This is a genomic window from Bacillus sp. FJAT-42315, assembly GCF_002797375.1.
Taxonomy (GTDB): Bacteria; Bacillota; Bacilli; order Bacillales; family Domibacillaceae; genus Bacillus_CE.
In genome coordinates this window covers 900,788-958,458 of record NZ_KZ454941.1, presented here as the reverse complement: position 1 = coordinate 958,458, position 57,671 = coordinate 900,788, and the positions used below count along the sequence as shown (strand labels likewise).

Here is a 57,671-nt window from a genome sequence, read left to right as displayed (position 1 = left end):
TTGTGGCATTTGGCTGTCCTTCACTTCTTGCGGCATATAGCCAAGCTCCACTGTTTTTCCATAAATCTCTTCGGCATTTTCGAAGTTGTTTAAGTCACCGAATAAGGCAATTACTGCTGAAGATGTTTCTACTTGTGATTGATTGAACATCGCAAGCGGTGCCATTTTTGCTTTTCCTTCCTCGCTCTCAATGACAAGGAAACGCCATGGTTGCATGTTGAATGAAGATGGTGCTAACGTCGCTTCTGTTAAGATTTCCGTCATTTCTTCTTTGCTAATTTTCACGGACGGATCGTAGTAACGAATGGAACGGCGTCCTGTCATAATTTCTGTAAAGTCATTTGTTTTTTGTGTTGTGATCATTGATGAGCACTCCCTTTTTATTAAATGTCGTTAATATTTGTTTCAATGCGATTCAACATCGCAAACAATTGATCAATTTCTTCTTCCGTAAAATCTTTCAGCACTAAAGAGACAAATCTTTCTTTTTCCTTTAAAAAAGTACTGATTTCATCGCGACCATGATCGGTTAAATGAACAAGCGTGATCCGGTGGTCCGTAGGATTTTTACGCCTGGCAATCATGTTGTTCGCTTCTAGCTGCTTTAAATGTCTTGTAATAGCGGCATTGTCAATATTGATTTGTTGCTGAAGCTCTTTTTGACTCATTTCCTCGACTTGATATAGCTGGTACAACAGTTCAAGCTTTGACTGACTAAGCCCTGTACACCCTTCAAATTTCGAGCTCATTTCATTATTGAGGAAATGCAATTTATAGACAATCATCGACTCCTTCATGCATAAATTCGTCAACTGATCCCGTCCTTTCCAGTTAGAAAAAATTAATTGATACATCAATAGTTGATACATCAATTAATATACTAGAACGTATGTTGAAATGCAACCACTTTATCTTAAAAGTAAAAAATTACCACTTTCCCTAATTGGAAAAACGGTAATCTCGCATTCGTTACACCTTTATTTTCTTATGCTCAATCTTAGATTTCATTAACCTTTCGTTGTATGTATAATTCTGCAATGATTAAATTTGGTACCCACGCTAACCAAGCAATAATCGAATAACTAAATTCGAAACGCTCTAATCCAAATAGAAACATAAACAATGGCAGCCATATTCTCAACGTGACCGCTGCAAAAGTTAAAGAGTAGTTCCTGATCATCCACTTTTGATGGTCAAGAATGTGCTTATCCTTAATTTTGACAAGTGCTTGATAAGCAGTTACCAACCAACATATTGATAAGAAACCAAAACCAAGTTTCCCAACTAAGCCTCCTGTCGCATAAGATGCTAGATAAAGACCTGAAAGACCGCCCAATAAAATACCGAGCATATAGACTTTTCCTAGCCATCGATGGCGGTTGATATTTTTCTCTCTAAACTTTGTGGACAATGTAAAAGGACCAATGACTAATGCTACTGCACTAGTTGCCACATGTACGGATAGCATAGTGTACCAAAATGAACTCAATTTAGAGAGAGACATAAGCTTCACTTGAACTAATCCTGCTTGGTCTACACCAAGAATAAAATATTGGACAATCGAATAACCAGCTACTGCTATCGCTAAAAAAGTGAGGATAACCCCCGTTTTCTTCATCATCATTTCCCCTCGTCTATGTTTAACCTGCTAATCACCTTTAGTTTTTAATTCCCTGAATGATTGTACGAATATGAAATTGAATTAACCGATTTTGTTCTCCCCAATCAAACTGTGGAAATGTGATTAAAAGCGAGGTCAAACCATGTAAACTCGCCCAAATTGTATGACTCACATTCATATCGGATGGTACCAATTCCTGACTGTTTTCGATAAAAGTATTTTCCTGAATAAAACCTTTCACAACCGTATTCAACAATAGAAATCCGTTAAATCTATTACTATTTTCTATCCTACTTGTGTTTGTCTCCAAGTTCTTCGTAAAAATGATGTTATAGTAGTCTGGTTGTTTCAAACCGAAGTATATATAGGCTTCACACATGTTAAATAGCTTTATTTCATGTGATTGATCAAAAGAATGATCATACGCGATTTTTAACTCATGATAAAAGAGACTGTATCCTTCTTCTAACAAATGAAGCAAGATTTCTTCTTTATTTTTAAAGTAAATATAAATGGTGGTGGGCGTGTACCCAATCTTACTCGCTATTTTTCTCATGGATACATGCTGATATCCTTCTTCTAAAAATAACTGTCGTGCGGCATCTATTATTTCCTTTTTTATTTCCGAGGATTCTCTCTTACGTTTCACTCATATCCCTCCTCAAAGATAAATTAACAGCGTTAACTTAACGGTGTTAATTTATCATGTATTTAAAATTCTGTCAATTACTAAGAGCAAACAGCCGCCTTCCCTAATTGGAAAAGCGGCTGTTACTCGTTATACTTTCATCTCTCCATGCTCAATTTGAGATGTTTCAATTTGAATCGTTGTATGTTCGATCTTGAATTTGTCTTGAATTTTATTAATTGCTTGCTGTAAAACGGCTTGGCTGTCTGCGTTGTCTTCAATTAAAATGTGGCAAGTTAACGTATCTAAACCGGAAGTGATCGTCCAAATGTGTAGATCGTGAACATCAACGACACCAGCGATCGCTTCTAATTCCTTTTTCACTGCTGCTTGGTCAACTGTGATCGGTGTGCCTTCCATTAAAATATGAACAGAATGCTTAATAACGCCCCAAGCACTTTTTAAAATAAGAAGAGCAACCAAAACGGAAATGATCGGATCAGCAATGTACCAATCGAATAGCAACATTAACAAACCAGCCACTAACGCACCGACAGACCCAAGTGCATCTCCTAACACGTGTAAATAGGCACTTCGTAAATTAACGTTATTTTTCACGTCTCCCTTGCTCATCAGCGACCAAGCACTAAGTAAGTTCGCCAATAAACCAACGGATGCGATCAGCATCATCGTTCCGCTCGCCACAGTTGGCGGCTCTAAAAACCGATCATAAGCTTCGACAACGATAAATCCGGCAATCACAAATAACGTCACACCATTTAATAAAGCCGCTAAAATTTCAAAACGATAAAATCCATACGTTTTCGTTGGTGAAGCAGGTCGTGCCGCAAACGATATCGCCACTAAACTTAAAAATAATGAGCTTGCATCGCTTAACATATGACCGCTATCTGATAGGAGCGCTAAACTATTCGTGAATAACCCTCCGAAAAACTCTAACAGCATAATTCCTGCTGTAATCAATAAAGCGATGATGAGGCCCTTTTTATTCCCTTCCCGCGTTTCTTCAAAATGATGATGGTGATGATGCCCATGATGGTCATGCCCGTGATGATGGTGGTGATGGTGTCCCATTTTACTTCCCCCTTGATAATTCTTCTCTTATTATATGTTGATCTATGTACTGTGCATCGGCTCCTACGCCTTGAAGTAAGGCTGAGCCGCGACTGAATTGCCAAGGCAATCCGAGAAAATATAATCCGTCAATCGCTGTAACGCCTCTTTCATGAAGCGGTGTTCCATTTGCATCTAAAACTCCCATAATGTCAATCCACTGATAATCCGAGCGAAATCCAGTCGACCAAATCACATTTTCCACCTTCACTTCGCTTCCATCAGCAAACATAAACTGATTTTGTTGGACAGCTGTCGTTCTTGGCTTCAATATCATCTTCTCTTGTTTCAATAATCTTTTCAACTCCAATCCCATAATCGGTTCTGGTTGTTTCTTTATAAAATGCCCCATTTTTGAATGAACAGGCGCGCGATAAACCCCAAATACATCTAGCCAGCGAAAAAGGCTTCTGCGGAAAATTTGTAACGGAAGAAACTTCAGTTGATGACTTACCGAGAAATACACTTTCCTTTCCTTAGCGAGCTCGACCGCAATTTGTGCACCTGAATTCCCTCCACCTACGACTAAAACAGAACCCTTTTTTAACTGCGCCGTATTTTTATATTGAGAAGAGTGCAGTTGCAACACATCGTCAGAAAGCGAGGTTGAAAACGCTGGAATGAAAGGCTTTTGAAACGGTCCGATCGCAACAACAACTTTTTGTGTAAAGAAGTCCCCTTGATTCGTTATGATTTGAAAGCCCTCTTTCACTTGAACTAACTTTTGCACCATTGTGTGATGACAGATAGGGAGAGAAAATGTCTTTGCATAAGATGATAAATACTCGGCTATTTCATCCTTTGTTGGATACCCTTCCTGATCCCCTTGTAACTTCAAACCCGGCAAAGAACTGTAGGCGCGCGGCGTAAATAAAGTTAGTGAATCGTATCGCTCTTTCCAAGACGCTCCTGTTTCTTGTGCCTGATCGAGAATCATAAATGATGTATTCCTTTTCTTTAAATAATATCCCATCGCAAGTCCAGCTTGCCCACCGCCGATAATCACAACCTCATATTTCATACTCATCCCTCCCTTTTATATATATGATCATATGTTCATGTATTAATTTATTCTATTTTTCAGATGATGTCAATCAAAATTTTGGTAAAATAAAACGGTGCAGCCATATCCTGACTACACCGTCCTCTTCATTAATTTCTATTTCTTATATCTTTTTGAATCTTCCTTAATGCCTTTTTTGATCCGCGCTCGATGTCGTGCTGAAGCTTACGATCTTTGTAAGCGATAAATAACGTATCCAAATCGTATCCTTCTGGATAAAGGTCGCTCGCCTTTAATTCTAGCTTCACTCGCTTTACATTCACTTCGATCAGCTCTTGTTGATAAAGTACGGTGAGATTGTAGAAAGAATCTTTCTCTTTATAAACAATCGCCACATCGTCATAGTCTAGTAGCATGACTTTATCACCTTTAACATACTCATACGTTTCTGCTATTTTCGTCGAAGTAATTGGCGGCTTTTTAATTTTACTTTCGTGTACCCGATCGAAACGATACTCCTTATTGTCGATATAGTTTTTAGCCCGCTCTAATACATTGTCCGGCAGCTTCATTTTTTTCGAAATCCATAAGGCATTGCTTTCTCCTGCCGCACCAATGATTAGCCGATATTTAGGCTCTAACGTCTCACTATCAAATTGCATCGCCGCATTCATAAAGTCGCTATGCCTCTCGGAAAATCGCTTAATCTCACCGTAGTGAGTCGTTGCCACCGTGATACAGCCTTTATGATAAAACTCATCTAAAATCGCAATCGCCAGTGCCGCTCCTTCATTCGGCTCCGTTCCACTGCCGATCTCATCAAAGAGCAACAACGTATGATGGTTCGCCGCTCCCATAATATCGGACATATTTTTCATATGCGAAGAAAACGTACTTAGTGCATTTTCGATACTTTGATTATCGCCAATATCGACGAACACCTTCTCAAAAATAGACACTTCTGTCTCTGGATCGGCGGCAATATGAAAGCCCGACATTACAGCGAGCGTCAATAGCCCGATCGTTTTCAACACAATCGTTTTGCCGCCGGCGTTAGGCCCTGTAATAATTAAACTGCGATACTCGCTGCCGATTTCCACATTAAGCGGCACAACCTCCCCTTGCAAGAGCGGGTGTTTGCCATTGATGAGCTTCGTATATCCATGACTGTTCACTTTCGGCTCGATCCCATTCGTTTGCTGGCTAAACTTCGCTTTCGCAAACACTAAATCATATTGACTAATCAACTCGATATTGATGTTGATCTTGCTTATTTGCTCTAGAAGCATCCCCGATAGCGTCGCTAAAATTTGATATTCCTCCACTGCTTCTTCTGCTTTCAACGTCGCTAGCTCGGCCGTTAATTTCGTCACGGTACTTGGCTCGATAAAAGCAGTCGTCCCTTTTGCAGACAGTTCAACAACCGTGCCAGCCACTTGATTTTTAAACGAAGATTTAATCGGAATCGTATACCGCCCATCTTTTTCGCTAATAAAAAATTCTTGAATATATTTTTGGTTGCCTGAGCTATTTAGAAATTTATTCAATCGCTCTTTAATTTTTCCTTCAGTAGATTCTATCTGCTTGCGAATTCTACGTAATTCTTTGCTTGCGGCTGAATCAACTCGGCTTCCTTTAATCGCAAATTGAATCTCTTCCTCAATGTGAAGGAATTCAGACATCGAATGAGCATACGAACTTAACATCGGCGCAAAAAATTCTTTCGCTAGCATAAACTGCTTCAATTTTCGACAGCCTCTTAAAAAATCAGCGAGGTGAACTAGCTCCGTCGGTTCCAAAATGATTCCTTTTTCAAGCTTTCCAATAAGATGTTCGACGTTCGACACACCGACAAATGGCACATGACTCTCTGCATCAATGATTCTCCGTGCTTCTGTCGTTTCAGTGAGTCGATTGTGCACCACTTTCTGATTGGCACTTGGCTGTAGCTGATCAAGCAGCTTCTTCCCTAATCCACTCACACAATAAGACTTCACCGTTTCCTTCAATTCATTATATTGCAATTTCTCAAATGTCATTGTATTCATATCTATTCTCCTCACGCTGGTTAATCCATGGGCAAGAAGATACCTAAGACTTTAAAAGTGGAAGGCTCCCGTCTATCGGCGACAAGCATAAGAACAACCGGCTGAAAGGTTGTTCTTTAACCTTTTGGACGGATGGGCTTATGACCTCGAGCCGATGGCGCCTGGAACTAGCCAATTTTAAAAGTGGAGCCGACTTCCATTCCACCATTTATTCCGTTATTCAAACGACAAAAAAGCCGTGGGGCGATCCCACGACTTTATCTATACAAGGCTTGTGTAAAAAGAGAATCACGAAAGAAACGATCATTTTTTATCGCCTTTCTCTCCCATCATTACACACTTTGTAAAGTACAGTAGGTATCTTCATAGGTACTGAAATAAACCCATGACAAAACGAAGGGTATCAAATCCCTTTTTTATCACGTTTATTTCATTCAGTTTTATCCTAGTTAGATTCTACGGCACTCACAAAGTTCACCTCTCAAAATTAATATGATAAAAATTCATTTCCACGCTTATCATACTCTATGATGAAAAATATGTAAAGTTCCTACTTACTAAAAGAACATTTCCTGCATTTCTTTTAACAACGACTCTGTCACTTTAGTGCCTGAACTCTCGCCAATAACCGAATCAATGCCACAATAAGGGCAAACCGCTGTATCTTCATCATCCCACCAGTCCTCAATTTCAGACGGATGAAACACCTTTAAGCAATGAAAACAACCGCATACCGTATCCTTCTCTAGCCCTTCCTTATTATGCGAAGAAAAACGATACACCGTAAGTAACTGCTCTTCACTCATAATCTCACGCTCCTTTTGTGTTATTATACTAACATAATAGAATAGCATACGAGGAACAATAAGGCTTTGGAGAAAAGTGAAATAATCTTCTGTACTGATAGTCAGACATCCCAATTATTAGGAGGATGAAATAATGGATTTAGTAAACACATTTTTAAATGGCTTGAGATCAGCGTTATCAACAGATGAACTCGGGGAACTAAATACAGCGTGCGGTGCTACAAAAGAGGATATTGCTACATTAAAGTCAAAATATCCAAATTGTCCCGAATCACTTATCTGTCTACTTGAAAATATTGATGGTACATACTGGCGGAAATATGGAGATAACGAAATTGCGGTTTGTATGTTAGGCTCAGGTGTCGAAGAAGATGGATATCCATACTATTTACTGTCTACACAGCAGATGCTTGAAAGTTCAAAAGAGGAAGAAGACGTCTCCTATCTTTTAGAATACGAAGATGACGAGGAGGCTGTTGACCCTAAGATAAATCGGGAAGGACTTCTCCCAGGGACGTATATTCATTTTTCAGACTGTATGAACAATGGGGGTTCATCAAGACTCTATATTGATTTTAACCCTTCTGATGAAGGTGTGTGCGGTCAAATCATTCGCTTTTTACACGACCCTGATCAATATGAAGTGATTGCAAACAGCTTTGATGAGTATTTACAGAATCTTATTGACGGTGATTTTATTTATCTGGAAGAGGAAGAACTGGATGAAGAAGAATTTGATTGAAACATACAACAGCTAGAGCCTTATACGGCTCTAGCTGTTTTCTTTCCACACGTTAGCAAACTCCTCGATTTCCGCTGTCACGATTTTAGTCATAAAATAAGTGAGTGAGGTCGGTGGATGAATGTGTGTTGCTGGGATGATCATAGACTTCTCTCGATGTAGCTCTTCTTGCACCATCGATAATGGCAAGTAGGAGATGCCAAGTCTTTGCTCAATTAGTCGTTTCGTCACATCCATTTGCGTGACAGACAACGTGCGAATGGATGGCTGCACTTGTCTAATCATCGGCAATAGCTCTTCCCAGTAAGTCGGGTGATTATCTATTAATAAACGATACGTTTGTAATACCTCTGCTTCGGTCATCGCCCTCTGCTCTTCATCATATGGAGCGACTAAAACGACGGGGTCTTCGTGAATAATTTCATAATAGATTTCACTCTCCCATGGTTCCATTCGTGATAAACCGATATCCACTTGTCCACTTCGCACTTTTTTGCCGATGTCAAAGGAGCGCACGACATCGATGACCACTTCTATTTCTGGATGCACCGCCATAAATCGGCTTAAGATCGATGGCAACATCGATGCGGCAATTTGCGGAGCCACGGCAATTTTCAGTAGCCGATGAACCCCTTTTTTCCACGTCTCCATTTCCTCGATTCCTTCATCATATGTGGCGATCCACTTCTTCGCAATCGGTAAAAATTTTGCTCCAGCCGCTGTCAAAATAACGTGCTTCCCCACTCGATCAAATAATTTCACGTCGAGCTGTTGCTCCAACCGCTTCACATGTTTACTTACGGCGGGCTGCGTTAAAAATAGTTCATCCGACGCTTGGCGAAAGTTCTCATACTTCGCCGTACTAATAAACGTTCGTAGCCACTTCATCTCCACCATCATCCCTACTTTCTCTTTAATAACACTCCGTTATCAATCGATCGTTTTTTTATTCATTTTCATTATATACCAAATCATGTATCCTTTACTTAATAATAGTTTAAGGGGGAAATTGGATATGATGAAAGAACAAGTATTGAAGAAATTTAATGAACATGCAGCGACTTATGATGAACAAAGGAAAAAATTAATTCCTTGCTTTGATGATTTTTACTCGATTCCGATCTCGCTCATTGAAAGTGATAAAACACAGCCAACCGTTTTAGATATTGGCGCAGGGACAGGGCTAATTTCCGCTTATTTGAAAGAGAAATTCCCTGAAGCTCAACTGACCTTGATTGATCTCTCGGAAAAAATGCTAGAAGTCGCCAAACAGCGTTTCCAAGATGAAGAAATCGATTACGTAACAGCCGATTACACGACATACAAGTTCGAGCAAACATTCGATATCATCATCTCCTCTTTATCGATTCATCATCTGTCCGATGAGGAAAAAAGAAAGCTATATCAAAATGTATACACATGGTTGAATCCAGGTGGCATCTTTATCAATGCCGATCAAGTACTTGGTCATACTCCGTCCATCGATTCTATGTATAAGCAAGATTGGTGGGAAAAAATTTCGGCAAGCGGTTTGACGCCGAAACAGCTTGATGAAGCTCGTGAACGAACAAAACTTGATCGAATGTCAACCTTACAGCAACAGCTTGATTGGTTAACGGAGAGCGGCTTCCGTGACGTCGATTGTGTCTATAAATATTTTAATTTTGTCGTGTTGGTCGGGAAGAAGTAAACCCTCAATTACCCAAAGCTAGCCCCTCGCTGCTTGATGCAACGTAGGGCTAGCTTTAGGTTTTCGATCCTATTCAAATTAGACAGTCAGTAGCTCCCGCTCATTTGTTTTTATCGTTAGACCGACTTGATCACCGATAGAGTAGCGTGGGGAATGAACAGATTCATGAATCGTCCATGTTTCATTTTCTACTTCAACGGTATAATGAATTTCTTTCCCTTGATATTGGACAAAGGTGATCGTGCCTTGAAGTGCAGAATGACTGTTATTTGTTAGCTGCCATTGTTCTGGGCGAATAGGATAAATTCCTTTCTTTTTTAATTGTAACGAAACGCCCGTATCGAGCCATTTCTCATAAGGAGCTTTTTCCGGTATAAAAAAGTCCTTCTCCCACGTCCCTTTTACGAGATTACATTTCCCTACAAAAGTAGCAACAAATTCTGTTTCCGGCCTCGAATAAATGATTTCCGGAGAAGCAACCTGCTCAATTGTCCCGTTGTTCATAACGACAATTTTATCAGCCATCGCTAAGGCTTCCCCTTGGTCATGTGTTACATAAACAATTGAAGCTTCTGTTTTTCTATGGATGTTTTGAATTTCCTTCCTCATTTCCATGCGCAGTTCTACGTCTAACGCACTCAGTGGTTCATCCATTAATAATAGATGCGGGAGAGGAGCAACCGCTCGGGCAAAAGCGACCCTTTGCTTCTGTCCTCCCGAAAGTTCTGCTGGATACCTATCCGCCATTTCCATTAACCCAACTAACTTCAGCACATCTCGCACTCTACGATCGACATCCGCTTTTAATTCCTTCGCTACATAATGGTGATGTAACAACGGAAACTGAATATGCTCATACACTGTCATATGCGGCCATAAAGCAAAGGATTGAAAAACCATCCCGATATTTCTTTTTTCTGGAGGAATCAACTGTTTTTTTGACGCTACTATTTGATGATCCATTTCGATTTCTCCGTCCGTTGGCTTCATAAAACCAGCTAACAACTTTAATAAAGTCGTTTTTCCACAACCAGACGGGCCGAGAATAGCAACAAATTCCCCTTTATTAATCTGTAAATCTACAGACTGAAGAGCTGTGAAAGAATCGTAATTTTTTGTTAGTTGGTGAACTTGAATCATTTGCTCTTCATCACCTTTCTTTCCCATAATTTGCTGAACAATATAAATAAGATGCCACCAAGTAAAATCGCTAACACAATGACACTAGCAAAGGCCGTTGAATAGGTCGTATAACCGGCTTGTTCATAATTGAAAATGACCACTCCAATCGTTTCTGAGCCAGTAGACCATAGCAAGCTCGATACCGTTAATTCTGTTAACACCATCAAAAATACTAATAAAGCGCCACCGATTAGTCCTGGAAAAATTAATGGCAAAAGGATCTTTCTCCATTTCACCCAACCTTGCGCTCCCGATGTTCTCGCCGCTTCTTCAATAGACGGGTCCACTTGTAATAAAGCCGTATAGCTTCCACGAATTTGCAAAATTAAAAACCTAGTTACATAAGCGATAAACAAGATCCAAACCGTTCCATAAATTCCTGGATTCCAGCCTGGAATGGGCTGGATCCATGCAAAGATCATACAAAGTGCAAAAACGGTTCCCGGTAAAGCATAAGGAATCGTAATAAAAAACTCCGTTATTTTCATTCCAACACTCGGTTGTTTATATCGTAAATACGCCAAAAGTGTTCCAATTACTACACAAACAATCGTCGAAAAGAGCGCCAATTGCAAACTAGTAGATAGTGATGACATCGCCTTCGGGTCGGTAAAAAAGACATATTGATAATTTTTAAGCGATAGATTTTCAAGTTTAAACGAAAGTCCATAGGCTTTAATGAGAGAAGTCGCCGCCATTGATAAAAACGGCACTAAACTAGTCACGAGCAAAAAGGTCCAAACACCAAACTCAACCATTCTTTTACGGGCAGTAGATAAATAAATTCTCGGCTCCATATCTCTCGTTACCGTTTCCGTCACTCGACTCCGCTTCAAAAGCAGCCATTGAATGAGGCTTCCAGTAAGGGCGATGACCCCTAACAGAACAGAAAGAACAGCTGCTCTAGAGAAAGCTGACGGTCCAAACCCGACAATTTGTTCATATATATAAGTGCTTAACACTCGTATATTCGCTGGAATACCTAAAAAAGCAGGCACACCAAAATTATCAAGGTTGGTTAAAAAGGCTAGTAACCCTCCACTAGCAATCCCTGGTAAAGCTAAAGGAAAAATAACCTTTCTAAATATCATGCCTCTAGTGGCTCCAGATGTCCTCGCCGCTTCTTCTAACTCCCTAGGAATTTTTCGAAACACATTGACTGTAAACAAATACACTAACGGATAATGAGAGATACCAAGAATAAAGATGATCCCTCCCATACTGTATAAATTAGGGAGTGGAATACCTTGTAGCATCGTTGAAACTAAACCATTTTTGCTGAAAAATTGAATCCAAGCTAACGTCGTTATGTATGAAGGAATAATGAATGGAAGAAAAATAAACAGCTGCATCCACTTCTTCCCACTAATATTGACATAAGCGACAATCCAAGCAAGAGACACCCCTAAACTAAGGGACAAAATAGTCGATCCAAACACAATATATATCGTATTTTGAATCGTAGACCATGTCGCTTTTTCTCGTAAGATTTCGGTGTAATGATTAAGGGTAATCGCCCCTTCTTCCACAAAACTAAGGGAAATCAAACGTAGGACGGGTACAACAAAGAATAAAATGACTAATAGAAAACCAATCGTGAAAAAGATATTTTTTTTATTTAATAATAAAGAGAAGGAGGGCAGCCCTCTCATTCTCTTTTCTTCAAGTTGATTGTCGGCAATCATTGCCCTCTTCCCTTCTCCAAATTATTGTTGTCCAAAAATTTCTCCGAATTGCTTCTTATCTTCTTGGCGCGCTTTAAGAAGTTCCGCTGTGTCAGCTTCTAATACCGTTAGTTCCTCTATTGTTTTCAACCCTTCTGGAGCGGCTATTCCTTTACGAATTGGTGTATACCCTAATTCCGCCGCTAATTCTTGTCCTTCTTCAGAAAGAACGAAGTCAATAAACGCTTTTGCCGCTGCTTCATTGTCGGTATTTTTCATTACTCCTACTGGTTCTGTAATAACAGGTACCCCTTCCTTCGGGTACACTAATTCAACAGGAGAACCTTCTTTTTTCGCTCTAGCAACAATAAAGTCTACTACCATACCATAAGACTTTTCGCCAGTAGCGACTGCTTCAAGTACGCCACCGTTTCCTTTTGTAACACTCATTCCATTTTCTTTTAAACTCTTATAAAAATCCCAGCCAAACGATTCTTGTCTAGAAAAAACTCCCGCATTGTAAGCCGCAGCTCCTGAATAAAATGGGCTTGGCATAATAGCTTTTTCTTTAGACCCTTTTTCTGATAAAACAGTCCAGCTATCTGGTACATCCTTCACTTCGTTTGTATTGACGACTAATGCAGTTGCCATTACTTTCGTTCCTGCATATGTTCCGTCTGGATCAACAAAAGCTTCTGGAAGCTGTTTCGCTTCAGGGGATTGATAGGACATAAGAAGCTCTTCTTCTTTTAAACTTTCAAATGTAACTGAATCAGCGACTAGCAACACATCCGCTTGAATATCCCCAGCTAAATTTTCTGCTTGAATTTTGGAGATGACTTCTTCTGTTCCTGAACGGAAAGTTTCCACTTTCACATCTGGGTATTTCTTTTGAAAAGAATCCACTAGCGCTTGCGCATCAGCATCTGGCTGTGATGTATAAAAATTAAGAGTGCCAGCTACTTCAGAATTACCATCTGTATTTTTCGTTTCATTTTCTGATTTTTTCTCTTCTTTATTCCCACATGCAGCGACTACAACAGCAAATACTAAAACCATCATCATCATAAATAATTTACGCATTTGTTTTTTCCTCCCTGTCATAACTTAAATGTGCTTGTTGAAACCAACGTTGGATTTGTTCTTGCTTTCGTTTTTGATGAGTCCGAAATTCTACTGGTGACACGGTAATATAGCCATCTTTTAGCTTGGCATAATCACTCTCTTCATCAAATTCCGATAACTGACTCAACTCATCCTTTAACCAAAAATAAACTTGACCATGTGGATCATTCAGACCAACATAACGATAGCGTGAAACATTCATATCTAAAGGAATCGTCGCGATCCCCTTACATAATTCCTTTGACAAATTAGGTAAATTAACATTTAAAAAGACGCCTTTAGGGATTTTATTTCTGATGACTGTCTCAACTACATCATAGATCAGTTGTTTCACTTTATGATAATTTACCTTTACATCATTAAAAGCATTCAAGGACATCGAAACAGAAGGTATGTGATAAAGAGAGGCTTCTACCGCTCCAGCCATTGTTCCAGAATAGTACAAATCTCTTCCAAGATTAGGCCCAAGATTCACACCCGAAAACAAAATATCCGGTGGATTTTTTAATAAAACTTCCATGCCTAGCTTTACACAGTCAGCAGGGGTGCCATTCACTGCCCACGCTTGCTTAACCCCTGGAAAAATATCAATAGGCTTCGCTTTTAATGGTGTTCTTAATGTAATCGAATGCCCCACTGCACTCCGCTCCTGATCCGGACATACTACATACACCTCACCGAAGTGCTGCAATACTTCAACTAAAGCAGAAACGCCAGGCGCAAAAATACCATCATCATTTGTTACTAAAATTTTCAAAGTATCATCTCCATTCATTTACACTAAACTGCCTTGCTTAACATAATCTAAGTTTTTCTTTAACCACGTTAATTCTTTCGAACGATCAAACCCTTCTATAACAACCGGAAGTTCTTCCGTATGTAAGAAAAAATGTAACGCATCTTCTTTAATACTTCCCACTCCTAAAGGAAGATGGAGCTTGTCTTGCGTGGCATCGCTAATATGAATTTTCCCCACATTAGGTGTAGCCGCCCAAACTTCCCGAATATCTTGATGAAGAGGAATATGAGCTACATCGAAAGTTGTTTTTAAATGTGGAATGAATGGGTCAATCACTCTTTTTAAAACATTAGGCTCTGTGACAAACTCTTTCGTTTTCCATTCCATCATTTCAAGCGACAGCGTTACTCCCTCTCTTCTAGCAAATCGAACAAGCTCATCTAGTGATTCAATTAATAATTCTTCATGCATAGAAACCAAAAAAGAAGGCAAAGTCATCTTTCCAGGGTGAAACGTAATATTGTCCGCCCCTATTTTGATGGCTAATTCGATCGAACGCTTAATTTCTTCAACCGATTGTTGACGAATACCAGAATTAAGCGCACAAAGATTTAAATCCCAGCTAGCCGCATGCATCGTTAACGCCAGATCGAGTTCTTTCTTTGTATCTTCAATTTTTTTAGGAGCGGTCCCATAGTTCCATATATGTTCAGCCCATACTTCTACCCCAAAAAACTTTTCCTCTTTCGCCACTTTCATTACTACATCTACTGGATAAGACCAAGCCAAAGTTGAAGCAAAAAGTAATTTCATCTTTTCGCCATTCTCCTTTCCCATTGCTCAAGCTGAATACTAGGCTGAATCTTCACGCTGCCTATCGGGTAAGGATTTCGTGAATGGGGCCCATGAAAATCACTTCCACCGGATATTAACAAATCGTTCTTATTCGCTACTTCCAACCAATACGCTATCGTTTCTGCTGTATGTTTGGAATGATATACTTCTATACCGTCTAACCGATGCTTCAACAAAATATCTAAAGGTACTTCAAATGAATAAATTCCTGGATGAGCCAAAAAAGCTAGTCCACCAACATCATGAATGAGGTTGATGGCATCAATGGCTGAAAAAGCTTCTCGTTGAACGTAAGCTGGTTGCCCTTTACGCAATAATGTGTCATAAGCTGCTTGTTGATCGTGAAAATAACCAGTTTCCACAAGCTCTTCTGCTATGTGTGTTCTAACGAGTACACCTTGACCGGCCCGTTCTACACAATCATCAAAAGAGATGGAATACCCTAGTAGTTGAAGCTGTTCAACAATCTTTCTTCCCCATGCTAATCTTTCATTTTTTCGCCATTGAACATGTTCGATAATTCTTGGGTGTTTCGCATCAAATAAATAACCTAATATATGCATCTCACCCAGTTCACCATCGGTATTCAGTTCGATTCCTGAAATTAGCTTAACTCCCTCTTGTTCTGCTACTTTAAGACCGACTTCATACCCTTCAAGCGCATCATGATCCGTAATAGCGATCATCTCAATTCCTTTGTCTTTCGCCTCTTTTACAATTTCAGCTGGCGTCCAGTGCCCATCTGAATAAATGGAATGAATATGTAAATCCAAACGTTTCCCTCCCTCTTCCTCCAAATCTAATTACTATGTTAAAAAAGATTTATGAATAGCGAATAAATCTACAGTTAATAGTATGTTTAGAATTTATTAAGAAAAAAGGATAAAACAACTAAAAATAAACGTGAATAAACCGCCACTTCCATAGATTATGTAAATGTAATGTAAATAATTAACAAACTATTAATATACAAATCCTTTTTTGAGATGATTAAAAAATGTATGTTATTGAAACGAAATACAATTTAAGCTGTACTATGATTCGACAAAAGCTAGGAAGCGACATACCTACTTTCAATAGAAAACGGCTTTTACGATGTCGATTGTGTCTATAAATATTTTAATTTCGTCGTGTTGGTTGGGAGAAAATGAAAAATTACTTAGTGTATATTTTTTTAAAGTGTTATATAATACGAGCTAGCTATTTTCAGAAAGGGAGTTTTAGATGAAGAGATTTTTATTAATATGTGTTGTCGCTTGGCTCGTAGTTGGTTTCATGTTTCCTTATTCTAGTCAAGCAGCGACAACCGCTTTTAAAGATGTATCTAGTTTTAAAAAGGAAATCGAATTTTTAACGGGGCAAGGAGTCATTTTCGGTTATTCAGATGGAACGTTTCGTCCGAATGAACCAATTCTTCGAGTGCAAGCTGTGCAAATGCTGATGCGCGAAATGAAACCAGAGCTTGATCAAGTGCCGGACCCGAATTTTATCGATATGAAACCTGGAGACCGCGGCTATGAGGATGTAGCGAAAGCGGTAGCGCTTGGTGTGATTTCTGGAAAAGGAGATAACCGCTTTGACCCTAGGGGAAAATTAACTCGTGCAGAAATGGCAATTATTCTTGTTCGAGCTTATGAGTTAGGTGGTATCTTCCCGAAAGGCTTTTCCGATGTATCGAAATCATCCGTTGCCTATTGGCATATTTCCGCATTAGCAGCGAACAACATTACGGTTGGATATAATGATGGAACGTTCCGACCAGGGAAAACGATTGATCGTGCCCAGTTCTCAGCCTTTATGGCTCGCATTATCGAACCGGCTTTTCAACCGGAAAATGCCGAAGTAGCGGATACGTATTTAGAAGCTTTATTTGATCTATATGCTCTGGATTATGAGATGCATCCGACAGAGCCAGTTGTCTATCTTTTAGACGGCAGTTCAAATGAAGTGGTGGCATTAAATTACGATACGTATGAAATCGAATCAGTCGAATTAACGTTACCAGCAGAACGTATCGCCTATGCGAACAATAAATTATATGTAACGCAATTAAAGGGCAAGCATAGCCCACACTGGTTTGATGAAGATCAACAAGGCGCCTTTGCGGTCATTGATACGACGACGATGACACAAGAAAAACTGATCGATATTGACCTTGATCCATATGATATTGAAGCGGATGAAAATGGCATTGTTTATATTTCGCCGGGATCGGGACAACATTCAAGCTTTGCAAGCTATGATAGCGCAACAGGGAAACAATTAAGCTCCCAAATGATGTATAACAAAGCATTGATAGAAATGCATCCAACTCAGCAACGAATCTATGAAATAACTACTGCTCTTTCTCCAAGAACGATGAGCACCTATTCGATCACTGCTGGAGTGTTAGGTGAAGAACAACGCTCACCATATCACGGCGATTATGATTTGAATAAAGATTTAACGATTTCACCGGATGGGAAATATTTATTCAATAGTACAGGTCACATCTTCCGCTCATCAGCAACAGCAAGTGCGGACATGACCTATTTTGCGACGCTTGATCAGCCTTATCAGTCGATTGCTTTTGACGTTGCGAACAGCGAGTTGTATACAGCGAATGGGGACAAACTCATCACAGCTTACGACTACTCAACAATGGAGGCATTTGGCCAACTTCAAACATACGGAAACGTGAAGAAAATGTTCTACGATGAGAAAGACAATACGTTGCTCATTTTCTCTACCGTGAAAATGGGTACATCGTCTGCTCCTGTTACAGGAATTGAAAAAGTGTACTTTGACGTAGAGAGTACAGAGGAGTAAAGCGAAACTTCAATCAATAGTATAAGAGTTATTTCGTAAATTGAGATTTCAATTTATGAAATAACTCTTTTTTTGCTTCTCATATGATTCAATGAATTGAAAGCTCACTTGCCAACAAGCACAAAACCCATATATACTATGATTCGACAAAAACCGAGGAGTGACAGGCACCTGTCGAAAAGAAAGGAGAGGATTTTTTTGCCGCTTACGTTTGCTCATCCAGCTGCTGTTTTGCCTTTTCCGAGAAGGAGCAGGTGGTTTGATTTTAGTGCGTTGGTGCTTGGGAGTATGGCGCCAGATTTTGAGTATTTTTTTAGAGGGGAGCCGTATGGGGTGATTGGTCATACGTTGGCCGGGTTCTTTTATTTCAATCTTCCTTTAGTGATCCTCTTTTATCCTATTTATCATCAGCTCATACACGATACATTGCATCGGCATTTGCCGTCCTTTTTACAAGAGGCGCCGATCGATTACTCTTTTTTTAGTAAATTGCAAAAAAGCTTCGTCATCATATATTCGGCTTTACTCGGTATGTTAACCCATGTCGTCTGGGATTCTTTCACCCATGTCACTGGCTATATGGTCGAGAGAATACCAGCACTTACTCATTCCGTCCACCTCATTGGACTAGACATCCCAATCTTTAAGATCCTGCAACATGGAAGTACGTTGTTTGGGCTTAGCATGATCTTTCTCTATATAATGTATAGAGCGATTTTTCTTTATCCTCAAACAAACACCACCACAAGTCGCAAACAGAAGCTTTATTATTGGTTAGCCATCATCGGTACTAGCGGCTTGATCATGGCGTTATGGTACACTATTTTCTATGAACCAGTTTTTAACTACGGCACAACCGTTGTGAGATTGTTTGACTCAATGATTTTGAGTTTATTAATCGTATCAATTTTATTCAAAAACAGAGGTGATGAAGAATGCTAGAGCGTTCAATGGAAAACATCTGGGTATTAAAAGACGGAAAGGGAGTGATACAAAAAACAAGAAAAGGATGATAAACATGAACGAATATAAACAAATGATGAGCGATGGGTTTGAATTGAACTATTGTATTAAAGGAAAAGGAAAGCCGGTATTAGTTGTTGGCAGTAGCATCTACTACCCACGCTTATTCTCAGAGCAATTGTATCAACATTTCCAATTCATCTTCATGGACCATAGAGGATTTGTGCGACCGCCGAGAACATTAGGGCGCGAAGATTATCAACTAGATCAAATTTTAACCGATATTGAAAAGTTGCGAGCGACATTACAACTTGAGGACATCGTCATTTTAGGCCACTCCGGTCACGCTTTTATGGCGCTGGAATATGCAAAAAAATTCCCTGAACATGTCGATAAAGTTGTATTGTTAAATTCAGCCCCCTCCAATAGTATGGAAAGACAACAAGGAAGCCAAAACTATTTTGAGCAAGAAGCTGAGCTAGAAAGAACAGCTGAACTTCATAAACATATGGCCCTGTTACAAAGTGACATTGAAAAAGACCCTGAGCGAAGATTTGTTCATATGTGCCTTCGAATGGGAGCAATGAGTTTTTATGATTACCAGTTCGATGCTTCTGACACGTGGAATGGTGTTTACACAAATATGGAAATCATTGACTACTTATGGGGCGAGGCGTTTGCTACACTAGATATCACCAATGGATTGAGCAAACTGAACAAACCGATTTTGTTAGGCTTAGGAAAATATGATTACTTAGTGGCTCCTACCACCCTTTGGAACCCAATTGTTGCGAAGTACCCTGTGATTCAAAAAGTCATTTTTGAACGAAGCGGTCACAATCCGATGTTGGAAGAAGAGCAACATTTTAATGATATTTTTACAAATTTCGTTAAAAACTAACTATTAAAAAAGCCTTTCCTGATTTTTACCGGGCAAGGCTTTTTTCGACAAAAACCGGGGAGTGACAGGCACCTAGCGAATCACCGTCAACACCGGAAACACATACGGCTCAGCCGGTTCCGGAATCTCTTTCCATGACACATCCTTCACCAGCGGTATACTTGCTCCATTATAGGAGATAATTGCAAGCGTTCCTTCGATCTCTAGCCATGTATCTTGTGAAATAATAGCCGCTTCCTCAATCTCCGTTAAAAAACCGATCGTCGTGGCATCGGCGACACAATGCGTAATTAAAAAACGAGCAAGCACGAGCTGATTGCTTTCGAAATCTCCCTCTTTAAACACAAACCCTGTCATCTTTATTTTCTTTCCAGTGTATTGACTCGGTGCGGCATTGATTTCTCCGTAATAAGGCTCAAATACATCATCAGTCAATGTAATGACCCCATCGTCATTAAGAGCGTTCATCTTTTGATTGTATTCTTGATCGCTCATTTCATTCAGATTGACCAATGGCTCCTGCTCCTCGAAGCTGCTTTCCGATGGAAGCGGAGCGATCCCTTTTTTAGCAGCAATCGATGCGTTCAACGTTGTCGCTGGCAATAAAAATCCCGTCGCTAACGGAAAAATTAAAATAGAATACGAGACGATTTTTTTCCTCCTTGAGTCGGAATCACCATGATCGTGATCGCAATCATGATGGCTGCAAGAAGCCTTTTTCACCCAAACACGTGTTAATTGCACGATAAACAAAAATAGAAAGAGCCCGGCTGCTAGTTGACTTAATAGCTCATACTTCGGATTAATGTACTGTGAAATCTCTCCACGATAATGTAGCTGCCACAAAAACAAGGCGAATGTTAATAGAATCAACGCTCGAAACGCTTGCTGTGATTGAAATTTCATCTCTTCACCCCTAGCTCAAAACTTGAATACATCCCCAAACAATAAACGTAATCATTACGATTAAAACAGCGACAAATCTCACTTTAAACACACTTAGCAACATAAATGTATTTTTTAAATCAATCATCGGTCCGTAAATTAAAAAGGCCAAGATCGATGTCGTCGGAAAGACATGACGGAAAGAAGCGCCGATGAACGCATCGGCTTCAGAGCATAGAGATAACAAGTACGCCAGCCCCATCATCGTCAACACTCCGTCTCCCACCTGCAAAATCGATTGCATCGAGACATACGTTTGCACGAAAGCGGCTAAAAAAGCGCCGATAATTAAATACTTGCCCATATCAAAAAACTCATCAATCGAGTGCTTACACATATCGAGAAGCTGCTGCGGAAAAGACGCCTTCTGCTTCGACGGTAAAACCGCAACGTGCTCATCCTTCAACTGATTCCCTTTAAAAATAAAGCTCACAAGTAAAGCGATCACTAAAGCAGCAACAAATCCCACGCCCATACGTAAACCCGCTATCCCCCAATCGTTTCCAAAGGCCATATACGTTGAGAAAATAACAATCGGATTAATAAGTGGACCCGTTAATAAAAATCCCACGCCCGCATAAATAGGCACCCCTTTAGCCACTAATCGGCGAACGATCGGAACAATGCCACATTCGCAAGCTGGAAAACAAGCACCGACGACGCAGCTCATCAACACAGCCAAAAATTTGTTTTTTGGTATCCACTTCTCGATCTGTTCCACCTGGATAAAGATTTGGATAACCCCTGCAATCAACACGCCGATTAAGACAAACGGAATCGCTTCAATCAGAATACTTAAAAAGATCGTATTCATCTGTAGCATGGAAATAGGTAGCACCCAAGTCACCGCTTGTCCTTCCATCAACCGTTGAAAAGTTAAATAAACAGCCGTCACCATCACCATAAAAGCAAACACTTCAACAAAATGGATTCGTATCCAACGACTCATACTTGCTCCTTCCTAAACAAAATTTTTCACCTAAACTATTATATGCAGAAAAAGAAAAATAGAATAAAAACCGTCCAGCATCATCACATCATACTGGACGGTTTTTCGACAAATCTCGAGGAGTGACAGGCACCTAGTTCAATATAAAAGGTACTACCCGTACCTAGTTTGCTAGAGACGCCAATGTTTCCGTTCATCAGGTGAATGAGTTGTTTAGATATGGATAGGCCAATGCCTGTTCCTTCTACTTGTTCGATGGATGGGACGCGCGTGAATGGTTCGAAAATGTGCAACAGTTGATCTTGAGCAATGCCGATACCGTTATCAATGATTTCTAACCGGAACATCTCGCCTACTACTCGCCCTCTTATCCAAATACATCCCTCTTCTTTGTTATACTTAATCGCATTTGATAGGACATTTAAAATCACTTGCTTGAGACGGAAGCGGTCAGCCTGCACATAAATCGGCTCCTGTGGGTTTAACTCACAAATTATGCTCACTTGTTGCTTCTTAGCTATTGGCCTCATTAACGTCACACATTGCTGAATCTTGTTCGTTAAGTTGACGGTTTCGATGGATACATAATAATGACCGGATTCAATGCGCGATAAATCAAGAATTTCATTGATGATCAGTAACAGATGTTGACCGGCTTTGAAAATTTCAGCGACATTTTCTTGTTGTTCAGTTGTAAGTGGATGGCTTGTGTCATATTCGAGCAGCTGAGCAAATCCAATAATCGCATTTAATGGCGTCCGTAGCTCATGGCTCATATTAGATAAAAATTCCGTTTTTGCTTGATTCGCTTTTTCTGCTTCGTCTTTAGCGCTAATCATCGACTGCTCCATTTGCTTTCGTTCCGTAATATCTCTTGCGACAAACGAAACAGAATGCACCGACTGGTTCTCACGAAAAATTGGAGCGATACGACATAAATACCAACTAACATCATTTAAACTAGTCGCAATCGTCATTTCGATCACGGTCGATTTTTTTAACGTCATCGTTTTCTCTACCGCTGACATAATCTGATCACCAGTATCTTGTCCAAAAACAGCTCTTATATTTTGATGTAACAACTCCTCTAATGGGACTGATAAAGATCGTTCACTCATCCAAACATTCACGATTTTCCCGTCCGCTTGCAGCTCACAAACGATATCATCTAGTGAATAGACGAGTGCCCTTAAATCCGCTTCTCGTTTTCGCAAATGGTTTTGGGTTAGGTTTAACTGATTTCCGATATGCACCACATCATTCGCTGTTTCTTGTAGCTCTTGAATATAGAAATTAGGCTTTTTAAAAGAGAAATCTCCTTTGCCGATATGCCGGATTAAATGCCCCATTTCGATTAACGGCTGGGCAATTACTGAACTAATCGATTTAGCGTTACGAATTAAAACAGAGAAGAAAATGATGTAAAAAGCAACGAGACCTATAATCATAAACAATCCAATTTTCGTTAGTTCACCCTTTAGATCATTAACAGATGAAAAGACTTGATCATTTTCAACAACGATAAATAATTTCCAGCCAGTTTTGGGGACAGTAGCCCAGGAAATCATATAGTCCTCACCATTTAATTCCGCCTGTGATAACCCGTTGTTCGTATTTTTCGCTTTTAAACTAAATGCTTGTAAGTCTGTTCTCTTATAAATATTAAATTGTTCTGGCTTATACGTATCTTCCTTTACAGCCTCATGATACGTGTGCTGCTTAAGCTCCTTTATCCCCCAAACTTCTTCTCCTTTTGATGGTAAAGCCAGAATCACACCATCATTTCCAACTAACACCCCATATCCATTCCAAGGAATATCTAAATCTAAAATATTGTTAATAATCGTATCTATCGTAATATCGATGCCGACGACACCTTCAAGGAAATTTCCGTTATGCACCGGAGCAATCGCTGACGCCATCCACCCGTTACCGGCGGGGTCTAAATAAGCATTCGTCCAAACGACTTTACGCATCGGATTGTGGTGAACATCCGCTTCATAATAAAAATTATAATTTGAAATATTCATATGAGGTGGGTATTGCTCCAAAACGTCAAAATAAGGATAGATGATATTTAAGGAATCGTACGTATTATAATAAACGGCTGCCGCAAGAGACTCGCTATCTTTAATGTCTTTCATTAATGTTTGTGCTGGCAATAACCTCGCCACTTTTTCCCGTTCCTTTGCACCAATAGGCACATATCCACTGTAAAAAACAGCAGCTCCACGATCTGGACGATCACTTGTTGTATAATATACGCCATTATCCGCAAACGAGAGACGTTTCGCATCTATCGTATCTATCACTTGATTCGTCTCATAAAAGCGGGTCATTTGTCTTTGAAAGGTTTGGGTCGCATTTTCTACACTCGTTGTTTGTTCTTTTATTAACATCGCTTCCCGCACCGATATTTCTTTCAGCTCTGCTTGAATATCTTGTGAGATCCTGTTCATCATTACTGTATTGGACCATTGATTCACAATGAAATAAATCAAAATAAAACTGAACTCTACTAAAACGAGTGGAATTAATGCTTTCGATAAAAAGGACCGGCGAATATAATGAAAAATGGATATTCTCGTAGGCTTCTTTTGCTTTCTCACTTTATTTTCCTACTTTCAAGGTAATACACTAATCGATCAATCAACCAATCCCATCGATTGTGAGGACGAGTATTGTTCTTTTATCTCTATAATTTCTGGAATAATGGTTAAAAAGGCGTCAACAATCTCTGGATCAAAATGCTTCCCCTTGCCATTTTCAATTTCTTTTACCGCTTCTTCAACCGTCCACGCCTCTTTATACGGACGGCTTGATGTTAATGCATCAAACACATCACAAACAGCGACAATTCGCCCTTCAAGTGGGATATTTTCTTCTTTTAATTGATTCGGATACCCAGATCCATCCCATTTTTCATGATGGGTTACAGCAATTTGCTTCGCTATCCGAAAAATACCGAAAGATTCTAAACCAGAAAGTAAGCGCTCCCCCATTGTTGTATGAGTTTTCATTATTTCGAATTCTTCTGGCGTTAATCTCCCCGGCTTCAGCAGGATCTGATCTGGGATGCCAATTTTTCCGATATCATGCATCGTACTTGCATGAAAAATAAGCTCACAATATTTCTCGTCTTTCCCGAGTTCTTTTGCTAAACGTTTGCAATAATGACTCATTCGTGTCGTATGCTCGCCTGTTTCATTATCGCGATATTCCGCCGCAAGGCCCAGTCGATGAATCAGCTCTAACTTGATGTGCTGAATTTCTTTCGTCCGTTCATCTACTCGTCTTTCTAGCTCTTCATTTTGATTGAGTAGTTGCTGCTGCATCATGTGCAATTGAATCACGTTTCTGATCCGCATTAAGATTTCTATACGATCAAAGGGTTTGCCAATAAAGTCGATCGCCCCATACTCTAACGCTTGGTTTCTCGACTGCTGATCTCCATGTGCCGTAATCACAATGACTGGAAAAAATTCCTCTTGATATCGCTCTTTCAACATTTGAAGAATTTGAAATCCATCAAAATAGGGCATACGCAAATCTAGTAAAATAGTATCAGGTTTAACCTCTTCATATGCTTGAATCGCTTCTCTTGAATCGGTGACGCTATAAACATTTTGATAACCTTCCATTTTAAGGAGGCGCTCTAATAACAACACATTAGCTGGTGTATCATCAATAATTAAAATAGTCGCTTCGTGCAATGCCTTCTCTAAAATCACACTCATCACCCTCATTTTGATTTCTATATAGGCATTATATACTATAAACCTGCTTTCACAAACGACTTTTTTCGACAAAAATCAAGGAGTGACAGGCACCAAAAACAAACGAAATTTTCCATCTAAATTATATATATGCAAAAAAAGAAAAATAGAATAAAAAAACGTCCAGCATCGTCACATCATGCTGGACGTTTTTTCGACAAATCTCGGGGAGTGACAGGCACCTATATCCGCTCTAATAATTGGCTGAACTTTTTCGGGCTCATTATTTCGTGAGTAATAAATTTTCCGTTTATAAACATTGAAATTGTTTGCAGGGATATATTCTATAAATACTTTTGCTCGTTCGTTTAACCGATAAAAGACCAAACCTTCTTCCATTCGTTCTAACAGCCACTGCTTCTTTTCAGTTACTGCAGAAGCATATTGCTTCGCTCCTAATGCACAACACATATGTTCATTTTCTATATTGTTTTTTGTAATTTGGATAAAACTCAATTGAATTCCCCACTGATTGAAGTTTCACTTTATCGCAATATAAATATCCACTTGCGCTTCTTCCGGGTTGGCACATCTTTCGTCGTATATTTCAAAATCACCCGTATACGTTCTTTCAACTTCAGAGCTGGCGAACCAAGCCCAAATATGTTGCCACGCCTTGATGACCACTTCAACCATTGGACCTTTTTCAGATGTGAACACCATATATTTGGATGCTGGAATGATCTTCACACTCAGCCCCTCTGAAACAACGCCATTTGACAACACTTCCATTCCAATTGTCAGTGAATACTCTCCATTCACATCCGTTGCATAGTCTGAATACAAACCATATGTAGCAGTTGGCTTTACTAGATTCGCCATTTGTTCAGGTACCTTTTGTTCATAAAATGCCGACCACAAAGACGGAATCTTCCCTTCAGGCGTCATTTCATCCGCATTGCACGTACGAACGGTTAATCCCATCACTTGAAAAGCTTCTTTCTCAACAATCACAGGTTCAACCGTTTCACTCTTTTTCCATCGCTTTAAGCTCGGTAAAAAAGAAGTTAACATTTGACGTGCTTGCTCTTCTTCCATGCCATCTTCCTTTAAATGAGACACACAGATGTCTATCATTTCTTCTATCGTTAAATCCGGCTGCTTAAATTCCCCAGCTTCATAACAATATATACAGTAGTCTTTACTTAGTTGCCCCTCTTTTTCTGTCCCAACTAACGATTGATCGTTTAATGGCATACCACAACTTTGACAATGATTATTCATTTTTCATTCTCCACCTTTCTATCATTTGTCTTTACTATAGCAAGGCAAACTTGACAACAGTCTGTCATAAAGTGAAAATAAGCCATTAAGCACTCCACTTAATGACTTTTTTCTTTATACAACGCCACAATTTTCTCCGCACGTTCTCTCACAATTTGGCTTATATGATAAGGTTCCATCACTTTGATCCGATGTCCGAAACTCAGTAAGTAACCGTATAGCCATTCATTTTCAGGTAAAGACACTTCAACGATGGAGCGTTCTACATCGACATGTTCGATCCCAAACATTTCTTCCATCGTTGCCACTATCTTTGGATCAAATGACAACGTAAGATGAACTAAATTTTGTGGTTGCTGCCATTCTTTATCCCATGGCAGGTCTGCTAACTGGAGCGGCTTTTTTTCAAATAGTTCCTCTTCTTCTACGATATCTTTCATCCGAGCGATTTTAAATAAACGGAAGCTTTCTCGTAATCGGCAATAGCCATATACATACCATATCCGTCCTTTTTGTACTAACGTGTGCGGCTCAATTAATCGGCTCGTGATGCTTCCATCGCTAGCCACGTAGTTAAAACGAACACAGTGAGTGGATTCAATTGCTTGTTTCAGTAAAGTGAGCTGTTCTTTTAATACGACATTTTGTCCCCAAGGGCTGAGGTCGATAAATACTTGATCAACAGATTGCCGAACAGTCTCATCCGCCACCCCTGTTAACTTCTCAAGCACGGCTTCAGCATGTGGGTCTTCATAAGAGGTAAGCGCACTTTGAATCGCCACCGAAAGCGAAGCCAATTCGTCTTTTGTTAACACTTGCTGATCGATCCGATATCCTTCCATCAGACTAATGCCGCCGTTCGACCCTTGCTGACTAGTAACGGGGATGCCAGCACAACTAAGCGTATCAACATCCCGGTAAATCGTACGAACCGACACATCAAATAAATCAGCTAACTCTTGCGCCTTCACTTTTTTACGATTGATCAAAATCATGATCATCGTTAATAAACGTTCTACTTTCATCTTTCTCTCCTTTCAAATAACGACAATATTCGAGGAGTGACAGGCACCCGATCATGATGAGCTTGCGAAAAATGGATTTGCTGTCCCACCAGATTTTGTGTTATCGTTGACTATGCAGATGGAAATATATAGGTAAACAATTGGGTTATAGTGAAACGGGTTGGTTTAGAGGCACTAAAAAAATAGCAAGAGGTGAGCAAATTGAAAATTGGACAATCTCCTTTTCAACCAATTATACCGAAACTAGGGAAAAAAGAAAAAATAGCTGATACGGAAGCGACAGTTTTGCAGCAATTAACCGATTCGAAGCAAGCAATAAAGGAAACCGTACAGCGACAAATTGCTGAAATCGAAGAAGCGCGCACGGATATGGGAGAGGATGACCCGAAGGCACAGCGTTTAATTGAAACTTTTAAAAACGGCCAAAAGCTAACACCAGAGGAAATAGCGTATGTGCGTAAAAATGCACCGGGTATCATTGATTACATTGATCGCATTACACGTGAGCGTGAAGTTATTGAACTAAGTATGAAAATGGCACCGACAAAAACAGATGTGCAAATGGTCGCGTTTCGTGCATCGAAGCAAATTGAAAACCATCAAAATCCAGAAGAGCGTGAAATTCGCGCGAAACATTTAGCTGATGCCAAGCACGAGTATGAGCAAACGGATGAATACAAGGAAAAGCCGAATAGTCCGTTAGAAAAACAAGAAAAACCCGCTATGATTAGCTACAAACCAACTCGAAAGCAATCCATCGAAATGGCAAAAATCGCCTATGAACAGGTGACCCCTCAAAAGAGAGAGAACACAATTAAGAAAATAGTCGCATTCATTCATGATTGACATGAATAAAAAAACGACAGCCGCCCCTATGGCAGCTGTCGCTTATTTGCTTAGTGCAAAACGATAGACGTGATTAATGTAAGGTGGCAAAACGGAAATATGGTTTTCCTCTTCATAGCAACAATGTTTCGTCGTTAAATGAGGGATTTTTGCAGACGTTAAACGATCGAACACGATGTTGGCATCTTCAATCATTTGTTGCTTCTCTAAAGCACCAATTCCGATAAATAGCTTCGTCGTGGGAAGGTCTTGCGGAACGTCTTGAAGCATTCGTTCCATCTCTTGTATGAGCGCGCGATTCTTCCACCAAATCGAAGGACTTCCTGCTGCGTATACTTGAAAAGCTTCATATTGATTAAACATCGTATAAAGGACAAATAATCCCCCTAACGAATGACCGAATAACGTCTGTCTCGTCCGATCAATAGAAATGAATCCTTCAACAAACGGTTTCAACTCTTCCTCAATGAATGTGAGAAACGAGTCAGCTCCTCCAGTCTTTGGCCATTCCTTCTCTGTTCGTCGCATCGGGAATTCATGCGGCTCCGCATACGTCGTATAATCATAAAAACGAGCATCGGTATCGAAAGGTTCATCCGTCTCATAACCAATTCCAACAACGACCGCTGGATCTAACCCATGAGGTTTCCGAGATTGCAAACGAACCGTTTCCGTTACCGTTCCAAACACGGAATTGGCATCTAATACATAGATCACTGGAAACCCTTCAGGAGGCGCCTTGACACTGGGCGTCCACATCATCATTCGATACGTACGACCGACTTTACTTTCACAAGTCCATTGTTTCGCTCTCGGAATTTCAAAAGCAGATGACTCCGTTACTTTCATTTTCATATTCTCCTCTACTTCCGGGCTTTAAATAATAAATAAATGAAATAAGGCACACCGATAATCGAGATCACAATCCCAACCGGCAATTCAGCTGGAGCAAAAATCGTCTTTCCGATAAAATCTCCAACTAACACCATAAGCATGCCGATCGCTCCACAAGCCGGAATGATATATTGATATTGAATACCAACTAACCTTCTCGCGATATGAGGAGCAATTAAGCCAACAAAGCCAATACTTCCCGATATGGATACACAGGCACTCACGATTCCGACACAGCAAAGAAGAAAAATCAGTCGTTCACGATCTTTATTTACACCGATGCCTGTGACCGTCACTTCATCCAGTTGCAATAAATTTAGCGCATGCGACCGCCACCAAATAATCGGAACTAAAATGACAATCCAAGGCAATACAGCGAATATATGAGTCCAAGTCGCATGATAAATACTTCCCGTTAACCAAACTGTCGCCATTTCAAAATCCCGCGGGTCCATCTTCAGTGAAACATAAAGAGTAATCGCACCAAATCCTGAGCCGAGGGCGATTCCTACTAAAATTAATCGTTGCGGATCAAGCGAACCTCGATACCTAGCAAAAAGCAACAGTAAGAATGCGGCACCTAAGCCTCCGAGCCAGCCAAAAAGCGGCATCGTCATCACCGATAACAGACTTGCTCCTTTCATCGTTCCTTGGATGAAAAACATACAAAGAACGATCGCCGTTCCAGCTGCTGCATTAATGCCGAGAATACCCGGATCTGCCAATTGATTTCTTGTCACACCTTGCAAAACAGCCCCAGTAATACCTAAAGCGAACCCGACGATCGCTCCGATAATGATCCGCGGCAAACGAAATTCAAAAATGACTAAATCATAATCCGTCACTGACTGCAATCGAAATAACGTGCGAATCGTATCCATCGCTGACACATCAAACGTGCCGTTCGTTACACTGACATACATCACGACGACAGAAAGTATGATCGTCGATAAGAACACACTTAAAAATCGAGTACGATGACCGAGCTTACTCAAATGCTCCTACCTCCTCTCGTTTTAATTAAATAAAGGAAGTAAGGAACACCAAATATAGCAGTCACTACGCCAATCGGTGTCTCAAATGGATGATTCATAAAGCGGCTAATGATATCCGCCCATGCTAAAAACAACGCACCAAAAATAGCGGCATACGGAACAATTATTCGATAATCTTGACCGATAAGAAGCCTCGTAATATGAGGGATAATCAAACCGATGAAGGCAATTTTCCCAGCCATCGCGACCGATACACCCGTTAAAATGACGACACTTAATATGGTCAACCCTTTCATGAGATTAATATTGATTCCTAACCCTTGAGCGACTTCATCACTGAGGGAGATCGCTGTAACCGAACGAGCAACAATAAAAGCTAATATGAGGCCCACGACCGCAAACGGAATCGTCCATTTAATAAGCGTCGGGTCCATTTGGTGCAGCCTTGCGTTGTACCAAAAGCTAATATCTTGTGACACTTGAAAATATGTCGATAATGCTTGAGACACTCCGTTAAGAAAGGTCCCAAGAATCGTTCCTAATATCGCCAACGTTAACGGCGTCATCCCTCCAGGCAACAAACGAGCGATGAAAAAAACTAGCGCCGCTCCTAATGCGGAGCCGATTAACGAAAACGTAATCAATGTCATAGAAGAAGCTTCCGGTATGAAAATCATCGATAATGTAATGACAAATACCGATCCATCTGCCACACCCATAATGGTTGGGGACGCAAGATAGTTTCTTGTCATCCCCTGCATGAGCGCCCCTGAGACAGCCATAAAGGCACCAATTAATAATGCTCCTACGACACGCGGGAAGCGCGATGTTTGAATGATTAAGTGATCCATATTGTCTGAATCAAAGTGAACAAGCGCCTCCCACACCATTCCAAAGCTAATCGATTTCGAACCGTAAGCAATAGATACAAAGATCGTCGCCATGAAAAGGAGACCTAATAAAACAAGATGAACAACCCTGTTTTTCAATAAAGAGCCCATGCTATTATTCCCCTAAATGCTTTTGTACACTTTCTAAAAACTCGATTCGGCTGTAAGCAGGGCCTCCTTCCATTAGAGGATCCACAACGTTTACAAACACTTGATCATTTTTAAACGCATTCGTATTTTGGATAATCGGGTTCTTTTTCAACTCTTCAAATACCTTTTCTTCCTCTGTACCTTCACCTGTAACGAATTGTACAAATAAAGCATCTGGATTCATCGCCGCTAGTTGTTCAACAGAAATTGCTTCTTGTGTTTTCGCTTTGCTGACCTCTGCAGGGACTTCTAAACCAAGCTCACTGTATAATACAGGGTTAAAGTATACATCTTTCGGGTAAACGAATAATTGTCCTTTACGAATACGAATGGCCGCTACTTTTTTCCCTTCAAACTTTTCTTGTAAAGACGTTCTTGCCGCATCCATATCTGCTTCATATTTTGCTAAAATCTTTTCTGCTTCTGCTTGCTTTCCAGTTAATTCCGCCATTAAATTCAAGCTTGCTTCCCAATCTGTTGCAATGTGAGACACTAAAATCGTTGGAGCAATTTTCTTCAACTTTTCGTGTACTTCTTCTGGAAACTTCGTAGAACCTAGAATAATGTCTGGCTTTAATTCTAAAATCTTTTCAAAGTTTGGTTGAATTTTCTCACCGATGGATTCGGCTTGTTTAGTTGCTGAAGCATAAACCTCTGGAAACTTTCCGCCTACCGTTACCGCTCCTGTTAGATCAACTTCAAGCACTGTTGCATCTTCCATCGCTTCCATAGCACCTGTCACAACAACCCGCTCGACATTTTGCGGAACGGTGTACTTTTCTCCAAGATATTCAATCGTTCTAGTTTCACTTCCTCCTGTCTGCTCTGTTTTCTCTTCCTTATTGCCTTCACTCTTGCTTGGCTCGCTCTTTTGGCCTCCTCCACAAGCAGCCAAAACTAGCATAAATAATGCTATTAAACTAACTAGTATAAATTTTTTATTCATTTCCCTTGAACTCCTTCCAGCATCCTAACGATTTTTATTGATAACGATTATCAATATCGATTGTAGCGAATCAGGAATTCTTTCACCATGGAGAAAATCCAGAAAAATCATGGACAATTCACAGGCAAAAAAGTCTGTAACCATTCAATTCCGCAAGCTGCGATTTTTTATGTACATCGAAGGAGATTCTCCAACTTCTTTCTTAAATTTACGACTGAAGTAAAATTCATCTGAATAACCAACTTGATGGGCAATATCTCGAATCGACAGTTGAGCCGTCCCCATTAATCGCTTCGCCTCTTGCATACGTAATTCACTAACATATTTCATCACACTTTTGCCAAATTTCTTCTTAAATAAATCACTGAAATATTTCGGGCTAAGCTCCGCCATTTGGGCAAGTCGATCAATCGTTAAATTTTCCATATAATGTACTTCAATATACTGTTTTGCCCGATCAATTGCTGAGCACGTATGATCTGGCTTCATTTGCGCCATATGATGAATATAGTAAATCAGTCTTAAACACATCAGTTCACAATAAAGTGAGCTTAATCGTCTCTGACTATGCCTGCCTTTATGAAGAGAAGAACAAATAGCAAGCAGCTTATCATCCTCTGGCAAAGAAATTTTTCCCGAATAGAGGAGTGGTTGAGCATCCGTCATCGCGGTTAACGCTCGGCCATTTTGACTTTCCTCATATACGTCGAAATAAACAACATATAGTTCTGCATTTTCAGTCATCGGCGTTGTGACAAACGTTTCATTTGGCTTGCATACAAAAAGTGTATTCTTTTCTAATCTATAAGTTTGAACATCTAATGATAGCTCGATTTCTCCATTCGTTACGACAATGAGCGCATATGAAAAAACGAGTTGTTGCTTTAATTGGCAATCTTCTTCACCCTTTACGAAATCAATGGATCGGAATTTAAAAGAGAGAGCCTCTAAATTCGTACCATTCTCCTCTATCTTTAGCTGTATTTCTCTCATGTTTACACCACCACTTTCATTGATAACGATTATCATTTTTAATTATAACATATATGTCACCCTATTCGGATAAGCGATCAGTCGGTGCATTCAAAATAAAGACCTAGTAGACAAGCATCTATAGCCACTTGTCTACTAGGTCTTTTAATATCTCACTCGATCCCTAAATGCTCACGTAAAGTCTCACCTGTATATTCACTTCTGAACAACCCTTTTTCAACTAACAACGGCATCAGTTCATGGAAAAATAATTCCATCGACTGGACAGAGCCACCCGGAAGAGCAATAAATCCATCCATCGCGCCCGCTTCAAACCACTCGATAATGTCGTTCACCACATCTTCCACCGTACCAACAGCTACCCAATGCGCCGAGCCAACCACTTCTGGTCTCGACAACAATTCTTCCACTGTCGGCTCCTCACGCATAATGAATCGACGCAATAAATCGGCATGTGTCCGACTGCGAACAGGCTGATTCAGATCAGGAAGCAATTCGGACGTTACACGCTTATCTAAAGGCCAGCCGCTCATATCGAGACCTAAAATCGACTGGACCGATACATATCGATGCGCAAGGCTTAAATGAGCATGTGCCTGCCGATGTAGCTCGCGCGCCTCGCTACGTGTCTTCGCTAAGAAGAAGTATAAACCAGGCAACACTCGAATCGCATCTGGATGGCGACCACGTTCCTGCGCCCGTCTTCTCAAATCCTCACGCAATTCAATACCTGAAATTATATCTGGTGTCGCAGCAAAAATTGCATCCGCTACCGAAGCGGCAAAATTCCGACCGGAATCAGACGCCCCTGCTTGAAATAAAGGGATCTCCCCTGATGAATGGGCCGGCAAATTAAGCGGACCTTTCACGCTGAAAAAATCACCCGAATGATCAATCGAAGAAACGAGCTCCTTATTCGCAAATTGCTCCGATGTGCGACGAGCTGTCAGTGCCTCATGTGGATAACTCGCCCATAGCTTGCGTACAACCTCCGTGAATTCATTCGCTTTTCTATACCTTTCTGGAGAAGATGGCATAGGAGCATCACCGAAATTTTCAGCCCCTTCAATGGAAGTGACTATATTCCAGCCAGCGCGTCCGTTGCTGATCCAATGTAACGACTGAAGCTGTCTCGCAACGACATATGGCGGATTAAAAGTCGTCGAAGCGGTCGTAACGAGCCCAATCCGTTCCGTTTCACAAGCAATTGAAGTAAGCAAAAGCGTCGGGTCCAAACTACCGAAACCAGGAGATTTATCCAACACTTTTTGGTTAAGAAATAACGTATCCGGTCTGAAAACAAAATCAAGCTTCGCCTTCTCAGCCATCTTTGCCAGTTCAACGTAGAAATCGGTTGAATATAAGTTCTCTACGTTACTGTATTCCTTGCCTTTCCTCCAGGTTGCTGTCAATGACAACCCGATGCAAAGCTGTCTATTTGTATCCATACGTACCAACCCCTATTAATTGATAACATTTCTCATTATATTGTTGGTAACGCCTCTGAAACCATAGACAAAATCCAGAATGTCTTTGGATGATTTCCGTACTTATTAGCTAAATAATCATGTATATTTACAAAAAAAAACTAAGAAACATAACAATCGTTTCTTAGTTTTTACCCAATTATATTGTATCCTCTCTTTCAATGTTCCGAATGGCCGAATAGGCAATCATCATTCCAATGGCGGCAAGTCCTAATTGAAGAGGAATGAATGTCACCATAGAGAAAGCTGAATTACTTGAAAAAGCAATCGCTACAACGATCAGAGATGAAGCAATCGTGGCCGCAACCGAATATTTACGCATGCCGAAGTACAAGGGAATTAAGCTTGCTCCAGCAGCAGCGATGGCAAAGAAAAGCATGTTAATCGCTTCTTCTAGAAACTGATGAACCGTGACTGAAAACGGAACAATCGGAACGTACATATTGATAATAAAGAATGAACCAGCAACAATCATATTAGATAATAAAATCGTAACAAACGTCATTACCGCTATTACTAATAGTTTACTAGCGATTATTTTCTTTCGACTGACAGGATAAGAGAATAAAATCAAAATCGTTTTATTTCGATATTCTTCAATCACCATTTTCGCAATCAATACAGCAGCAAAGACGATAAACGTTGCTCTCACCATTCCGCCGATTAGTACAAAGACATCTTGATACATCGTGATCATCAAATCTCTTTCTTCTTGTTCTATATACATAATGCAGCACATCAATACAGTCATAATGATGTTGGCAATTACAGCCCCTTTTACATACCATCCAAATTTAAATTTCTTCATTTCTAGCTTTATTAGCTGCAGCATGGACTCCCTCTCCTTCTTTTAAACTTAAACCACATCGATTCGGTCCACTTTACGGTAAGAAAGATAGCCAATCATCATCCCTAATAAACAAAGGGCCAGTGGTATGACAATGAATTCATATAAACTTATATTGCTCACCCCATCAGACACGTTGGCGTTAATTAGAAATCCAATTAATACCGATGTTGTAATCGTTGTAGGAGTTGATTTTTTTCTCATTCCGAAATATAGCGGAACGAGACTAATGCCAGCAACCATAAATGCATGAATAAAAGTCGACGGAACTATCGCAATGATGTCACTCATCTGAACAGGAGTTTCAAAGAATCCTATAATAGGATTGAAGAAAAACGTCAACAAACTAATGATAAAAGTTGAGAGCACGATGCTGAAAAAACAAAAACTAAAGACGATGAATAGCTTTGCTTGCATTAATTTTTTTCGCTCGATCGGATAGGTAAACAGTAATTGCATCGTTTTATTTTTGTATTCATCAATGACTAAGCGTGATAAAAGGACAGCTGAAAAAATGATAAATGTGATTCTAATCAAGATATTTGTTAAAGCCATAAACTCTGCATAATTTGCAAACATTAGATCACTCTCAACTTTAGAACCCCACGCCATCAGACCAACAGCAGCGAAAATTCCTAAAATACAAAACGCTACACTTTTAAAATAACGAGGTAATTGATGTTTTTTCCATTCTAGTTTCACCAGTTTAAGCATGGATTCCCTCTCCATTCATAAGGTTTAGGAAATACTCCTCTAATGAGCTATGCTTCTTATTGATGCTTTCAATCTCGATATCATTCATAATCAGTGTCTTTGAAATTTCTTGCTGGGTAGCTGTCATTTCATAAATACGAATCATTTTATCATTCATGATTTTATAGTTTTTCAGACCTAATTGATGGTCTAAAATATAAACAGCCTTTTTGACATCGTGAACCGTGACTTCGATATACTCGGTTTGTTCACCACTAATGCTTTGCATCGACACTTCTTTGATCAGCTTCCCGTTTTGAATCACTCCAATCGTGTCAGCCATCTGCTCCATTTCTGCTAAAATATGACTAGAAACTAACAATGTAATGCCGTATTCTTTGCAAAGTATTTTAAATAATTCTCTTAACTCTTTAATACCGATAGGGTCTAACCCATTGATCGGCTCATCTAAAATTAATAATTCAGGCTTTGTCGTAATCGCTCTAGCAATTCCTAACCGCTGCTTCATCCCAAGGGAAAAATCTTTTACTTTTTTGTTGTCGACATTATGTAAATTCACAAGATTTAACGCGTGATCAATCGCCGTCTTATCATAGTAGCCCATGTATTCACAATGTAAGTAAAGATTCTCTTTAGCTGTGAGTTTTTCATAAAAGATCGGATATTCAATAATAGTTCCCATTCGCTTGAGCACTTCGTAGGAAGTATCCGTTAATTTCTCACCGAAAATTTCAATATCACCGCTCGTCGACTTGATTAAATTCGTCAGCATTTTCATGACCGTTGTTTTACCAGCACCATTTGGCCCTAAAAATCCGTAAATCTCCCCTTGCTTCACATGCATATTGACCGCGGAAACAACCTCTTTCCCGTCAAACACCTTTGTTAGTTGATTCGTTTTTAATATATAGGACATATTGTTTTCTCCTTTCACTGTATAGTTCAATTGTACGAAGCGAACTTCTCTTTTTTCTTACTCAATCCTTACAAATTTCTTAAGCTCATAGAAAAGCGAAAGGCGACGTTGGAGCTGGACAAAAAAGCGAAAGGCAAGAAAAAAGCTTGCAGAACCTACCTTGTCCACAAGCTAAAACTCCATTCTTTTCAACATGATGGTAAACACGGTTTTCCCGTAAGGTTTACTGGAAAGATGGATTTCTCCACCTAACGCTTCCACAAGCCGCTTCGTAATCGTCAATCCAAGCCCGCTACCTTGGTACAAACGATTCCTTGAATCCTCCAATGTGTACATACGTTCAAATACTTTGTCGATATGAGACTCAGAAATTCCTTTTCCCTTATCCCATATATCAATGCACACCAACTTTTCCTCATTTCTTACGGTCATACCAAGCGTTTTCCCATCTCCTCCGTACGCAATCGCATTCGAAATTAGATTATTTAATATCCGTCCTAACACTTCCTCATTTCCAAGTGCATAGAGAGGCGTTTCCGGTAGATCAATATGAACAGCGAATCCTTTCGTCGTCAGTACATCATAGAAGGATAAAATATTTGCCTGACACACTTCATTCACATTGATTCTCGTTAGCTCGATCCTTTGATCTCCCGACTCCAATTTTGCTAAGTCAAAAAATTTATGAATAAGTTCCATCAGTTCATACGTTTTCAGTTGCACTTTTTTCAGCAATGCTTGCCGCTCTTCTTCAGACAGCGTAGGATCGGTTTGTAATATTTCGATGTACCCAAGAATGACCGTGAGCGGTGTTTTTAAATCATGCGACACATTCGAAAGCATCTTACGCATCGATATTTCTACCTTCGCATGATCCGCATTAGTTTTTTGTTTCGCTTCTAACAAACGATTAATAGCGACCAACAACTTTTGCAGTTCTTGATCATCGGTCACGACTAACAACTTTTCAGCTGTTTGCTTTCCAGCGATTTCTTGCAATTTTTCATATGTATAACGCAACTGTTCATCTTTACTTTTCTGCATCCGATATTGAAAGAAAATCACACCTAGTAGCATGAATATCATCGTCGTTAATAACATAACCATGCTACATCACTTCTAGCTTATAGCCGATTCCCCATAACGTTTTAATATACTGTGGGTTGGACGGATCATCCTCAATTTTCTCTCGCAGCCGTCTCATATGAACGTTAATGACGTTTTCATCACCATAATATTCTTCATTCCAAATCAGTTGATAAATTTGCGCTTTCGTAAATACACGATTGCGATTTTTCATGAATAGCTTCAATAATTCGAATTCTTTAGAGGTAAGTTTGATCACTTCTTCTTTCTTCCAAGCTGTAAAATTGATACTATCTATTTTTAACTCACCAACTTGAATCACTTCCTCTTGTTGCTGCGGAGTGGAATATTGGGTCGAACGACGAATGCCCGCCTTTACTCGTGCGCATAACTCAATCATAGAAAACGGCTTGCAAATATAATCATCGGCACCAAGGCCTAACCCGATTGCCTTATCAACATCTGTATCTTTCGCCGACATCATTAAAATCGGCACAGCACTTCTTTCACGAACCAACCTCACCACTTCTAACCCGTCGATCTTCGGCATCATAATGTCTAAAATGAGTAAATCAAACGACTCTTGTGTAAATTTCAGTAGTCCTTCTTCTCCATCTGAAGCTGTCGTTACGGTAAAACCTTCTTTTGTTAAATAACTGCCTACCATTTCTTGAATCGATTGGTCGTCTTCTACTAGCAATATACGAGAGGACATCTTCTTTTTATCTCCTAACTTTACATATATTAGTATGATTAATTGTACCGTAGGATCGATCACATGTGAATGAATATCCTCCGTCTCTAGTCTGAGTTGAAACTAAACCTCGAGTTCATTGTTTAAACTTGGAAAACCAAATAAAATAGCAGTATAGATTAGAAGGAAAAAACAGAAGTGAGGGAACAACAGTGAAAAATATTATTGCCTTTATTCTTGTCATCTTAGCGTTCGGTACAGCTTTTTATATCTTCAACCAAACTAGAGGATCGACAGAAAACAGTGCCGATTTAACAAAAGACATTAATAAAATTGAATTAAACATGGAAGGTAGCGATACAACGATCATTGCCGAAAAACGCGATGATGTGAAAGCGGATCTTAAAGGAAAAGGAACGCTCTCCGTTCGCGAAAATGGGGATACGATTGAAGTAGAAGTGAAACAGAAATGGTATCAATCATTTTTATCTTTTGGAAAATCAGCGACAGCCACCGTTTATATTCCGGAAGATTACGACCGCGACATGGAATTCAATATCGACGCTGGAAATTTAGTATTTTCAGGTGCATCCGAAGCAAATCCAATGAAGCTCGATACAGTAAATACGGAGATGAATGCGGCAAATGTAGAGTTCAGCCATTTAAACACGGCTCAATGGGTACTAGAGGTTTCTGCAGGCAAATTAACGATTGATTCGTTAACAACGAAAGAAGGTAGCTTTGATGTTAGTGCAGGTGATGTAACACTTACTCGTTACACAGGTCCTCTTGAAGGGGATCTAGCCGTTGGAAATATGGAGGTTGAAATGGAAAAACTCGTTGGTGATGTCCGTTTCGATGTAAACGTTGGAAGCGTCGCGCTTGACCTCCCTGATAAAGCCGATTTTTCATTAAAAGGCCGGTCAGAATTGGGTAATATCTCCTGTGACTTCCCTCTACAAAATCAAGAGAGTCGCACCGGAAATATTTCCGGGAAACACGGCTCCGGGAAATATCAAATGGACGTGTCAGTAGCGGCTGGCGAGATGGAAATTTATTAATGGCAAACGTAAAGCAAGGAGGAAAACTATGAGAAAATTTTTCGTTATTCTCATCATCGTGTTAGCATTAGGCACAGCATTTTTGATAAAAAAAGACCAATCGACAGGAACTCGTGCTGATGTGACCGATCGGATTGATACGATTGAGTTAAATATCGACAGCAGTGATACAACGATCATTTCCGAAAAGCGAGATGATGTGCAAGCTGAGCTTGATGGCAAAGGCACACTCTCCGTCCAAAAAAATGGCGATACCATTGAAGTAGAAGTGAAGCGCAAATGGTACCAGTGGTTTTCATTCTTTGGGGAATCAGACGTCACCGTATATATTCCGAAAGCGTATGAACGCCATCTCGATCTCAACATCGGCTCTGGGAATTTAACGTTTTCAGGTGAATCCGAATCGAAGCCGATGAAGCTAGACCGACTGAATATCGATATGAGTTCAGGCCATATAAAGCTAGCTAATTTAGAAACGACAGAATTTGAACATGACGGTTCCTCTGGGAAATTAACCGTTGATTCACTAACAACAAAAGAAGGTAGCTTTGATATGAGTTCAGGTGATGTAGTGCTTCGAAACTACGTTGGCCCGATTGAAGGCGATCTTTCTTCTGGAGATATGCGCGTAGAAATGGAAAAACTAGTCGGCGATGTCCGTTTTGATTTAAGTTCTGGAAGTGTCAAGCTCGACCTTCCCGATCAAGCAGACTTTACGTTAAAAGGTGAAGCAAGCAGCGGCGACATTTCCTGCCACTTTCCGTTAAAAGATCAAAAAGTCGATGATGGAAATATTGCCGGAAAACACGGTTCTGGGAAATATAAAATTGACGTGTCCATATCAAGTGGAAATGTGGATATTTATTAATAAAACAGCGACCTCTTCGTTAAGATGGGTCGCTGTTTTCATCCACTACTTTTTATTTCACCTTTTTCAACATTAACACATCCGCTTTTGTCTCGATCATTTCTTCTGCTAAAACGGTGAATTTTGCATCGACTTTATCGATTTTTTCTTCTACCACCGTTAACCTTGCTTCCACTGCATCAATTCTTTCTGTCAATCGTTGCTCCATGGCTTTCATTTGATCAGATAGCTCCATAATCGCTTGTAGGATGGCGGCTGCATCGATGGATGGGCTCATACTTCAATTCCTCCTTCTCTGTTTCACTGATATCTATGTTGACAACGTCTAAATGGCTAGTTTCAATTTCCCCTTCATTATAACACGCTTTTACACGAAACAACAAGAACAAACGTTCGTTTTAAAATAACAAATAAAGGGAATGCTAATACATTCCCTTCGCTTCCACTATTCTTTTAAATCCTCAATCGAATCAATGTCCATGTAAGTAGGAACGGTTAGACCGATCTTAACGTTTTCCATACTTACGCCGATGTCTTCAAATTTGCCTTCATATTTTTCCACATATGTTTTGTGGGTAACTGGTAGCCAAGCGGAAAGCATCGCATCCGCACTGCCATCAGCGACCGCTGTCCACATCGGCCCTGCTTCTACTTGTGTCAGCTTTACTTTGTACCCAACGTCTTCTAATACTTTTTTCATGACATAATGACTAGCCATCGCGCTATCCCAAGCAACATAAACGAATTCGATTTCATCGCCTTTCACCTTCTCGACACCTTTCGTCCATGCGTCCACTTTATCTTTATTCGCTTCTACCCATTTAGCTGCCGCCTCTTCTGGTTTGTCACCTTTTTGAATATCAACCATGACCGCTCCCATATCAGCATCTTCCCATTTAAATTGTTGAAGCACTTGATAAGCTTGCGGCATATCCTCTTTCAACCCAACACGGCCAATCGAATGAATCTCTTCCGCTCCGCCATATGAACCTTTAGGATCCTCTAAATATTTCAAATCATATTCAGAAAACATCCAGTGTGGGTTCCAGCCTGTTACAATGATCGGCTCTTGTTTGTCATATGCTTTTTTCAAGGCTGCTGTCATTGCCGCACTAGAACCTGATATGACACTCCAATCATCTAACTTATAATCTTTAATCGCACGATCCGTCGCTTCCATAATACCAGCCCCTGGATCAATGCCCGTAATTTTATAATCTAGGCTTTCACCAACACTTGTGCTGTTCCCACTATTTTCACTATTGCCATCTTTCACTTCCGTCTCACTATTACACCCCGCAAGCCCCATCGCTAAAATGGCTGCGCTACTAAAACCGATAATTTTTTTAATCAAGATACTTTGCTCCCTTCATTTTGCTTCCCAATATTTTGTGTCATTCGATCTAAGGCAATTGCTAAAATCACGATCGCAATTCCTGCTTCAAAGCCGACCCCAATTTTCAGCTGAGTAACCGCTCGATATACTTCTTCTCCTAGCCCCGGCGCTCCGACCATCGAGGCGATCACGACCATCGAAAGTGCAAGCATAATGCTTTGATTAATCCCCGCCATGATCGTTGGCATCGCAAGTGGAAGTTGTACTTTCATTAAACGCTGACTCGTCGTCGAGCCAAATGCTTCCGTCGCTTCAATTAAATCATTCGGCACTTGACGAATCCCTAAGATCGTTAACCGAATCGTCGGTGGCATCGAAAAGATCACTGAGGCGACGACACCAGGGACAACCCCAATATTAAAGAAAAAGATCGCCGGTAATAAATAAACAAAGGCCGGCATCGTTTGCATAAAGTCAAGTAATGGAGTGACGATTCTTCTTACACTGTCTTTTTGTGAAGCTAGAATCCCGACTGGAATGCCCACAACAATGGAAATGATAACGGACGTTAAGACGAGAGCCAACGTTTGGAGCATCGCATCCCAATAACCTAAATAATCAATGATAAGAAAACCGATAATAGAAAATATTGCGACATTTCTATTTGAAACAAACCAAGCAACCCCTCCGATAATCAAGGCAAGAAGAATCGCTGGCACAGCTCCAAACCCTGTTACCATCCCTTCAACCATTTGTTCAAGCCCGTTGGAAATTCCTTCAAATAATCCACCGAATTGACTAACGAGCCAATCAACCAACTCATCAATCCAATCTGCTAACGGTATTCTCGGTAATTCACTCACTTAATCCACCTTCTTTAATCCGTCTGGCTTATATTCATCTAGATCGTTAATATACACATCATTTCCGGCCAATGCGCCAATTAAAGCTCCTTGAATGACGATTCCTTGCATGCGATGAGCGTCATCGACAACAGCTATTGGAACAGACGACATCGACACTAAATGAAATAAATCGACTAAGCGTGTTTCTGGTGCGACCGTTGAAATTTCTCGACTGAGCACTTGTTCGAGCGTTTTCCCTGTTTCTACCGCTTCTTTCGCTGCTTGAGCCGTAACTGCTCCTAATAAATGATTTTGTTTATCGACAACATAGATAGAGGAAATTTTAAAATTTTTCATTAACGTCAGAGCCACTCTTGCTCCTTTATCGATTTGGACTGTTTCCGCTGGCTTCATAATATGTGCAGCTGTGAATACTTTCGATAAATCGACATCCTCCACAAACTTCTCCACATATTCATTCGATGGGTTCATTAATATTTCTTCCGGCGTGCCGATTTGTACCACTTGCCCATCCTTCATTAACGCAATGCGATCACCAATTCGGAGCGCTTCATCTAAGTCATGGGTAATAAAAATAATCGTTTTCCCCATCGAATCATGCAATTGAAGCAACTCGTTCTGCATGTCCTTGCGGATGAGCGGATCTAAGGCACTGAAGGCTTCATCCATCAGTAAAATATCTGGCTCATTCGCAAGTGCACGCGCAAGTCCGACCCTTTGCTGCATCCCTCCACTCAGCTGCTTCGGATATTGTGCTTCATATCCTTCTAAACCAACGAGTTTCAGCGCTTCTTTCGCTTTTTGCTGCCTTGTTCCTTTATCCACCCCTTGAATCTCCAATCCATATTCCGTATTACTAAGAACCGTTCGGTGTGGAAATAGCGCAAAATTTTGAAAGACCATCCCCATCTTCTGTCTTCTTACTTGACGCAACTGTTCTTTGTTCATCTTCATCACATCTTGCCCATCAATCAGAATCTGGCCTGTCGATGGCTCAATCAATCGATTCAACAAACGAACGAGCGTCGATTTCCCACTTCCGGAAAGTCCCATAATAACAAAGATCTCTCCATCGTAAATATCAAAGTTCGCCTGATTAACACCGACTGTTGCACCCGTTGCTTTCAAAATCTCCTGTTTCGACTTACCCTCTTGCAAAAGCTGTGTCGCTTTTTTCACATGCTTCCCAAATACTTTCGTCACATGCTTCACTTCCACTTTCTTCACTTGTGCTTCATTCATCCTCTCACCTCTCATTACCTTTTTTGTCAATACTATTCTATTGTAATAAACTTCACGTTTTTGACACAAACGGCATAAAACGTGATCTCCGCTTCGTACACTTTGTAAAGTTAAAACTGCACGAATAAAACAGTGCATATCCTTAAAATTAATCGAATTTTCTCTATTTTCCTGCAATATCCTCCCTGTTCACTTGAAGCTATGTTATTCACATCTATAAAAAAATCCAGCAAACAATCGCTTGTCTGCTGGATTTTTTGCCATAATCACATATCATGCACTAAGTTATTCGCCCATTTTTGGGAACGATATCGGAAATAGCCAATGAATGCTTTGGAAACTTCCTCAAAGGCAAATAATAAGTAGACGATTTCAATAGGCCATTCGAACACGTAAGCACCTAAAAACACTAAAGGTAACGCCACAAACCACGTAGTGAAAATAATCAATTTCATTGTATACAAATTGTCACCACCAGGTCTAAATACACCAATAATCCAAACATTATTTAGAAAATTCGTCACCAATAATAAAGCTTGAATGTACAATACATTGCTTAAAGAGTCTTTCACTTCTTGACTCACATTTTGAAACAAACCGATAATCACTGGATTTAACACGATCATTAGTAACCCGAACACCATCGCTGAATAAATCGTGATTTTTGTAAATTTCGACGCATAGATCACAGCCTCACTAGGATCTTCCTTGCTTAATTTTTTGCCAATCATTACTCTCGAGGCAAAAGCAAAACCAGAAACCCCCGTCCGGAAAAAGGTATCAAACGTACGTGCCAATTGATACGTAGCTAAAGCATTCACGCCCATATGTCCAAACGCAACCGCATATAACATATTTCCCATCGACCATAACCCTTCATGGAACACTAACGGTGTCGTTTTACTCAAGATCGTTTTAGCAAATTTCCAATCAATCGCAAAAATATGTTTCAATGATACGTTGACATAATACTTTTTCAAATAAATCACACCGACTAACAGCAGTGTGGAAATCAAAGTGGAAATGAGCGTCGCTAAAGCCGCTCCTTTTACCCCGTACGCCGGAAAGCCGAAATGCCCATAAATCAGCATATAATTCAATAGCGTATTGATAACCATCCCGATGATCCCTGTGTACACTATTAATTTCATTTTTCCAATCGCACCTAAAGCATTCGCAAACGAATCTTTAAACGCATTTAACATATACACATACACGATAATCGAAACATATTGCAAACCGTACACTAAAGCTTGTTCTTCCTTTAGAAAAACCGATAGTATCTCTTCTTTGAAAAGGACAACAATGGTAAAAGTGATCAACGAAACCGCTAAGCTAGAAAGCAACATTAACCCCATTGCTTTCTTCACATTCTCCATATCCCCTTTTCCGAAAAACTGCGTAATATAAACCGAAATCCCTTGAAGAGCGGATATAATCATCGTCAGAACAAAGGTAATTTGTCCAGCCGCGGCTACTGCCGCAATCGCAGAATCCCCCATTCCTCCAATCATTAACGTATCAATTAAAGCAAACGAATCTCCGATCACCTTCTGAATAATAAAAGGGATCACTAATACTTTGACATCTTGATTAAATTCCCTATTTAAACTATTCACAATTCCTCCTACAACGATTAACGAATGTTCACTTTCAAAATAATAAACGAGGATTATTAACAGTGGATGACTTAAAAGTAAAAAGTCATTATCATTTTGTTAATTGAATCGGTTGAATTGGGCAAATACAAAAGCGAAGTGATAGCTACCTCCTATCTCGCATATAATGCGATATTGAATCTTCATAGGTGGTGACGGGGTGAAAAAGAAAGCAATTGTGTTCGGTGGGGGGATTGCAGGATTGAGTGCGGCACATGAGTTAATCGAGCGGGGATTTGATGTGACAATTTATGAGGCAAAGTCCATTCCAGGTGGAAAGGCTCGGTCCGTCTCAGTGCCTCATTCGGCAACGGACGGAAACAAAGAGCTTCCTGGCGAGCATGGCTTTCGTTTTTTCCCGGGCTTTTATCAGCATGTAATTCATACGATGAAAAGAATTCCTGTCGATAAAAAGAAAACAGTATATCACCACTTAGTAAATGCCAAGGAAATGGGGCTCGCTCGTTTCGACAAACCGCTTGTCCCCTTTGCTCTAGGGTTTCCAAAGTCATTCGTTCATTTAAGAACGAATATGAAATCTTTATTTCAAACAAACTGGAGACTTTCTGGTCACGATCTCGATTTTCTCGTAGAACGAGTGTGGCAAGTGGTGACTAGCTGCCCTGAAAGGAGAAACAAAGAGTACGAATCGATCAGCTGGTGGGATTATGTTGAAGCTGATCACAAATCCGAAGCTTTTCAAAAAATAGTTGAAGGCATGACGCGATCCCTCGTGGCTGCTAAAGCGAGAGAAGCGAGCTTAAAAACGATTGGCAACGTGTTTTCACAACTGCTGTTAGACTTGATGCTTCCTGGACCTCCTAGTGACCGATTGTTAAATGGACCGACCAATGATCAATGGATCACCCCTTGGCTAACCCATTTAAGAAAAAAAGGCGTACGCTTTGTCGCCGATGCTAAGTGCGTAAAGATAGAATGTGAACAACAAAGGATTAGCCACGTTATCGTTCAACACCTCGGTCGCCAATCAACCGTCAAGGGAGACTATTTTCTTTTCGCCTTACCGATCGAAACGATGGAAACATTAGTCACTCCTGAAATGATCGAGCTTGATCCTAAATTACAAGGAATGAAACAACTAGCGCAAAGTGTCGGCTGGATGAATGGCGTTCAATTTTATGTAAAACGAGACATTCCTATTATTAACGGTCATATTTTATGCATCGATGCGCCTTGGGCATTAACACTCATTTCGCAAAAACAATTTTGGCCTTCGACGAATTTACAAACATACGGTGACGGCACGGTGAAAGGAATTATCTCCGTTTGCGTGTCCGAGTGGCACAGGCCCGGCATCCTCTATGGGAAAACAGCCGCGCAATGTACAGAAGCAGAGATTAAAAAAGAAGTTTGGGCTCAATTAAAACGAAGCTTGAACACCGGAAACACGATTCTTCACGATAAAGACCTTCACTCTAGTTTTATCGATCCAGACATGACGTTAAAGCCGCCTCACAGTAAAAATCATTCACCGCTGTTAGTGAATAATGTGAACACATGGAAGCTCAGACCTGACGCAACGACACGCATAAAAAACTTATTTCTCGCCTCTGACTATGTGCGAACAAATACTGATTTAGCCTCGATGGAAGCATCAAACGAGGCGGCTCGCCGTGCAGTCAATGGTATTATTGATGCTTCTCAATCAAGAACACGCAAATGCAAACTATGGGAGATGTATACGTTTGACCTTCTCACCCCATGGCATGTTCACGATCAACACCGCTTTCACCAGGGGCTCCCTTGGGACGGAAGATGTTCGATGATGAAACGAATCTTATCCACAGCCAAGTATGTTCCCTGGTTATATATGAAGAAGATTTTCTGAATCCTATCATCTATTTCCATGTACAACTATCACCTCTCGTTGGCTGGAGACTAGTACGTGTATTCAAATAACAAGCCGCTCCTTAAAAGGAGCGGCTTGTTCTATATATATTAATCGACAAAACTCGGGGAGTGACAGGCACTTGTCGAAGAAGAATACCACTCGACCACTTCATGAGCTTTCAATGGCTTGGAGTAGTAGTAGCCTTGAATGACAGGCGAGTTACATGTAGTTGTTAAGTAGTCAACTTGTTCTTTCGTTTCTACCCCTTCTATGACGACTTTGAGTTTCAGTGATTCTCCTAGTGAGATAATCGATTGAATGATCGCCGAATCTTTTTCTGACTGAGGTACACCATCTACAAAGGATTTATCAATCTTCAACGTAGAGATAGGGATTTTCTTTAAATAAGAGAGCGAAGAGACTCCTGTACCAAAATCATCTAACGCGACACCGAATCCTTTTTCTCGAAATTGATTAACCGCTTCAATCGCGCCATCAATCGTTTTCACAAAGCTTGTTTCGGTAATTTCGAGCTCTAAATATTTCGGATCAACCCCATAAAAACCCGTTCGATCTACAACATTATGTAACAGTCGAGGAGAAGTGACATAGTTTCCTGGAATATTGACCGCCACTAGCCAGTCATGCTCCTTGTTTGTTTGCCACGCTTGCAGCTGCTGGCACACTTGATCAATGATCCAATCCGTCACATCCATCATCTTGTTATTTTTTTCTAAAATCGGAATAAAGACCGCTGGCGAGAGAAATCCATGCTCCGGATGCTCCCAGCGAAGCAGCGCTTCGACACCAACCATTTTCTTTAACGCCGTTGACACTTTCGGCTGGTAAACAACATACAGCTCATTCTCCGCCATCGCTCGTTCCACATCGGCAATAAGCGATTGAGCAAACGACTGGGTGTGAATGGTCGGGTTATAGCGAACGATCTCATGCTGAAATTGAATCGTTGGATGATTCAACACAGCTATCACTCGTGAATACAAATCAGCCGACTGATCGTCGACATCAATTGTTGAAAAAGCGCAAACCGTTTCCAGCTTCACTTGCTGCTCTTTCACAAGGAGCGGCTGCTTCAACAGCTCAGCTGTCTTCTCCATTGCCTCTTGCAACACACGCCCTTCTTTTGGATCACGCGCCACATAAGCAAACCGATGTCCATCTAACCGATACAAATCAGCCAAAGGCGGCTGCGTCGATTTCAACAAGCGGCTCGTCTCTTTAATCACTTCATCAACAAACGTATATCCATTTGCTCGATTCAATGACTCTAAATCATGTAAATGCCACACCGCTAACACATCGTAAGAAAGATTCTCCACATTTTTCTCAAATAGACGGCGATTCGGTAGTCTCGTTAATGAATCAAAGTAACGCAATTGATGGGCTACATAACGATCTAACACACTCGAAACTAACAACAAACCGAATAATAAAGCCATACTCACCGCCACACTCTTAGCTAAAAAGGAGACATCCATCGAATGAGCCATGCCTTCCATTAACGACTGATTAACCGGCACATAAAATGTCACCGCAGCCATCCCTATAAAATGCATACTCGAAACAGCTAACCCTAATATTAACGCAATCACTACTCGAATGGAAAAGCGTTCCGTTTGATGTTGAAGAATAGTAAATACATACAATGCTACACAAGAAACAACCACCGCAATCACAACAGAAAGAGCAAATAACCCAAAATGATAACTATAAATAACTCCATCCATTTTCATCGCTGCCATGCCAACATAATGCATGGCGGAAATTCCTGTCCCCATCACAAGACCCGCAATTAAATAAGAAGTCTTTGTACGCCTTGAACGGCTAGAGAAATAGAAAGCAAGAAAAGAAGCAATCATCGCTGGAACGACCGAAATAAACGTAAGCATACGATCATAATGCATGTGGACAGGCAATGATAATGCACTCATCCCAACAAAATGCATCGACCAAATCCCGATCCCCATCGAAATAGCTGCAAGCACCAACCACAAATTTTGATGAAAGAAACTACTCTTACGCGAGCGCTCATTCATACTTAACGCAGTATAAGCGGCCGCCCACGCAATTAAAACCGAAAGAGCAACTATTGGGATCGAATACTCCCCTTGAAGAACTTCATATTGAGCTATAGAAGGCGATGAAAACATACTTTTCCTCTCTTTTCCGACAAAATTCGGGGAGTGATAGGCACCCCATCTATGCCATTCTACCCTTTTTCATGCATTATCGACAATATGAATATGTAATATGTCAAAATTTCTTCTTTAAATAGGAAAATAGCCCTTCCCATCAGGAAAAGGCTATCGAACTATCCTCGGTGAAAAGACCCAAACACTTCCACCGTCTCTGTCACATTAATAAACGCATCCGGATCGGCCTCATGAATCATTTGCCTCACGTTACTTAACTGATAACGCGTAATTACCGTCATCAGCACCGCACGCTCCTCACCCGAATACGCGCCAACACCTGGCATTACCGTCACACCGCGATACACATTCGAAAGCAGCTTATCCTTCACCGCTTCCCCTTTCGCCGTCACCACCGTCACCGTCAACTTAATATGGTTCGTATGGATCGCATCGACCACTTTCCCCGTCGCATAAATCGCCAACATCGTATACAACGCCGCATCCCAAGTAAAAATAAACCCAGACGCCGCCACAACAATTCCATTCATCGCCGACAACAACGCGCCAAGCGGAAAGTCCTTCTTCTTCGTCAACAACATCGCAATAATATCAAAGCCGCCTGACGACCCCGATGCCCGAAAAATCAAACCAATCCCAAGCCCCGTCAACACCCCGCCAAACAACGAGGACAACACCGGCTCAGTCGACACTTGATAAATCGGAATCACATACAAACTTAAAGAAATCATCACAACCGAAAAAATCGTATAATAAATAAACTGCTTCCCAAGCTTCCTCACACCAAGCAACAACAAAGGAAGATTTAATAAAAAATTAATCACACCCGTATTCAAAGGCGTGATCAACCCAAACATAATCGCAATCCCACTCAACCCACTACTCAAAATCTCATGCGGAATCAAAAAGAAATTATAAGCAAATCCCACAATAGCCGAACCAATCGCCATCACCAATAAGTTCAAACGCCTTTCCCCCTTTACACACATACCACTACTTATTTTGTTCATTATAAGGGAAAGACAACCTCTCAAGTAAAATTAAGTTTTTTCTGAAATATCGGAAAAGCACCTATGCAAATGGACGAAAAAAGACTCATACCGACTCCTTACCATAAATCGCTTGCTCCGCTCCAAAGCGCCTCACCCTTCGCTCCAGTCGCATCCCCACTCGTTCTAACAACCGGCAAGAAGCGAGATTCGCCATTTGAGTTTCCGCTACAACCTTGCCACACTTCAACTCACATAACCCATACTGAATCACCGCACACACCACTTCCGTCGCATAACCGCTTTCCCACCAACTCGGCAACAACTGATAAGAAAGCTCCAGATCTTCTCCATCATGATGACGATCAAGCGACACAAGCCCAATAAAATCATCCGTCCCTTTCTCTCTCACCACCCAATAGAACGCCTCTTCCTCTGAGTGAATCATCTCATCCATGATCACTCCTATCGACTCTTCCCCGCGAACACCCCCAAGATACTTTCTCACTTCCTCATTTTGATATAACCGCTTCACATCCGCTGCATCCGCGCGCTGAATCAAACAAAGCTCACATCTCTCCGTTTTCAATATCATTCCTCAGTCCTTTCCGGCAAACATCCGCTCCAGCATCTCAAACACCGGCCAATTCTTCACCCAAACTAACAACCTCACAAAATGAAACGGCTCCACCAACACGACAAGCAGCAACACCCCGAAGAAAATCGCTACTGCCACCCACTTCAACCAACCTATATCCCCATTTCGAAATGCCCCAACACTCACCAACATCCCAGCACCCAAAAACACCAACCCAAGCGCAAACACATACTCCACAAAATTCTCAAGAACAAACGACACCCCAACAAACATCGCACCAATTAACGAAAAAACAAATGAAGACAGACTGTAGATTTGCATGGTGGCTCCTTTCCTCACATTCTCATGTAATTTCTAGTACAGTTCCTGTTTTATAGTTCAGGAGTTTCCTTACTACCTCATCGATGGAAATCCGTTTGAGGCTCCTTTTGCTTGATTATACCAATTTCGGGTGAAAAGAAGCCACATTGAGTGAAATAGCTTAGTTAGATGTTTGTTAGTGACTCTTTTATTAGACGAGCTTTCTGATTTTGAGTTTTTTCTAATGAACTAGTTATGTATTCTACATATTAACAAATCCGAAAAGCCATTTTATTGAAGTGGTTTTAATTTTTTATGATTGAAAAAATGTTATACTTAAAAGGATAAAGTTTTATTATTGGAACAGTAACATCTTAGTGAGGTGTAAGATAATTGAATATGAATAATGTCAAAACAACTAAAACGTCTGATCGTTCAGCTTTAGGTGTATTAACAGCCGGAACAAAACAACCTATGACTGAGCGAAAAAACGTTCATGTTGCTATGTTTAGCGGTGGAGCCTCTTCTGCATATATCGCTTATCATATCGTACAAAAATATGGGAAAGATAATTGTATACTGTTCTTTACAGATACATTATGGGAAGATGTTGATAATTATCGTTTTATGGAAGAAGTTGCTGAGTATATCGGGATGGAGATAACGACACGAATTGATGGTCGTACTCCTGAAGAAGTATTTCATGATGTTCGTTTCCTTGGAAATTCACGTATGGCAAAATGCTCTGAAGAATTAAAAGTTCGTCAAACGTTGATTTTTCTTGAAGAGCTGCGGGATGAGCATAATTTAGAACCAATTCTTTACTTTGGTATCGGGCCTCATGAACAGCATCGGGCAATTAACCTACAAAACTTTTATGAGCATAACCCGATTGAGCCAATCGAAACTCGTTTTCCAATGATCGAAACGTATAAAGAAGACTTAGATGCAAAAATAATTATTCGCGACGAGTGGAAAATAGATCTTCCACGCATGTACGGTCTTGGCTTTTCACATGCAAACTGTGCCGGACGTTGTGTACGTGGAGGCTTTGGACACTACGCACTTCTTTATAAAGTTTGGCCAGATCAATATGCGGAACAAGAGGCTATGGAAGAAAGATTCCGAGAAACATTTCAAAAAGATGTCTCTATTTTAAAAAGAAATGGAAAAGCTTTCACTCTTCGTGAGTATCGTGAGCTAATGGAACGTGACGGAGTTGAAAAATATTTAAATGAAAAAGATGACTCTATTCCATGCGTATGTTCTTATTCTTAAAAAAGTGCTGATTCCGAAATGGGAATCAGCACTTTTACTATTTTTCAATATCAGTTAAAATCTTGTATAAAATATATTTGACTTCATCAGGAGACATAGTTCTTCCACCTGCTTGAACAATTCTATTCAAATTATTATATACTGTTTTTCCTTTGACCGACATTTCAACTTCTTTTATTTTTAGAATCGTTTGATCGCCAGTTACAATTTTAACCACTGAAGATTCATCACTAATTTGAAGAAGCTGCTTTACACTCATAAAGAATGAGTCGTATGTAATGTCAGACCAGTCTTTTAACCGTACACCTACTGTTTTTTCAATTAAATATTCTAACCAGTCTTCTTGATTCTTCATGCTGTTCATAACCCCTAATAATACAGGATTATTACGTACCATCTCAATATTGATATCAAACCATCTCAACCATTCTTTTCTAGATGTTATTTTGAAAATTTCACCTATTGAAGCTTCTAGTTCATTGTAAGAACAATCTAAAAATTCTTCCATAGTTGTTTTCATTTCTGATAATTGTTCAATTTTGCTTCTGTCTCTCAGAATCTGCTCAATCCGATAAGCTGCTTCAAGCGGATCAGTTTCACTATGACGAATCGCTTCTTTGAACGCAATGATATCATTACATTGATTGTTAGTAATTTGTGTATAGCGCGGCAAACCTCTTAGCCAAGAAGTTAAAGAATCAAAGATTACTACTGGCTGAGTAGGTAGTTCATTTTGAAAAAACACTTCATTTAGAGCTTCTAACGTCTTAGTCGTCTCATCTGATAACTGATAAATTTCATATTCATAAAATTCTACTCGTTGCTCTAATATTTCATAAAGTAAATGAGCAGACATCTCTGTTACATAAAAATCATTTGCATAAAAAGCCATCTGGTTCCAGTAATCTTTTAATAATGCTACTGTTAATATTGGCACTAAGGGGGCACGCATTCCAAATGGTTCATTTAATAGTATATTATATAGATCTAAAATTTTTCCTCGCTCATTACTTTGAACATACTTAACTAATGCTTCTCTTAATCTGTGTAAGTTTTCATTTTTAAGAGCATGTAGATTACTTAAATCATATTGTTGATTTTTTAAAAGAGTTGCATAGATTAAATAGTCTGGACCAAAACCTTGAATTGAAAATTTCCCATCAAATTCTGGCTTCACTAACTGTTCTAAAATTGAAATAGCCGCCTTTTTTTGTACAGATGTGACTGTTTTTTTATTGAAGGCTTCGTTTCGAACTTCGAGTGTATAAGGGTATCTCTTGTACATCCATTTTGATAAAAAAGTTTCTAAAGATTGTTTAGATCCAAAGGGTTTAAGCTCTTCGCCATTAAAGAACCAAACTAACAAATCTGTATCAAATTGACTTAAAGGTAACAATAACTGTTCAATGTCATATCTTACATTTTCTATACGAAGTTCTACTTCGGATTTTAAATTCTCATCTTCTTGCATTACCTCTTTGTCATGCAAAATAGTATCTAGAATGACAAGCTCATCTACTTTTGAATGTAGTTCCTCTACATTTAGTTTCGGAATACAAAATAATATATTTTGTCTTTTCTCTTCTTTTAATCTAGTAATTAATGAGTGGTACTCATCAATATCGCGGTACATCAAATAAACAAGTGTTCCATCTCCGTTGATTTCTAACGTATCAAGTTGTTCTTTCCAGCTAAATTTAGCTTCGATATACCGAGTCATACTTTTTTCGCTATTATAAGCAAGCGGTAAATAATATTTATCATTAAATATACGATCGACATAGTTTAATCGTCTTGTATCACTAATAACGATCGAACTTTTGAACTCTTTAAAAATCGACTCGAACTCCACGATTGACCCACTGAAAAGTTCATAAGAAGCTGAAAAACGATTATAACGTATTAACTTGAACTCTATTAGTTGCTCAATCGCAGCACTAACAATCTTTTCTGACAACCCTAAAGCGAATGATAGAAATGAAGAATTTATTGAAAACGGTCTATTAATAATATTTAAAAGGGTAACTAATTTCACAAGCCTTTTTGCTTCTTCACTTAATTGATATGTCATAGCTAAACGATAAAACTTCAAATCTTCAATTAAGTAAAAGGCAGACTCGTCAGGATAAAAATAGTCAAATAAGCGATCTGCATAATACCAAGTCGTACTAAAAAGATCTTCATCTAAATGCGTTAAAAACGTATACAAGGTCCGATCATTTTGTCCAAGTACATTTGATAACACAGGCAACAGCCGGATGGCTAAAGGATGAATAGGTTGACATCCTTCTAAAATGGCACCATCAATTTCTGAAGGGCTCATTTCAGGAAATAAATTATACTTAATAATATCTCCTTTTAATTCATCTATATCTTTATATAGAAAAAGATTCCCACTATTCTCTCTTCGTACAGATTCTAGTATTTTAAACGCCGAGCGGAAAAATACAGCTGGATCACTTTCAAGGCGATGATCTTGAAATCTCTTCTCAACACGTTCAAGTTCTGATTTTGACAAACTATTATTTGCTGAAGCATATTGTTTTAACCCTGTATGAGTAATGAATAACAATCCCATATTATGAACACGATTAGCCATCTCAGCTAAATCCTGCATACTTTGCATCGTTTGATAAATAGCTGCTTGGTTAACTGTTTGGAGAAAGCGCCCAAATTCATCGTAAACAATAAACAAACCAACTTTTTTACTGTTTAACTGTTTTAAAATGTGATCAATTTGCTCTGAAAAAGTTGAATCTGCTTCGCTTATAAAAGTTGCTCCAGAAGTCAAATGAGGATACATTTTCTTAAACTCAATGATAAGCTCCTCATCCCCAGCTTTGATCTTTTTAAGCATCTCTTCCAGTGAAATATCTATTCTATGACAATATTCTTCTAAGTGTTTATACGTAAACTTATATTCTCTTTGCCATAATGCTACGGTCTTTAATATTTGTTCACTATCTCCTTTTAATGAAATAGTGATGTCTTGCTTTTTTAAGTTACTTAAAATCGAATCAAGAATTATTTTTTCGAAATCTCCACTTTTCCCTGTGATGGCAATCGGAATCCATCTCATCTTCTTTAATTCCAAATTAGAAGTAATATTTTTCAAAAAATCAGGACTAACAGTAGATACATTATCTAAGAAACTCTTAACATCTTTACTCTTCTTTCTAGCAGATAAAAGTGATGTTATTAGAGCTCCAACCATTGATTTTCCAGCTCCATAAGGGCCTATTAATAAATGAGAATGCCTTTGGTCATCAAGTACCCCCGATAACACCTTTTCTATAATATCGAGCTGGTTCAAGTTTGGTACAAATTGATCGAAGAGCTCGGCTTTTCCTATGTCGTAAACTATATTTATACTTGGCTGAAACCTGCTCATTATAATACCTCTTCCTCATAAATCTTTTCAATTTGAACATATAAGTCTGTTTTCTCTTTTAATCTGACAACATCTAGGCGGTTTGTTCTTGTAAATACGATGGGATAATCTTTTTGTAATTCTTCTATTATTTCCACAACCGTACTTCTTGAAAGATTAAATACCTTCCCCCATAATTCAGGAGCATTAGTCAAATCATTTATATCTACTTCAAACACATTATGCTTGTGCATATAAGCCAACAACGTGACAAAAAACAGTTCAAAATGATTACAATCAACTAGTGGCATTTTCGTGTATGAACTTCTAATGGTTTGAGTTAACAAGCCTAATTCTTCAAAAGGACTTCGAATAACGTCTTCAGGAGTTGCATTTTCAAATCTTTTTATAGTATATGTTTGAAACAAACAATCTATATCCCTGCGCAAAGAGTTGGTTGATACTGATCTCTTGATGTTCGTTTTCACCCAATTTTCTAACGCTTCTAACACGCTTGTTTTATCAAACACATCTTCCTTATAAGAATTAAAAAACCAATACCAGGTTGTTGCAATGTCCTCATCAGTAACTAAAAAATAATGTAACAGTCCTTTAGTAAACGTTTTCTGAAGAAAAGGATCATACCTTTCAACTATTTTACCCATTTCCGTTAAATATTGTTCCGTTTTGGCTCCTCGTACATCTTTCACAACATTGGTTGCAATCATCCAATGCCGAACTGATTTAGCCATGTTTTTCCCAATGCCTAAACGTTCAAAATGGTCATCTTCGT

Annotated in this window: 53 protein-coding genes and 1 pseudogene (1 of these 54 cut by a window edge); 10 read left to right on the top strand and 44 right to left on the bottom strand. The window is 39.8% G+C overall.

Annotation, left to right across the window (positions count from 1 at the left end):
• The 8 genes from CEF22_RS04405 to CEF22_RS04370 all read right to left on the bottom strand — a co-directional run.
• A protein-coding gene (locus CEF22_RS04405) for a nitroreductase family protein (protein WP_100401926.1) crosses the window boundary here: on the bottom strand, positions 1 to 363 show its 5' portion. It extends 276 nt beyond the left edge of the window; only the first 363 of its 639 coding nucleotides appear in the window; its start codon is at positions 361 to 363; its stop codon lies off the left edge, out of view.
• Positions 364 to 383: 20 nt separating this feature from the next.
• Positions 384 to 812: a MarR family winged helix-turn-helix transcriptional regulator gene (locus CEF22_RS04400; protein WP_100403909.1), complete on the bottom strand. Its 429-nt coding sequence runs from the start codon at positions 810 to 812 to the stop codon at positions 384 to 386.
• A 185-nt stretch (positions 813 to 997) separates the two neighbouring features.
• A complete protein-coding gene (locus CEF22_RS04395) occupies positions 998 to 1,621 on the bottom strand; it encodes a DUF2306 domain-containing protein (protein WP_100401925.1) in 624 nt (207 codons plus the stop codon).
• 37 nt (positions 1,622 to 1,658) lie between these two features.
• Positions 1,659 to 2,270 carry a TetR/AcrR family transcriptional regulator gene (locus CEF22_RS04390; RefSeq protein WP_100401924.1) on the bottom strand — a complete coding sequence of 204 codons (612 nt, stop codon included), beginning with the start codon at positions 2,268 to 2,270 and terminating at the stop codon, positions 1,659 to 1,661.
• A 129-nt stretch (positions 2,271 to 2,399) separates the two neighbouring features.
• A complete protein-coding gene (locus CEF22_RS04385; protein ID WP_100401923.1) occupies positions 2,400 to 3,344 on the bottom strand; it encodes a cation diffusion facilitator family transporter in 945 nt (314 codons plus the stop codon).
• Between the two features lies 1 nt (position 3,345).
• Positions 3,346 to 4,410, bottom strand: coding sequence for a flavin-containing monooxygenase (locus CEF22_RS04380; protein WP_442857352.1), 1,065 nt, complete (start codon positions 4,408 to 4,410; stop codon positions 3,346 to 3,348).
• A 125-nt stretch (positions 4,411 to 4,535) separates the two neighbouring features.
• Positions 4,536 to 6,434 carry an endonuclease MutS2 gene (locus CEF22_RS04375; protein WP_100401921.1) on the bottom strand — a complete coding sequence of 633 codons (1,899 nt, stop codon included), beginning with the start codon at positions 6,432 to 6,434 and terminating at the stop codon, positions 4,536 to 4,538.
• Positions 6,435 to 6,991: 557 nt separating this feature from the next.
• The gene (locus CEF22_RS04370; protein WP_100401920.1) at positions 6,992 to 7,240 is read right to left on the bottom strand and encodes a cytoplasmic protein; all 249 of its coding nucleotides are present in this window, start codon (positions 7,238 to 7,240) and stop codon (positions 6,992 to 6,994) included.
• 133 nt (positions 7,241 to 7,373) lie between these two features.
• Between CEF22_RS04370 and CEF22_RS04365 the strand changes: the two genes are divergently transcribed.
• The gene (locus CEF22_RS04365) at positions 7,374 to 7,982 is read left to right on the top strand and encodes an SMI1/KNR4 family protein (RefSeq protein WP_100401919.1); all 609 of its coding nucleotides are present in this window, start codon (positions 7,374 to 7,376) and stop codon (positions 7,980 to 7,982) included.
• Positions 7,983 to 8,012: 30 nt separating this feature from the next.
• Here the strand turns inward: CEF22_RS04365 and CEF22_RS04360 are convergent, their stop codons facing one another.
• Positions 8,013 to 8,882, bottom strand: coding sequence for a LysR family transcriptional regulator (locus CEF22_RS04360; RefSeq protein WP_232726064.1), 870 nt, complete (start codon positions 8,880 to 8,882; stop codon positions 8,013 to 8,015).
• Between the two features lie 115 nt (positions 8,883 to 8,997).
• Between CEF22_RS04360 and CEF22_RS04355 the strand changes: the two genes are divergently transcribed.
• On the top strand, positions 8,998 to 9,672 hold the full coding sequence (locus tag CEF22_RS04355) for a class I SAM-dependent methyltransferase (protein ID WP_232726063.1): 675 nt from the start codon (positions 8,998 to 9,000) through the stop codon (positions 9,670 to 9,672).
• A 78-nt stretch (positions 9,673 to 9,750) separates the two neighbouring features.
• On the opposite strand, the gene CEF22_RS04350 is transcribed toward CEF22_RS04355, so the two are convergent.
• Genes CEF22_RS04350 through CEF22_RS04325 form a run of 6 tightly spaced genes read right to left on the bottom strand, consistent with a single transcriptional unit; the run spans position 9,751 to position 16,010 of the window.
• Positions 9,751 to 10,812, bottom strand: coding sequence for an ABC transporter ATP-binding protein (locus CEF22_RS04350; RefSeq protein ID WP_100403906.1), 1,062 nt, complete (start codon positions 10,810 to 10,812; stop codon positions 9,751 to 9,753).
• Positions 10,809 to 12,539 (bottom strand): ABC transporter permease, encoded by a 1,731-nt coding sequence (locus CEF22_RS04345; RefSeq protein ID WP_100401918.1) that lies wholly within the window; start codon positions 12,537 to 12,539, stop codon positions 10,809 to 10,811. The genes CEF22_RS04350 and CEF22_RS04345 overlap by 4 nt, the downstream gene beginning before the upstream one ends.
• Positions 12,540 to 12,560: 21 nt before the next feature.
• Positions 12,561 to 13,601 (bottom strand): ABC transporter substrate-binding protein, encoded by a 1,041-nt coding sequence (locus CEF22_RS04340; protein ID WP_100401917.1) that lies wholly within the window; start codon positions 13,599 to 13,601, stop codon positions 12,561 to 12,563.
• Positions 13,594 to 14,400 (bottom strand): 5'/3'-nucleotidase SurE, encoded by an 807-nt coding sequence (gene surE, locus CEF22_RS04335; protein ID WP_094835039.1) that lies wholly within the window; start codon positions 14,398 to 14,400, stop codon positions 13,594 to 13,596. Before surE ends, CEF22_RS04340 begins: the two co-directional genes overlap by 8 nt.
• Before the next feature lie 18 nt (positions 14,401 to 14,418).
• Entirely contained in the window at positions 14,419 to 15,195 is a 777-nt protein-coding gene (locus CEF22_RS04330; RefSeq protein ID WP_157843164.1) for a sugar phosphate isomerase/epimerase family protein, read from the bottom strand.
• On the bottom strand, positions 15,192 to 16,010 hold the full coding sequence (locus CEF22_RS04325) for a PHP domain-containing protein (protein WP_095478424.1): 819 nt from the start codon (positions 16,008 to 16,010) through the stop codon (positions 15,192 to 15,194). Before CEF22_RS04325 ends, CEF22_RS04330 begins: the two co-directional genes overlap by 4 nt.
• Positions 16,011 to 16,461: 451 nt before the next feature.
• Here CEF22_RS04325 and CEF22_RS04320 point away from each other — a divergent pair, with 451 nt between their 5' ends.
• The 3 genes from CEF22_RS04320 (at position 16,462) to CEF22_RS04310 (ending at position 19,909) form a co-directional block, all read left to right on the top strand.
• Positions 16,462 to 18,045: an S-layer homology domain-containing protein gene (locus CEF22_RS04320; RefSeq protein WP_100401915.1), complete on the top strand. Its 1,584-nt coding sequence runs from the start codon at positions 16,462 to 16,464 to the stop codon at positions 18,043 to 18,045.
• A gap of 198 nt (positions 18,046 to 18,243) precedes the next feature.
• Entirely contained in the window at positions 18,244 to 18,987 is a 744-nt protein-coding gene (locus tag CEF22_RS04315) for a DUF4184 family protein (protein WP_100401914.1), read from the top strand.
• Between the two features lie 76 nt (positions 18,988 to 19,063).
• Complete coding sequence (locus CEF22_RS04310) at positions 19,064 to 19,909, top strand: alpha/beta fold hydrolase (RefSeq protein ID WP_100401913.1); 846 nt, start codon at positions 19,064 to 19,066, stop codon at positions 19,907 to 19,909.
• Positions 19,910 to 19,981: 72 nt separating this feature from the next.
• Here CEF22_RS04310 and CEF22_RS04305 read toward each other — a convergent pair whose 3' ends face one another.
• The 7 genes and pseudogenes from CEF22_RS04305 to CEF22_RS04275 form a co-directional block, all read right to left on the bottom strand.
• Positions 19,982 to 20,815 (bottom strand): TIGR03943 family putative permease subunit, encoded by an 834-nt coding sequence (locus tag CEF22_RS04305; protein WP_100401912.1) that lies wholly within the window; start codon positions 20,813 to 20,815, stop codon positions 19,982 to 19,984.
• A 10-nt stretch (positions 20,816 to 20,825) separates the two neighbouring features.
• Positions 20,826 to 21,803 carry a permease gene (locus CEF22_RS04300; protein WP_100401911.1) on the bottom strand — a complete coding sequence of 326 codons (978 nt, stop codon included), beginning with the start codon at positions 21,801 to 21,803 and terminating at the stop codon, positions 20,826 to 20,828.
• 83 nt (positions 21,804 to 21,886) lie between these two features.
• Positions 21,887 to 24,412 carry an ATP-binding protein gene (locus tag CEF22_RS04295; RefSeq protein ID WP_100401910.1) on the bottom strand — a complete coding sequence of 842 codons (2,526 nt, stop codon included), beginning with the start codon at positions 24,410 to 24,412 and terminating at the stop codon, positions 21,887 to 21,889.
• 36 nt (positions 24,413 to 24,448) lie between these two features.
• Positions 24,449 to 25,534 carry an HD domain-containing phosphohydrolase gene (locus CEF22_RS04290; RefSeq protein ID WP_198508023.1) on the bottom strand — a complete coding sequence of 362 codons (1,086 nt, stop codon included), beginning with the start codon at positions 25,532 to 25,534 and terminating at the stop codon, positions 24,449 to 24,451.
• 312 nt (positions 25,535 to 25,846) lie between these two features.
• Positions 25,847 to 26,035 (bottom strand): annotated as a pseudogene (locus tag CEF22_RS04285) (GNAT family N-acetyltransferase); the annotation flags it as partial.
• Positions 26,036 to 26,059: 24 nt separating this feature from the next.
• Positions 26,060 to 26,803 carry an effector binding domain-containing protein gene (locus tag CEF22_RS04280; RefSeq protein ID WP_100401908.1) on the bottom strand — a complete coding sequence of 248 codons (744 nt, stop codon included), beginning with the start codon at positions 26,801 to 26,803 and terminating at the stop codon, positions 26,060 to 26,062.
• A gap of 98 nt (positions 26,804 to 26,901) precedes the next feature.
• A complete protein-coding gene (locus tag CEF22_RS04275) occupies positions 26,902 to 27,828 on the bottom strand; it encodes a helix-turn-helix transcriptional regulator (protein WP_100401907.1) in 927 nt (308 codons plus the stop codon).
• A 201-nt stretch (positions 27,829 to 28,029) separates the two neighbouring features.
• Here CEF22_RS04275 and CEF22_RS04270 point away from each other — a divergent pair, with 201 nt between their 5' ends.
• Positions 28,030 to 28,674 (top strand): hypothetical protein, encoded by a 645-nt coding sequence (locus CEF22_RS04270; protein WP_100401906.1) that lies wholly within the window; start codon positions 28,030 to 28,032, stop codon positions 28,672 to 28,674.
• Between the two features lie 42 nt (positions 28,675 to 28,716).
• Here the strand turns inward: CEF22_RS04270 and CEF22_RS04265 are convergent, their stop codons facing one another.
• The 11 genes from CEF22_RS04265 to CEF22_RS04215 form a co-directional block, all read right to left on the bottom strand.
• Positions 28,717 to 29,523, bottom strand: a complete 807-nt coding sequence (locus CEF22_RS04265) for an alpha/beta hydrolase (RefSeq protein WP_100401905.1) — start codon at positions 29,521 to 29,523, stop codon at positions 28,717 to 28,719.
• Between the two features lie 14 nt (positions 29,524 to 29,537).
• Positions 29,538 to 30,491, bottom strand: coding sequence for a FecCD family ABC transporter permease (locus CEF22_RS04260; protein WP_100403905.1), 954 nt, complete (start codon positions 30,489 to 30,491; stop codon positions 29,538 to 29,540).
• Between the two features lie 68 nt (positions 30,492 to 30,559).
• Positions 30,560 to 31,564 carry a FecCD family ABC transporter permease gene (locus CEF22_RS04255; protein ID WP_100401904.1) on the bottom strand — a complete coding sequence of 335 codons (1,005 nt, stop codon included), beginning with the start codon at positions 31,562 to 31,564 and terminating at the stop codon, positions 30,560 to 30,562.
• A gap of 4 nt (positions 31,565 to 31,568) precedes the next feature.
• Positions 31,569 to 32,549, bottom strand: a complete 981-nt coding sequence (locus CEF22_RS04250) for an ABC transporter substrate-binding protein (RefSeq protein ID WP_100401903.1) — start codon at positions 32,547 to 32,549, stop codon at positions 31,569 to 31,571.
• A gap of 144 nt (positions 32,550 to 32,693) precedes the next feature.
• Positions 32,694 to 33,542, bottom strand: coding sequence for an AraC family transcriptional regulator (locus tag CEF22_RS04245; RefSeq protein WP_198508022.1), 849 nt, complete (start codon positions 33,540 to 33,542; stop codon positions 32,694 to 32,696).
• A gap of 152 nt (positions 33,543 to 33,694) precedes the next feature.
• Positions 33,695 to 34,990 (bottom strand): NtaA/DmoA family FMN-dependent monooxygenase, encoded by a 1,296-nt coding sequence (locus CEF22_RS04240; RefSeq protein ID WP_100401901.1) that lies wholly within the window; start codon positions 34,988 to 34,990, stop codon positions 33,695 to 33,697.
• A gap of 178 nt (positions 34,991 to 35,168) precedes the next feature.
• Entirely contained in the window at positions 35,169 to 35,861 is a 693-nt protein-coding gene (locus CEF22_RS04235; RefSeq protein WP_100401900.1) for an ABC transporter permease, read from the bottom strand.
• A 24-nt stretch (positions 35,862 to 35,885) separates the two neighbouring features.
• Complete coding sequence (locus tag CEF22_RS04230) at positions 35,886 to 36,590, bottom strand: ABC transporter permease (RefSeq protein WP_100401899.1); 705 nt, start codon at positions 36,588 to 36,590, stop codon at positions 35,886 to 35,888.
• Positions 36,583 to 37,506, bottom strand: a complete 924-nt coding sequence (locus CEF22_RS04225; protein ID WP_100401898.1) for an ABC transporter ATP-binding protein — start codon at positions 37,504 to 37,506, stop codon at positions 36,583 to 36,585. Before CEF22_RS04225 ends, CEF22_RS04230 begins: the two co-directional genes overlap by 8 nt.
• A 171-nt stretch (positions 37,507 to 37,677) precedes the next feature.
• Complete coding sequence (locus CEF22_RS04220; protein WP_100401897.1) at positions 37,678 to 38,613, bottom strand: sensor histidine kinase; 936 nt, start codon at positions 38,611 to 38,613, stop codon at positions 37,678 to 37,680.
• A gap of 1 nt (position 38,614) precedes the next feature.
• The gene (locus CEF22_RS04215) at positions 38,615 to 39,307 is read right to left on the bottom strand and encodes a response regulator transcription factor (protein ID WP_100401896.1); all 693 of its coding nucleotides are present in this window, start codon (positions 39,305 to 39,307) and stop codon (positions 38,615 to 38,617) included.
• A gap of 191 nt (positions 39,308 to 39,498) precedes the next feature.
• On the opposite strand from CEF22_RS04215, the gene CEF22_RS04210 reads away from it, so the two are divergent.
• Both CEF22_RS04210 and liaG read left to right on the top strand, forming a co-directional pair.
• Complete coding sequence (locus tag CEF22_RS04210; RefSeq protein WP_100401895.1) at positions 39,499 to 40,347, top strand: DUF4097 family beta strand repeat-containing protein; 849 nt, start codon at positions 39,499 to 39,501, stop codon at positions 40,345 to 40,347.
• 28 nt (positions 40,348 to 40,375) lie between these two features.
• On the top strand, positions 40,376 to 41,215 hold the full coding sequence (gene liaG / locus CEF22_RS04205) for a LiaG family protein (RefSeq protein WP_100401894.1): 840 nt from the start codon (positions 40,376 to 40,378) through the stop codon (positions 41,213 to 41,215).
• Positions 41,216 to 41,267: 52 nt separating this feature from the next.
• Here the strand turns inward: liaG and CEF22_RS04200 are convergent, their stop codons facing one another.
• From CEF22_RS04200 to CEF22_RS04180, 5 genes are all read right to left on the bottom strand, one after another.
• A complete protein-coding gene (locus CEF22_RS04200) occupies positions 41,268 to 41,492 on the bottom strand; it encodes a hypothetical protein (RefSeq protein ID WP_100401893.1) in 225 nt (74 codons plus the stop codon).
• A 168-nt stretch (positions 41,493 to 41,660) separates the two neighbouring features.
• On the bottom strand, positions 41,661 to 42,569 hold the full coding sequence (locus tag CEF22_RS04195; RefSeq protein ID WP_100401892.1) for a glycine betaine ABC transporter substrate-binding protein: 909 nt from the start codon (positions 42,567 to 42,569) through the stop codon (positions 41,661 to 41,663).
• Positions 42,566 to 43,414, bottom strand: a complete 849-nt coding sequence (locus CEF22_RS04190; RefSeq protein ID WP_100401891.1) for an ABC transporter permease — start codon at positions 43,412 to 43,414, stop codon at positions 42,566 to 42,568. The genes CEF22_RS04195 and CEF22_RS04190 overlap by 4 nt, the downstream gene beginning before the upstream one ends.
• Entirely contained in the window at positions 43,415 to 44,659 is a 1,245-nt protein-coding gene (locus CEF22_RS04185) for a quaternary amine ABC transporter ATP-binding protein (RefSeq protein WP_100401890.1), read from the bottom strand.
• Positions 44,660 to 44,925: 266 nt separating this feature from the next.
• Positions 44,926 to 46,278: an MATE family efflux transporter gene (locus CEF22_RS04180; protein ID WP_157843163.1), complete on the bottom strand. Its 1,353-nt coding sequence runs from the start codon at positions 46,276 to 46,278 to the stop codon at positions 44,926 to 44,928.
• Positions 46,279 to 46,477: 199 nt separating this feature from the next.
• Here CEF22_RS04180 and CEF22_RS04175 point away from each other — a divergent pair, with 199 nt between their 5' ends.
• A complete protein-coding gene (locus CEF22_RS04175) occupies positions 46,478 to 48,166 on the top strand; it encodes a hydroxysqualene dehydroxylase (RefSeq protein ID WP_100401888.1) in 1,689 nt (562 codons plus the stop codon).
• Between the two features lie 110 nt (positions 48,167 to 48,276).
• On the opposite strand, the gene CEF22_RS04170 is transcribed toward CEF22_RS04175, so the two are convergent.
• From CEF22_RS04170 to CEF22_RS04155, 4 genes are all read right to left on the bottom strand, one after another.
• Entirely contained in the window at positions 48,277 to 50,340 is a 2,064-nt protein-coding gene (locus tag CEF22_RS04170) for a bifunctional diguanylate cyclase/phosphodiesterase (protein ID WP_100401887.1), read from the bottom strand.
• A gap of 161 nt (positions 50,341 to 50,501) precedes the next feature.
• Complete coding sequence (locus tag CEF22_RS04165) at positions 50,502 to 51,332, bottom strand: YitT family protein (protein ID WP_100403904.1); 831 nt, start codon at positions 51,330 to 51,332, stop codon at positions 50,502 to 50,504.
• Positions 51,333 to 51,438: 106 nt separating this feature from the next.
• Positions 51,439 to 51,927, bottom strand: a complete 489-nt coding sequence (locus tag CEF22_RS04160) for a GNAT family N-acetyltransferase (protein WP_332849161.1) — start codon at positions 51,925 to 51,927, stop codon at positions 51,439 to 51,441.
• Between the two features lie 3 nt (positions 51,928 to 51,930).
• Positions 51,931 to 52,251 (bottom strand): hypothetical protein, encoded by a 321-nt coding sequence (locus CEF22_RS04155; protein WP_100401886.1) that lies wholly within the window; start codon positions 52,249 to 52,251, stop codon positions 51,931 to 51,933.
• A 378-nt stretch (positions 52,252 to 52,629) separates the two neighbouring features.
• On the opposite strand from CEF22_RS04155, the gene CEF22_RS04150 reads away from it, so the two are divergent.
• Entirely contained in the window at positions 52,630 to 53,508 is an 879-nt protein-coding gene (locus CEF22_RS04150; protein ID WP_232726171.1) for a hypothetical protein, read from the top strand.
• 37 nt (positions 53,509 to 53,545) lie between these two features.
• Here CEF22_RS04150 and CEF22_RS04145 read toward each other — a convergent pair whose 3' ends face one another.
• The gene (locus tag CEF22_RS04145) at positions 53,546 to 56,899 is read right to left on the bottom strand and encodes a hypothetical protein (protein ID WP_100401885.1); all 3,354 of its coding nucleotides are present in this window, start codon (positions 56,897 to 56,899) and stop codon (positions 53,546 to 53,548) included.
• Positions 56,899 to 57,671: DUF4007 family protein (locus CEF22_RS04140; RefSeq protein WP_198508021.1), on the bottom strand; the 773-nt coding region annotated here is incomplete at its 5' end. The genes CEF22_RS04140 and CEF22_RS04145, both read right to left, overlap by 1 nt.

Excerpts from the sequence above, each read along its gene's own strand:
- CEF22_RS04395 (WP_100401925.1), bottom strand. The coding sequence starts at position 1,621 with ATGATGAAGAAAACGGGGGTTATCCTCACTTTTTTAGCGATAGCAGTA.
- CEF22_RS04385 (WP_100401923.1), bottom strand. The coding sequence starts at position 3,344 with ATGGGACACCATCACCACCATCATCACGGGCATGACCATCATGGGCAT.
- CEF22_RS04380 (WP_442857352.1), bottom strand. The coding sequence starts at position 4,410 with ATGAGTATGAAATATGAGGTTGTGATTATCGGCGGTGGGCAAGCTGGA.
- CEF22_RS04375 (WP_100401921.1), bottom strand. The coding sequence starts at position 6,434 with ATGAATACAATGACATTTGAGAAATTGCAATATAATGAATTGAAGGAA.
- CEF22_RS04370 (WP_100401920.1), bottom strand. The coding sequence starts at position 7,240 with ATGAGTGAAGAGCAGTTACTTACGGTGTATCGTTTTTCTTCGCATAAT.
- CEF22_RS04365 (WP_100401919.1), top strand. The coding sequence starts at position 7,374 with ATGGATTTAGTAAACACATTTTTAAATGGCTTGAGATCAGCGTTATCA.
- CEF22_RS04360 (WP_232726064.1), bottom strand. The coding sequence starts at position 8,882 with ATGATGGTGGAGATGAAGTGGCTACGAACGTTTATTAGTACGGCGAAG.
- CEF22_RS04355 (WP_232726063.1), top strand. The coding sequence starts at position 8,998 with ATGATGAAAGAACAAGTATTGAAGAAATTTAATGAACATGCAGCGACT.
- CEF22_RS04350 (WP_100403906.1), bottom strand. The coding sequence starts at position 10,812 with ATGATTCAAGTTCACCAACTAACAAAAAATTACGATTCTTTCACAGCT.
- CEF22_RS04345 (WP_100401918.1), bottom strand. The coding sequence starts at position 12,539 with ATGATTGCCGACAATCAACTTGAAGAAAAGAGAATGAGAGGGCTGCCC.
- CEF22_RS04340 (WP_100401917.1), bottom strand. The coding sequence starts at position 13,601 with ATGCGTAAATTATTTATGATGATGATGGTTTTAGTATTTGCTGTTGTA.
- CEF22_RS04330 (WP_157843164.1), bottom strand. The coding sequence starts at position 15,195 with ATGAAATTACTTTTTGCTTCAACTTTGGCTTGGTCTTATCCAGTAGAT.
- CEF22_RS04320 (WP_100401915.1), top strand. The coding sequence starts at position 16,462 with ATGAAGAGATTTTTATTAATATGTGTTGTCGCTTGGCTCGTAGTTGGT.
- CEF22_RS04310 (WP_100401913.1), top strand. The coding sequence starts at position 19,064 with ATGAACGAATATAAACAAATGATGAGCGATGGGTTTGAATTGAACTAT.
- CEF22_RS04305 (WP_100401912.1), bottom strand. The coding sequence starts at position 20,815 with ATGAAATTTCAATCACAGCAAGCGTTTCGAGCGTTGATTCTATTAACA.
- CEF22_RS04300 (WP_100401911.1), bottom strand. The coding sequence starts at position 21,803 with ATGAGTCGTTGGATACGAATCCATTTTGTTGAAGTGTTTGCTTTTATG.
- CEF22_RS04280 (WP_100401908.1), bottom strand. The coding sequence starts at position 26,803 with ATGAATAATCATTGTCAAAGTTGTGGTATGCCATTAAACGATCAATCG.
- CEF22_RS04275 (WP_100401907.1), bottom strand. The coding sequence starts at position 27,828 with ATGAAAGTAGAACGTTTATTAACGATGATCATGATTTTGATCAATCGT.
- CEF22_RS04265 (WP_100401905.1), bottom strand. The coding sequence starts at position 29,523 with ATGAAAGTAACGGAGTCATCTGCTTTTGAAATTCCGAGAGCGAAACAA.
- CEF22_RS04260 (WP_100403905.1), bottom strand. The coding sequence starts at position 30,491 with ATGTATGTCAGTGTAACGAACGGCACGTTTGATGTGTCAGCGATGGAT.
- CEF22_RS04255 (WP_100401904.1), bottom strand. The coding sequence starts at position 31,564 with ATGGGCTCTTTATTGAAAAACAGGGTTGTTCATCTTGTTTTATTAGGT.
- CEF22_RS04250 (WP_100401903.1), bottom strand. The coding sequence starts at position 32,549 with ATGAATAAAAAATTTATACTAGTTAGTTTAATAGCATTATTTATGCTA.
- CEF22_RS04245 (WP_198508022.1), bottom strand. The coding sequence starts at position 33,542 with ATGAGAGAAATACAGCTAAAGATAGAGGAGAATGGTACGAATTTAGAG.
- CEF22_RS04240 (WP_100401901.1), bottom strand. The coding sequence starts at position 34,990 with ATGGATACAAATAGACAGCTTTGCATCGGGTTGTCATTGACAGCAACC.
- CEF22_RS04235 (WP_100401900.1), bottom strand. The coding sequence starts at position 35,861 with ATGCTGCAGCTAATAAAGCTAGAAATGAAGAAATTTAAATTTGGATGG.
- CEF22_RS04230 (WP_100401899.1), bottom strand. The coding sequence starts at position 36,590 with ATGCTTAAACTGGTGAAACTAGAATGGAAAAAACATCAATTACCTCGT.
- CEF22_RS04225 (WP_100401898.1), bottom strand. The coding sequence starts at position 37,506 with ATGTCCTATATATTAAAAACGAATCAACTAACAAAGGTGTTTGACGGG.
- CEF22_RS04220 (WP_100401897.1), bottom strand. The coding sequence starts at position 38,613 with ATGGTTATGTTATTAACGACGATGATATTCATGCTACTAGGTGTGATT.
- CEF22_RS04215 (WP_100401896.1), bottom strand. The coding sequence starts at position 39,307 with ATGTCCTCTCGTATATTGCTAGTAGAAGACGACCAATCGATTCAAGAA.
- liaG (WP_100401894.1), top strand. The coding sequence starts at position 40,376 with ATGAGAAAATTTTTCGTTATTCTCATCATCGTGTTAGCATTAGGCACA.
- CEF22_RS04200 (WP_100401893.1), bottom strand. The coding sequence starts at position 41,492 with ATGAGCCCATCCATCGATGCAGCCGCCATCCTACAAGCGATTATGGAG.
- CEF22_RS04185 (WP_100401890.1), bottom strand. The coding sequence starts at position 44,659 with ATGAATGAAGCACAAGTGAAGAAAGTGGAAGTGAAGCATGTGACGAAA.
- CEF22_RS04170 (WP_100401887.1), bottom strand. The coding sequence starts at position 50,340 with ATGTTTTCATCGCCTTCTATAGCTCAATATGAAGTTCTTCAAGGGGAG.
- CEF22_RS04165 (WP_100403904.1), bottom strand. The coding sequence starts at position 51,332 with ATGTGTGTAAAGGGGGAAAGGCGTTTGAACTTATTGGTGATGGCGATT.
- CEF22_RS04160 (WP_332849161.1), bottom strand. The coding sequence starts at position 51,927 with ATGATATTGAAAACGGAGAGATGTGAGCTTTGTTTGATTCAGCGCGCG.
- CEF22_RS04155 (WP_100401886.1), bottom strand. The coding sequence starts at position 52,251 with ATGCAAATCTACAGTCTGTCTTCATTTGTTTTTTCGTTAATTGGTGCG.
- CEF22_RS04150 (WP_232726171.1), top strand. The coding sequence starts at position 52,630 with ATGAATAATGTCAAAACAACTAAAACGTCTGATCGTTCAGCTTTAGGT.
- CEF22_RS04145 (WP_100401885.1), bottom strand. The coding sequence starts at position 56,899 with ATGAGCAGGTTTCAGCCAAGTATAAATATAGTTTACGACATAGGAAAA.